Here is a 43,866-nt window from a genome sequence, read left to right on the forward strand (position 1 = left end):
CGTTGTTTAAAGAATATTGCCGTTTGATTGGGCTCATAATTCAATTCCGCTGCCAGCTTTTTCACGGCGAGTTTGGTACGGAGACCGATGCTGTGATGATCATGCAATGCGCGCGAAACGGTAGAGATAGAGATGTTCAGACGCTTGGCAATCTCTTTAATTGTAGGGAGTTTCTTTTCCATGAGCAACCAGTTGTGATAATGGAAAGATAGAAAAATTTGTAAAGCAGCACACTGACTTCAAAAAATGTCTCAATAAAATCAGGATAATTTGCGATATTAGTTAGACGCGATTGATTTTGCTTGCTGATCAGTATAATTTATAACTGTGTTTATAATTTACCAATCAATATGCAACAAGCTCCACGCAGGATACAATGGTTGTTCACCGCAGCCATGCTTACAACAAGCAGCGTATTCATGCAACCCCTAGCCCAGGTGGCTAAAACCAAGACTGACCAACAGAAAATGCAATGGTGGCGAGATGCCCGCTTTGGCCTTTTTATCCATTGGGGACTGTATGCCGTTCCGGCCGGTGAATGGAATGGCAACACCAATTATGGAGAATGGATCCGGAGTACTGCACAGATCCCTCTTGCTACCTACGACAAATTTCTCACTCAATTCAATCCCACCAGCTTCAACGCAGATGAATGGGTCCGCATGGCCAGGGACGCCGGTATGAAATACCTGGTGATCACTACCAAACACCACGATGGATTCGCCAATTGGCCCACTGCCACTTCCGATTTCAACGTGATGAACACCCCGTTCAAAAAAGATCCGCTGAAGGACCTGGCCGATGCCTGCCATAAATATGGCGTGCAACTCTGCTTCTATTATTCCATTATGGACTGGCATCATCCGGATTACCTGCCCCGCAGGGATTGGGAGACGGACCGCTCCACCGAAGGCGCAGACTTCAGCCGGTACGTGGATTATATGAAAGCCCAGCTCAAAGAACTGCTCACCAATTACGGAAAGATCGGTGTGCTCTGGTTCGATGGAGAATGGGAAGACACCTGGAACCATGAGCTGGGTAAGGACCTTTACAATTATGTGAAGAGCCTGCAACCAGATATCATCATCAACAACCGTGTTGATAAAGGCCGCTCAGGAATGGCCGGTCTGACCAGGACAGGCGATTTTGTGGGTGACTTCGGTACGCCCGAGCAGGAGATCCCTGCCACCGGCTTCCCCGGCGTTGACTGGGAAAGCTGCATGACCATGAACAATAACTGGGGATATAACAGTCATGATCAGAACTGGAAATCGGCTGAAGACCTGGTGCACAAACTAATTGAAACCTCCTCAAAGGGGGGCAACTTCCTCCTGAATGTAGGACCTACTGCAGAAGGCCTGTTCCCGCAGGCAAGTGTGGAGTGCCTTGCCGATATCGGCAAGTGGATGAGCGTGAACAGTGCTTCCATTTACAATACGCAGGCAAGTCCGTTCAGGGAGATCAGCTTCGGCAACTGCACTCAGCAGTCTATCCCAGGCGGAACGCGGTTATACTTCCACGTTATCAACTGGCCACAGGATGGTAAACTGGTGCTGCCTTCCATGGCCAATACCATTACTAAAGCATATGCGCTGGCAGATAAAAGCAGTCTGAAGTCAAGCCGGGTGAATGCCAATAATATCATCAGCATACAGGGAGTGACCAAACAGCCATATGCAACCGTGATCGTAGCTGAGATCAAAGGCAAGCCCATCGTATATACAGAGCCAGTGATAGAAGCACCGGCCACATTGTTCATCGACCAGCTGCCGGTTACTTTCAAGACCAATATTCCGGGCGCCATCGTGTATTATACTACCAATGGCAAAGATCCGATTGGTACATCGGCGCAGGCGCGCAGCATGATCCTGCGCAAAACAGCCACCATCAAAGCAGCGGCTTTTCTGGGAGGCAAACAGATCACCAGTGTAGCTTCTGCCAGCTTTGAAAAAGTAACGCCCATACCTGCCCAGGAGGTGAACCCCGCCAGCGGCGGATTACAGTTCGCTTCCTATGAAGGCAAATGGGATAAACTGCCTGACTTTACAAACCTTTCACCAGCTGCTATGGGAACGCTCGCCAACTTTGATATCAGCATGAAGCGCGGCAAAGAAGAATACGCTTTTGTATTCGATGGATGGATCCGCATTCCTGTTGATGGCGTGTACACTTTTTATCTCAGTTCAGATGATGGAAGCCGCATGTACATCAATGATCAGTTGACAGTTGATAATGATGGCCTGCATGGTGAGATCGAAAAATCAAAAGATATTCCTTTAGCCAAAGGATACCATAAGATCAAAGTACAGTACTTTGAAAGATCAGGCACGGATAATCTGGAAGTGAGCTGGAAAGGTCCGGGCATTCCCAAGATGCGGATCCCTGATATTGTATTGTATCGCGATAACTGATCTGATACGCATAACAATCAAGTATGAAATTAATGCTGCTGCTGGCTGGATTGCTGGTGATAACTACCGTGCATGCACAAGTGAAGGATATGCATAACCTGCAATTCACGGAATTGCCAAAGCAGTGGGATGAAGCGCTGCCTATTGGTAATGGCTGGCTGGGTGCTCTCATCTGGCAGCGGGATTCAACATTAAGAATGTCACTCGACCGTGTTGATCTGTGGGATGACAGCCCCATGCCGCAGATCAACCGGCTGACCTATAAATGGGTGGAACAGCAGGTGCTCAAAGGCGAGTATGATACCGTACAGCAGATCGGGGATAAGCCTTATGATCAGAATGCCGCCCCCAGCAAAATCCCCGGAGCGGCGCTGGAGTTTAAAATGCCTGCCGGTCATACAGTAAAACTGGCGCAGGTCAGCCTTCGCGACGGACTGGCAATGGTGGAGTTCACTGATGAGCTCCGGTTCATGAGTTTTATTCATGCCAGCAAACAGGAGGGATATTTCGGATGGGAAGGAATGAGCCCAGGGCAGCTGAATGCATTACTTCCTTCGATTATACCTCCACGTTACCAACCCAGCCTTACAGAGAAGCCAGGCCCTGGTTCACTGGCCCGGTTATTCTATCCAAAGGGAAAAATTACCAAAGGAAAGAACAGCATAAGATACCACCAGCCTACCTGGAGTGGCCATTATTATGAAGTGCTGGTAGAGTGGGTGGTTACCCAAAAGAAACAACTCATCGGCGCCTGGACCATCAGTGTAGACAAGCCTGCTGTACTCTCCAAAATAAATCCCGCACTTAAAGAGCCGACAGGATGGGTAGCTCATGAACGCTGGTGGAAGAACTACTGGAGCAAATCTTCGATCTCTATTCCGGATACATTGCTTGAAAGGCAGTACTACCGCGATATGTACAAGTTCGGATCCGTTGCGCGGCCGAACACGCCCCCCATTTCTCTACAAGCTATCTGGACTGCCGATGATGGCAGACTGCCTCCCTGGAAAGGAGATTTCCATCACGATCTGAATACACAGCTTAGTTACTGGCCGGGATATGCATCCAATCATACCGATCTCACTGCAGGCTTTACCAATTGGTTGTGGAAGGTGCGGCCGGAAAACAAACGCTGGACCAAAGCATATTTTGGCGTGGATGGATTGAATGTGCCGGGTGTGACCACTATCAGTGGTAAGCCCATGGGTGGCTGGATACAGTATGCCATGAGCCCCACAACCGTCTGCTGGCTGGCTCATCATTTTTATCAGCAATGGAGATATACCGGTGATACATTTTTTCTGAAAGAAAGGATGTATCCGTACCTGCAGGATGCTGCGCGGTATATGACCGGTATCACCAGGATGAAGGATGGTAAACGCATGTTGCCGCTGAGTTCCAGTCCGGAATACAACGACAATAAAATATCAGCCTGGTTCCGTGAATGGACAAACTATGACCTGGCGCTGGTCAGGTACATGTTATTGTTACATGCTCATTCCAAAAGAATTGCCAGAATTAAAAGCCCTGATGACTCTACCCTGATGTCTGTATTTGACCTGCCGGCGGCGGCAATAAATGAAACCGGTTTAATGATGGCGCCAGGTGTGGAGATGTTGCATTCGCACAGGCATATGAGTCCGTATATCAGTATCTTTCCCTTGCGCACACTGGATTTGGAAGTGCCGGTTAAACAAGATTCCATCGTAAGAGAAAATACATTCAGGCACCTGGAACAACTGGGAACACGCCAGTGGACGGGTTACTCCTTTGCCTGGATGGCCAATATGTATGCAGCCAACGGAAAAGGAGACAATGCCCTGAAACACCTGCGTATCTTTGCTTCCAATTTCGTTTCATCCAATAGTTTCCATCTCAATGGAGATCAGCGCGGAGGTGAATATTCCAATGACCAGGGGAGGCCATTTACACTGGAAGGCAATTTTGCTTTTGCGCAGGGTGTGCATGAATTGTTATTGCATAGTCATACCAGTGTGATAGAGGTATTTCCTGCTTTACCTTCCTCCTGGAATACTGTATCTTTCCATCAACTCCGTGCAGAAGGTGGTTTTCTGGTAAGTGCTGAAAAAGAGAACGGAGTTGTTGTGTCCATCAAGGTTACTGCCACTGTCAATGGCAAGCTTCAAATTAAAAAGCCCCGTGATTTTCATACCTGGATCGTAGAAGGAATGGATTCTAAAAAAGTAGAACTGTTCATGAATGTTTTCGAGGTTTGGATGAAAAAAGGCCAGACCATTGTTTTCAAAAACGGATTTGAATAAATTGTTATGAAGCGGATAATAATTTCCTTCCTGCTTGGTGCTTATTGTATCAGCGGGCAAAGCCAGCTGGTAGATATCGTTGGGCCTGCGCCCACTGCCAAACAAATGAAATGGCATGAGATGGAATTCTATCTCTTCATGCATTTTGGTCCGAATACATTTACGGATTTGGAGTGGGGTAAGGGTACAGAAGATCCCACTGTTTTCAATCCTACCGCTCTCGATTGCCGGCAATGGGCCCGCATTGCGCGTGACGCAGGCGCCAAAGGCATCATCATCACGGCCAAACATCATGATGGATTCTGCCTCTGGCCAAGCCGTTACAGCGATCATACTGTACGCGAAAGTCCCTGGAAAAACGGAAAAGGAAATGTGCTCCGCGAACTGGCGGAAGCCTGCGATGACTATGGTGTAAAATTCGGCATTTACATTTCTCCCTGGGATAGAAATCACCCAGATTATGGTACGGAAGAATACAATGACATCTATGTGAAGACCATGCGTGAACTGCTGCGCGGTTATGGAGATATATTCGAACTGTGGTGGGATGGAGCGAATGGGGAAGGGCCCAATGGAAAGAAGCAGGAATATGATTTTCCCCGCTTTCAGCGCACTGCCCGCCGCTTTGCGGACGAGGCAGTAATCTTCAGCGACATCGGTCCGGATATCCGCTGGGTAGGCAATGAAAAAGGTATTGCCGGTACAACCAACTGGAACCTGCTGGACACGGCTGGCTTTCAGCGCGGCCATGGCGCGCCTCCCGTGGATACCCTCAATAGAGGTAATGTAAATGGTAAATCCTGGATTCCGGCAGAATGCGATGTCAGCATCAGGCCGGGCTGGTTCTATCACCCGAATGAAGACAGCGCCGTTAAATCGGGCCTCGACCTGATGAAACTCTATCTGACTTCCGTGGGCCGGGGCGCGAACCTGTTGCTGAATGTGCCACCGGACCGGCGCGGACTGATCCATCCTGCTGATTCCGCTTCCCTGATGGCTTTCAAAGAATTACGGGAAAGCAATTTCAGAACCAACCTGGCGCAGCGTGCAAAAGTAACGGTGTCTTCATCGCGGGCAGGATATTTACCAGCACTGCTGGTGGATGGCTTCAGGTTCTCGCACTGGGCGCCATTGAAAACGGAAACCAGTTGCTGGATTGAAATTGAAATGGACCAGGAGAAAGAGTTCAATACGATAATGTTGCAGGAATATATCGAGGCCGGCCAGCGGATAGAGGAGTTTACGGTGGAGGTATGGGATGATACAAAATTTGTTCCTCTTACCAGTGGAACAACGGTGGGGTATAAGCGAATATTGCAATTCCCGAGACAGACGGCTGGTAAGATCAGGGTGAATATTGTGAAGAGCAAGGCCAGTCCGGTGATTGGAGAGATACAGTTGTTTAATTGTGATGAGTTCTGAGGATCAGAGGCCGAGTCGTTTTATTCTGTTTTCTATAAGTGCTTGATACTTTTGTTTTTTTGCCTCACTGATAAAACTGTTCTGAATGCATTCCTGCCAGGCAGGTGTTGATTTGCGCATCCTTTCAAAAATTCTATCCTGTTGTGATGGCGACAGATTCGCTCTGCTGAATAAGTTCTCAAAGTCTTTTCTTGACAGTTTGTTCTTTTTGCCATTCAGGAATAAAGCCATTTCTTCTTTGTCTTCCGGAAGCACAATGGCCGATGGTACCAGGTCATAGGCGGCGCTCAGCACATATCCTAACTGTGGTTGATCAATCAGTGAAAAGTTTTTAAGATGCATATCTGCATTACCGGTAATAAAACTAAAAAGAAGGACCTCAAAAAAAGTCTGTGAGTCCAGACCAGGATTGACAGAGTATTTCATGATGGCCCTTAAAATTTGTTCATAGCCACCCAGATATTTGTGCTCCGTCATTCTTTCGGTGAGTTGGCACATATCCTCCATGTGAATCTTTTGCTTACCCTTTCTGTCGATGCGTTTTGTAATATAGGCAAGTGAGCCATCGTCCATGCTGATCAGGCTATGTGGAACTGTTTTTATTCCTGCAATCTCAGCTAAATGCATCGTGAGATCTTCAAGTTCTGGCAATTGGTTCCATTGTTCGGAAGGCGGCTTTAAAATGTATTCCCCCATAAAACCAACTATAGAAAATCTTTTTGCACCATTCTCTCCTTTCACTGCTTTCAGATCAAGAGATAGTTTAGCCTGTACACCTGGAATGGTTACCTGACTACGGACGGCCTTCTTCGCCAGTTCCAGGATATCCTGCTGTGAATATGGAAGAAGGGGAGGCACTGCAGTTCCAAAGATCTTTTGGCTGCAGCTCAGGTGGAATGAGTTTTCCTCCGGGTCAAGTTTATCGTAACAATGATAACACCTATTCATCTGCAACGTCATTATCAGGGTGAACACTAATTGCACCAATACAATCTTTACAACATTTCAATAACAGACCCATTCTATCTCTGCGATCTAACTTCCAGTTATCTTCTGCAATGTCGAGTAGCCAGCCTTCTGGAATCAGGCCGTCGAAAAAAGGAAATAATGTATTACTTGAGTAACGGCTGACTTTTAAGGGGAAAGTTTTACTTATAGCTGGATACAAGCCTGCATTGCGATAGGTCTCATCATAATCAAAATGAATGCCCTCGGCATCTTCATAAATTATCCCGGCAATAATATCCTGATATTTGACAATACCTTTTCTCATTCAAGGTCTTTTTTAGAAGGTACAGGTTGCATTTCATGTCCGAAAAGACTCAATACCTGATTCACTTTATCTAAACGAAGCGTATCCTTACCTTGCTCAAGATCTCTTATAAAACGAATACCTACTCCAGCTTTTTCTGCGAGATCATCTTGTGTAAGCCTTGCTTTTTTTCTTCTGTCCTTAATGAATTCAATTAAGTTGAACGAAGCAGGGGCGGCCTCCACGAAATCCTGGTCCTTGAATGTTGTGATAATTGTGTCAATTATTTCATCCCGTGTTTTCTCAGAAGCATAGGATTCGCTTTTCGCTAGAATTATGCCATTCACAGCTGTAAGGGTGAAATAATAGTTACCATTACTGCTCCTTGAACGTTGAAATGAATGTTGTTGTTTGACACGGTCGTGCGCATGTGATAAGGAGTTTTCACAGCTGGTAAGGGTAATATAAGCCTCACTGTTGAGTATTATTTGTCCATTAGCGGACTTGAGCCTCCAGTGAAATTCTGAATTAATATGAATAATATCGAAGGTCAACATATTTAGCTAGATTATACCTGATCGGGTATAAAGGTACTAATTTTTGTAAAAATATACCCGATCAGGTATAAATTATTTGCAAATTAGTTTATTATACCCGTTCGGGTATATTATTATGCTGTTTTAGTGTTAATATACCTGATCGGGTATAATTCCAGTGTTTATAATCCTAACAACAAACAAAAAAGCGAAAAACAGAAACTCCGTTTTTCGCTTTTATTATCAGAAATATCTTGATCAGTTTCCTTTGAACGCAGCCTTTCTCTTCTCCAAAAACGCAGTAACGCCTTCCTTCATATCTTCTGTTGCGAAGCATTCTCCGAACTGCTCTATCTCATGATCATAACCCTTTCTGCTATGATCGAATTTATTGACGCATTCAATCACTTTGGCAATGGCGATGGGTGCTTTGCTGTTGATAAGCGTGAGGATCTCAGTAACACGAGCCAACAGGTTTTCGGCTGGCACTACTTCGTTCACCATTCCTATCTGTAATGCTTCCTGCGCGGTAATAGTGCGGCCGCTCATCAGCATTTCAATCGCGCGGCCTTTACCCACCAGCTGCACCAGTCTTTGTGTGCCGCCATAACCGGGGATCAGTCCGAGGTTCACTTCAGGCTGTCCGAATTTAGCGTTCTCTGCTGCGATCATAAAATGACAGCTCAATGCCAGTTCGCAACCGCCGCCCAGTGCAAAACCGTTAATGGCTGCAATGAAGGGCTTGGGTGAGTTCTCTATCGCAAAGAAAATATCATGACCTTTTTTGGAGATGGCCATTCCTTCTTCTTTGCTCAGGCCCATGAACTCTGTGATGTCTGCGCCTGCAATGAATGCTTTGGGGCCTGCACCGGTGATGATGGCCGAGCGGATGGCCGGGTTATTGTAAACCTCTTCCACCGCCAGTTTCAGCTCGTCCATTACAGTTTTGTTGATGGCATTGAGTTTATCGGGGCGGTTGATGGTGATGGTGAAAATTCCGTTATCGAGACTGGTAAGCAAGGCTTGATATGACATGATAATGATGTTTTGTAGTGATCAGAATTCGCGATGTTCTTTGACCCATGTGTTGATGTAAAGGGCAATGTCGGATGTGGGGGTACCTGGTGCGAAGAGCTTGCCTACGCCCATATTGTTGAGCTCCTGCATATCATCTTCGGGAATGATGCCGCCGCCTGTGAGGAGCACATCGTCCATTCCTTTGTCTTTCATCAGTTGGATCACTTTCGGGAACACGGTCATATGTGCACCGGAGAGGATGCTGATACCGATGGCATCAACGTCTTCCTGCAGGGCAGCGCTTACAACCATTTCGGGTGTTTGTCTGAGACCGGTGTAGATCACTTCCATACCGGCATCTCGGAGCGCAGTGGCAATCACTTTGGCTCCACGGTCGTGGCCATCGAGGCCCACTTTGGCAACTAACACTCTGATCGGGCGTGGCATACAATTTTAAATTTTCATATTAAGCAAGGCTCAGCTGCTGAAGGGCCAGCTGAATGCGGTGAATCGTTTCATTTTTTCCGATGATGGCGGCGATATCAAATACGCCGGGCCCGAATTTACCACCTACCAGCATCAGGCGCAGGGGCATCATCAGTTCTCCGGGTTTGATATTGTGTTGCGTAGCGAGGTCTTTGAAAGCAGCTTCCTGCTCTGCAGCCTGGAAATCCGATATCCCTTCCAGATATGTTATAAAGGCATTGAAGAATTTCGTTTTTTCTTCGTTCCACTTTCCTTTCACCGGTTCCAGGTCCTGGGCAGGTGTTTCAAAGAAGAACTTCGTTTGTGTATGGAAGTCGGTAAGCAGCGTGCAGCGGTCTTTCACCAGGTTGATCACGCTGGAGAGAAGCTTATCATCGGTTATGGTGAGGCCGTTATCTGCCAGTACCTGTTTTACATCAGGCAGGAGCCTGGAAGCGTCTGAGCGCTTGATCCATTCGTGGTTGAACCATTTCGCTTTTTCGAAATCGAATTTTGCGCCGCCTTTGTGAACGCGGTCGATGGAGAAGCGCTGGATGAGCTCTTCCACGGAGAAAATCTCCTGGTCGGTCCCGTCGTTCCAGCCGAGCATGGCCAGCATATTGATAAAAGCTTCGGGCATGAAGCCCAGTTCGCGGAAACCTTTGGTGAGTTCGTTTGATTTGGGATCGAGCCAGTTCATGGCAAATACGGGGAAACCGAGACGGTCGCCATCGCGTTTGCTGAGCTTGCCATTACCATCGGGCTTGAGGATGAGCGGGAGATGAGCCCATTGGGGCATCTGATCTTCCCAGCCCAGGTATTTCCAGAGCAGGACGTGCACGGGCGCGCTGGGCAGCCATTCTTCACCACGGAAGGCGTGGGAGATCTTCATGAGGTAATCGTCTATCACCACGGCCAGGTGGTAGGTAGGCATACCGTCTGCTTTCAGCAGTACTTTATCATCTACCAGACTGGTGTTAAAGCTTACTTCTCCACGGATCATATCGTGAAAGGTAACGGTCTCGTTTTCCGGCATGCGGATGCGGATCACGTGGGGAACGCCATCTTCCAGGAGGGTTTCCGTTTCTTCCAGGGTGAGGGAGCAGCTGTTGCGCATTTCGAGGCGCACTTTGTGATCGTATTGCGGAGAAGGGTTTTCAAGTGTTTTGAATCTTTCGCGCATGCTCTCCAGCTCTTCGGGCCTGTCGAATGCATAGTAGGCATGGCCGGTCTTCACCAGTTGTTCCGCGTACTGGCGGTACATTTCCTTCCTTTCGCTCTGGCGGTAGGGGGCGTATGGGCCGCCGCTTACCGGGCCTTCGTCAGGTTTCATGCCGCACCATTCCAGGCATTTGATAATATATTCCTCGGCACCGGGTACAAAGCGGGTCTGGTCCGTATCCTCGATACGCAGTACAAACTCACCGCCTGCATGGCGTGCAAAGAGATAATTGTACAGCACTGTACGAACTCCCCCGAGGTGCAATCCACCGGTAGGACTGGGCGCAAACCTTACACGAACATTCTTTTTCATAAGCGACAAAGATAAGGCTCCGGGTACTATTTTGGTATTCCTGCCGTTATATTGAAGATGCGAACAGGGCTTGTCATATTCTTACTACTTTGCTGCAGTGCAGCGCTCAAGGCGCAGCTGACCTACGAAACCCTGCAAGTGGACTACGACAGCGCCCATACCTTCAAAAATCTCAAGATCATTCCCGTGCGATTAAAAGGCGGTGGCAGTAACGGCGGCCGGGAGGCCATGATCTCCCTCGGTCAGGGCATCAATTCAGGCACCGTGCTGGTAACCGAAAGAGGCACTGCGGCTACCGAGAATGTACACTGGCTTAGGATCAATAACAATTCGGGCATGCCGCTGTATATCGGTTCCGGGGAAGTAGTGATGGGCGGCCGGCAGGACAGGATGATCACCCGGGACACGGTATTGTTGCCATCCGAAAAGGATCAGTATGTGCAGGTGATGTGTGTGGAAGAAGGGAGATGGAGCAATAAGGTGAAGAAGTTCGTGTATAACAATTACGCCAATACGGCCCTCCGCAAAGTGCTGGGCACTACCAATAACCAGGTGCTGGTCTGGAAGGAGATCAACAGGCAGCTGGGCGATAACAATTTTCACAGTTCTTCCCTGGCCTACCTGGCCCAGCGTCATGATAAAAAGATGCTGATCCCGCAGAACGAATACCAGCAATACTTCCACAACAAATTCTTCAATGAGGATACCACGGTAGTGGGGATCATCTGTGTGAGCGGCGACAGGATCATCGGTTGCGATATCTATGCCGGCAAGGGACTGTTTGAGGCATCGCTGGATGCGTTGCTGGCAGGCTATATCGAAGAAGCTATCCTGCATGGACAAACGCCGTCGGCTACCGATGAAAAGGTGATGAACTATCTCGCTCCCAAACTCACCAATGAGCCCATGCAACAGGAACACCTGAAAAAGAACGGAAAGATCTACCGGCACGAAAAGCGGGTGATCCATATTACAGGATACGGCGAATAACAGGCAGGAGTATCCCGTAAAAATCAGGTACCTTTGACTACTGAAACCCGCGTATGTATTACCTTGTAAAAACTCCGTGGTGGTTACGTAAACTGTATCCGCGTTGTACCTGGAATATACCTGTAAACAGCCAGGAGAAGATCCTGTATCTCACTTTCGATGATGGTCCTCATCCCGAAGCCACACCCTTTGTACTGGATACGCTACGTCAATGGAATGCGCATGCTACATTTTTCTGTATAGGAAAGAATGTGGTGGAGCATCCTGAATTGTATCGTCGTGTGCTGGAAGAAGGGCATCGCACAGGCAATCATACTTTCAATCACCTGAATGGCTGGAAAACGGCGGACGACAAATACATTGCAGACATTCTTGAAACAACGAAGTATGTGGATTCAGATCTGTTCCGTCCTCCTTATGGAAGGATCTCACAGTTTCAGAGCAGGGTGCTGACTGGCGTTGATACGTACAGGAATGCAGGAAGAAAGTTCCGTGTGGTCATGTGGGATGTACTGAGTGCGGATTTCGATCAGCGGATCACGGCGGATAAATGCGCCTTCAATGTAACGGCCCATGCCGGACCAGGTTCTATCGTAGTATTCCACGATAGTGCAAAAGCGTTTCCTCGTATGCGTGAAGCATTGCCGGTAGTATTGCGCTATTTTTCTGAAAAAGGATTCAGATTTGACACAATACCATTTGAGGTGGAAGCGTTGCCGGTATAAAAAGAAAGTTTAATTTTTTTTTAATGGGACTGAAAATTTGTCGGAACAGCGAAAGAATTTGCTGATTAAGATTGGCTTTAAATAAGTTGGGCCGGGGTAGAAACCCTGGCCCGTTTTTAATCCGTACCCTATGAAAACTGGATTAAAGGTATAAACTTTTTTGATTTGACCAAAGTAATTTAACCGGGGGCAAAATTTAGACGAACGGTCATTTTCCGTCAACTTGTCGGAAATCAATTTTTTCCAAGAAATCCAGCGGATTATTTTGTTATATGAAGTTTTATTGTTTCGTATATAATTCTTATATGAGTCGCAACGGGTATTTATGAGTTTTCCTGGATTGGGGTTTTTTAGTGAATTTTGCGTGGTTATGGAAATACAAATTACTGATACTCACACTCATTTATACGTGAATAGCTTCAAGGGCGACCTGGCGGCGGTAATGGAGCGTGCACTTGCAGAAGGAGTTACTAAATTCTATCTCCCTGCCATCGACAGTGAAACCCATGATGCCATGCTGCAGGTAGAGACCGATTACCCCGGCAAATGCTTTGCCATGATGGGTTTGCACCCCTGTTCTGTGGAAGATGATTATAAGAAGGAACTGGCGATTGTGGAAGAATGGTTGTCTAAAAGAAAGTTCTCTGCGGTAGGGGAGATCGGCCTGGACTATTACTGGAGCGATAAGCACCTCAAAGAGCAGGCAGAAGCCTTTCACCAGCAGATCAACTGGGCGTTGGAATATGAGCTGCCCATTGTGATCCATTGCCGTAATGCGATGGACGATACGATACAGATCGTGCGGGAACACCAGTTCGGTAAGCTACGCGGGATCTTTCATTGTTTTACAGGAAGTGCTGAGCAGGCGCAGCAGATCGTGGACCTGGGGTTTTACCTGGGGATCGGTGGCGTGCTAACCTATAAAAACTCCGGCCTGGCTGAAGCGCTTGCCGGGATTGACCTGGAGCACCTGGTGCTGGAGACAGATTCTCCTTATCTGACACCGGTTCCGTTCAGGGGCAAGCGCAATGAGAGCGGTTATTTAAAGTATATCATCGATAAGCTGGCTGAAGTGAAAAACACAGATAAAGAAACGGTAGCGAGGATTACTTCAAAAAATGCTGAAAAAATATTCGGGGGGTAAGTAGGGAAACCTTATTTTTGCAACCCTCTCGGAGAGGTGCAGGAGTGGTTGAACTGGCACGCCTGGAAAGTGTGTATAGGAGAAATCCTATCAAGGGTTCGAATCCCTTCCTCTCCGCTGAAATAATAAACGCCTTCAAGTCTAAGATTTGAAGGCGTTTTTAGCGTTCGAAGTATTTTGTGGAATTATGTTGAGTTTTATATAATCCCTTAATTGTCGGATTGTTTGGCGGTTCGAACAGCCCACTTTGATATTTTATCTGAGCTCACAAGGTTTGTACTTTTCTTAGTATCTCCATGAGTTTGTAATTCAAATACAATTTCTCTTTCCCTATCATTTCACTTTTCAGAAATCCTGCATCTTCCAGGGATTTGAGGTAGTTACCTACAGTTTTAAGATTGCCGATGCCTGCCGCCTCAAGGTATGATCGCTTGGTATATGGCAACTTAAAAAGTAATTCCATTAAGTCCTTGGAATATATTTTAGGAAGCACTTCCTGGATTTCTTTCCCCATTTCATTCATCAGGTTCTCTATTGCCATTATTTGCTGTCGTCCACGTAATGATGTTTTTTCAATCATATCCAGCATATATAGAATCCAGTCATGCCAGTCATTTTCCTCTGTCACTTTTCTTAGATACTTATAATATTTAGCCTTGTGATGTATAATGTAATCACTTAAATAGAGTGCTGGTAAATGTAATAATCCTGTAAGCTTTAGATACAACACAAGAATAATTCTTCCTGTACGACCATTGCCATCAAAAAAGGGATGTATGGCCTCAAACTGATAATGAATGATAGCTAATTTGATCAATGGATCTATATCGTCTTCCGCATGGATAAAATCCTCAAGATTTTTTAGTTTCTCTCTAATTACTGTTTCACCATCGGGTGGGGTATATATAACTGTGTCCTGAGCAGGATTTTTTAGTTGGGTACCAGGCACATTCCGGATGCCAGATTGATTTTCTTTTATTATCCTCATCAGTTCAATAAAAAGATTAGTCGTAAGAACTGGCTTTTTACTGATATGTTCTATCCCATACCAAAGCGCATCTTTATAATGTATCACTTCTTTGGTTGCTGCATTTTCAATACTTTTTTCAATAACTGTTGCTTTGAATAACTCATCCTGAGTAGTAATAATATTTTCAATCGCAGAGCTTGCCTGGGCTTCCTGGAGATTAATGGTGTCTATGAATAAATGTGGATTGGGAAGGTTGTTGATAGACCCTTTTAATTCAGCTAAAGCACGACTGGCTGAGATCGTTTTCTTGAGTATTTCTCTATTTTCTAAATCTGCCTTAGGCGGCAATAATGGAAGGTCGTTATATGGAATTTTCGGATCGTGTGGCATCGGAGTAATTTACGCCCTTAAAACGAAAATGAGGGTAAAAATATGTTTTTTTTACTCTCGTTCTAAGCTCGAAGGTAAAAGTTACCTTCGTATGTTATCCAGTCTTTGTTAAATAAAGAACGGACTGGGTAATACCACCGCAGCAAGCAAAGAAGAGTTACTGGATGCAGTGATGCAGGAGCGTGCGGTTGAATTCTTTGCGGAATGGGGGCACCGCTGGTTCGATCTCAAACGAACTGGACGCGCTACTTCGGTACTGGGGGCGTTATTGCACAAACAACCATGGAGTAACAATGCGCTGTTAATGCCCATCCCCTCTGCTGAAATCCAAAGGAATCCCAGGCTCACTCCCAACCCGGGTTACTGATTTTTCTCATCGTATGGTACTGTAAACTAACCTCCGGAATTTTCCTGGTTTGTTGTTTTGAGGAAAGTCAATTGCTCTTCGACGTCTTTCATATACAAGTTCGAAAACTGTAACCTACAGTCCGCAAGAACTAAAAACGTCTTCAAGTCTTTGATTGAAGGCGTTTTTAGTTCAGGTACGAAATTATTTTTAGTAAATATTTAGTTTCTTTTAATAATGTTGAGTGCAGGTGTACCACTTTCCACAGTGTGGTTTCTTTCACTAAAATCATTGTTCCCAGCCATTGTACAATTACCTGCTTACCAACCCTGGTTATTGATGAATTAAGATGGTTAGGCACTTTTACTATCGCAGATAGAATCAAGGTAATAAAGATGTTGGTAGCTGGTTTCGCTTTTATTTTATTCATTTCTCACTACGTCTTTTCAAGTTGTCGCAGTCGTCCTTCATATGATTGCCAATAATTACGTTTGGTGGTTTGATCAAGATAGGAGGCGAACGTTAATTCCTTCACCTTTTCTGATCCCGAAAGCATAATCTGCTTAATTACTTCGAAGGAAGCCGGACTTAAACGGTAATCTCCTATTGGTGTTTTCAGGAGAGAGAAATTTTTGAAGTGCGCATCTCCATTTGAGAAGAGATAATTGAACACAAGCAGTTTCAGTAATTTGGGCGCTTCTACGATGTAGGCCGGTACGTACTTTTGCATAAGCTGAAACAGCTGCAGATAGTTGCAAATTGCCAAACTATCCGAGCTTTGCTGCAATCTTATAATCAAAGCCATGTTCACAGTAGACCAAATCAAAATCGCACACAGCCAGGTAAAATCAGGGGCAGACTTCCCGACCTACATACAAAATCTCAAAAACCTTGGAGTAATTCAATATGAAACCTATGTAAACGATGGTCATACAGATTACCATGGAGAGAATGGGTACACAGCAAGCGCTTCAGGAAAATATGAACCCCTGGAAGTTGCGGCCAACAGCAACACTTCAAGGACATTCAGACTACCTCAGCTTCATTCAATCCTGTGCCAGGTACGGCGTTGAAAAATGGATTGTTTCTATTGAAAAAATGTCCTGCACTTATTGTGATAAAGCCGGCAATGAAATGCTAATAGAACAGATCCCGCAATAACTACAAAACAATATTGTTCTTAGGCACGATCGGTGCCGGCAGTGAAACTTCATCCAGCATATCCCTCATATCAATTTCAATAGTCCGGCTGATCTGCGTGATCGGCACGTCATTCGGGCTGCCTTCAAAAGGATTCACCGAGCTTTCACCCACTGAATCCAATGTATGAAAAGCCCAGGTAACAATGGTTGCAAATGGAATGGTCAGCCACACGGTATAACCGGCTAAAAAAGTGCCGTCTCCTAATCTCTCCATTTCTTTCAATAACCCAAACGGCGCCAGCAGAATAAAAATGAATAATAAATAAGTAGTGATAGAAGCGAAGTTTCTTGGATACGGGAAGTTTTTGATCCGCTCAGCCCTTCCCTGATTATCGGTCAATTTGATAATAGACTGCTGCAATAAATTCCATTGAAACTGATCGATCTCCCCGGAAGCTTTCAGCTTACCTAATTCCTCCGATTGAATGGCTGTCAGCTGCGTAGCTTTATTCTTTTTACCTGAAATATATTCAAGCTCAGCCTTCGATAAATATGGCTTCAGCTCATCTTCCACTTTGGCGCCTGCTTCAGGAATGGTATAATGACTTTTCCGGAATTCTGAATACCGTTCTATCGTCATATTCTCCCAGGTGCGGGGCTCCCTCAGCTGAAACCGGAGCGCAGTAAGCCAGGCGAAATGACGGTAGAACATTCGTTTAACGGTTTCTGAATCCTTGCCTCCTACACTATCCCGGAGCGAGTATGCGAAGCTGCGGCTGTCGTTGATGATCGATCCATAGATCTGCCTGGCTTCCCAGATCCGGTTGTAACTGGCGTTGTTCTTGAAACCCACCAGGAAGGCCACTGCCGTTCCCACAATGGCAATCGGCTGCCAGGGTAATGCCAGGAATCTGCATCCCAGTACATACAGTATGGTAGGTACAGATGATAAGATAAACATGCAAAGAATATCCCGCTTGGTCCAGACGGCAAATTCCCAGGGTGTGTAACGTCTTCCGGTATGCATTGGCTGATTTGTAGAGTAATTATGAAATTACGAAAATAAAAATAGCGCCGGATTCTGACACCCGGCGCTATTTATCAAAAAATGATCTTCTAGAATTGTATCGAAAGCTTTCCTATGGTTGTTCCACTCTCCAGTTGCTGGTGCGCTTTCTTCAGGTTTTCCGCACTCAATCCCTGCAAGGTTTCATTCAGGGTGGTTTTCAAAACACCCTTATCTAACAACTCTGCTACCTTATTCAGGATATGATGCTGTTCTATCATATCGTCCGTTTCAAAGGTGGAACGGGTGAACATCGACTCCCAGTGGAAACTTACACTTTTCGTTTTTATTTTGATCAACGGCACGGGAGTTTGTGAACCGGTAATGGAAGCGATCCTGCCCTGCGGTTTGATCAGCTCAGCCATCGCATCCCAGTAGCCACTGGTATCCACCAGGTCAAGGATGATATCCACTTGCTGGAAACCTGCTTTACGCACTTCATTCACCAGGTCTTTGTGGTTCACTACATGGTCTGCGCCCTGCGCCTTGCACCAGGCAATAGTTTCAGGGCGGCTTGCCGTTGCGATCACCGTTAAGCCGGCAACCTGCTTAGCCAGCTGAGTAGCAATAGAGCCCACGCCTCCGGCACCTCCGATAATAAGAATGCTTTTCCCCTTATCCTTTTCGTTCACGCGGATACGGTCAAACAACAATTCCCAGGCTGTGAGCGCTGTAAGGGGAACCACTGCGGCCTCCGTATCCGATAGTGAGCCTGGCTTACGACCCACGATGCGCTCATCCACCAACTGGTATTCCGCATTGCTGCCTGGCTTGTTGATATCGCCAGCATAGAATACTTTATCACCAGGTTTGAACAGGCTCACTTCCGGACCAACTGCTTCAACAAGCCCAACCGCATCAAAACCGATCACTTTCGGAGTATCCAGTACCTTGTCCTTCGCGGAGTTCTGCCGCACTTTGAAGTCAACCGGGTTCACCGAAATGGCGCTGATCTTTACCAGGAGGTTCCTGCCGGCCGGAACGGGCCTTTCCATGTCAAATTCAATAAAACTATCTGTCTCGGTGATGGGTAATGATGTTTTGAATCCTATCGCTTTCATTGTTTGATGTATTTGTTGTCTGCCTGCGAAGTAGAACATACGCGGGAGAGGAATTGTTCAACCGGAAGCAGACATCAGCTCAATGCATCATGAAAGATAATGCCCATACTATACCGCTCACCACTATGCAAGGGGCTCACTCCGTGTTTCATATTCACCCTGTAAAACCCTTTTGACCCCCGTACCGGCCTGAAACTGGTAGTGAAGATCACCATATCCCCGGCATCGGGGTTCAATACATTGGCTTTGGATTGTGCACGTGGGATCTGTTCTGTTATTACAAACTCCCCGCCAGTAAAATCACGCTGCTGCTGGTTCAGTACGAAGAGGATCTGCATGGGGAAATACACATCACCATAAAGGTCCTGGTGGAGTGTGTTGAACCCGTTCTTCTCATAACGGAGAATAAGAGGAGTGGGATGTACCTGTTGATGCTTTTTGCATTCCGCCATCAGCGCCGCATGTGTAGCCGGAAATACTTTCGGTATACCAGTTTCCTGCATCCAGAGATTGGCAACAGGAACTATGTATTCGTAAACATTTTCGCGCAGGGATTGGATCAGGTCCGGTAATGGGTATTTGTAATATTTGTACTCGCCCAACCCGAAACGATATCGTTCCATCACTATCGTTTTCCGGTAATGTTCAGCTGTGTAATTATTTATCAGTTGAGTGCAATCTTCCTGCGTGAGCATATTTTTTACAGTCACAAATCCTTGCTGGTGCAATTGCTTTGAAATGCTGCTCCAGTCCTGGTTTGCCAGCCTTGTTTTAATTGAGTTCATTAGAAATCAAATGTAAGCCGCCGGCAAAAGCCTCCGAACCCGATTCTTGCTGAATTATGGTCTGCTGTATTTGCCCATCAGTATTCCTTCTCCCAGGATATGCCCGATCATAGCACTGGCCAGATCTCCCTTGCCGGATACTTCAGGCAGATCGATATCTGTGTCGAGAGCAAACAGATAAAAGAAATAACGGTGTTCACCATCCGGTGGGCAGGGCCCCGTATATCCGGTTTTACCCGAACTGTTCATGCCACTGATCCCTGGCATATGGTTCTCTTTGATCTCCTGGGTGGGTGCGATATTCCAGACCACCCAGTGATCATAAATACCACGCGGCGCATCAGGATCATCACAGATCAATGCCAGTGTTTTTGTGCCCTCCGGTAATTCGCCGATGCTTAATGGAGGATTGATATTCTCCCCATCGCAGGTGTACCTGGCAGGGATAGTTCCTTCGTGCTGGAAGGCAGGGCTGGTAAGACTGATCGTTTCTGATCCCATAACTGAAGATTTGAGGATTGTAATTAACGAATAAACATCCATCCACGCACAGCGCCATTGTCAACATACGCAAACCCATTGAACCAGGCTTTCACCGGCAATGATGCAGGCGGCGCAGCAGTTACTATGGCTGATCCGGCAACAGGCGCAAATAACAGGGGAGTTGTTTGGGTAATGGTTTCAAGGCTGCGGTCGAGCGGGCTCACGGCGCTGACCGGAACAAAGCCTTCCGTTCTGTCGGGCAGCAATACTTTGTAGTATGCGCCGATGGCTGCCGTGATAATCAGGTAAGTGCTTTTATCGAGAACAGGATTGCCTGATTTTACACCGGGTGTGGGTAACAGGTTTTGTTTGATGGTGGTGCGGACCGCTTTCCCCAGCCAGCTTTCATTACCTGTTATGGATGCAGGCTTTGTTGTTTCCGTCCTTACAAAATAGATGGGATCGATGGCGCCGGAATTTCCATATACGCCGAAATGCAGGTGCGACGGTGTATTGCGGGCATTTCCTGTATTGCCCACAAGCCCTACTGTATCGCCGGCATTTACTTTTTGTCCGGTTGATACCAGTTGTGAATCCAGGTGTGCATAATAGAGATTGATATCCTTTCCGGAGGGGCGTAGCCAGACTGTCTTGCCACCAAGGCCTCCTTCCCGCACAGCGCTTATCCTGCCTTCGGCCGCTGCCAGCACAGGTGTACCACGTTTCGCGAAGATATCGATGCCTTCATGCGAGCGTGCTCCTGCATCCCGGCTATCGCCCCAGATACTGCCGATGCTTTTATTGCTGCCTCCGGAAACCGGGAATGCCAGGGAAGGGCCCGTACTTGCTGTCAGCTCATACGACAATGGCGCCAGCAACTCCGACTGGATCCTCAGTACCAGCGAAACATCTGCTTTGGCTTCATGCACCAGCATGCCCGAGCTATCTGCGAATTGCAATAATTCCAGACCGGTGCCTTTGCGTGAAGGACCCCATAATTCAATGAATATTTTTGACCGGAGATCCGGTCTCGTATTGACAGTGACGTTGAGTTGCTGACCCTGCCTCAATGCTATCCGGTACCCGAATGCAATGGGATCATAAGGAGAAAAGAAACCGCTTTCTTTGAAGGGAAGTTGAATGGCGAGTGGTGTTACCAGGCTTTTCTCTGCAGCAGCAAACCAGCGGATTCCCATAGCGCTGCTATCGAGCCCCACACGTTTGAGACGATCTCCATATGATTCCTGCGGACTCTTGCCGCCGCCAATCATATTGCTTTTGCAGCCGGTGATCAGCAGGAGCAAGGGCAGGCAGAAAATCATTGTTATCATTAACCTGGTAGCCATAACTGCTGTACTGCAAACAAAATGCCCGCGGGTCAGCATGGCAGTTGTAGCATAGAAGGAACAGTTTACTGCTTACTTAGCAAGATGGCCCACATCGGCAGGAGAAAGAAGCCTGGCTTTCACCGGCTTTTCAGAGTACTGGTCTGCTCCGGCATCCAGCGTACCGGTCCGTAACTGGCCATCCATATCGGTGGTGAGCTGACGATAACTGTTCTTGCCATAGCCGCGTGCAGGGCTGTTGTTGGAAATGCGGAACACGCCATACTGGTCTTTCACCAGCTGCGGATCCTGTTGTATGAAAGCACTGTCCGGTAACTGACCGGCTCCATTTGTATTGAAGATGATATTCCCTTTCCAGGTGGGGCTTACATAATCGTTGCCTTTGATGCTCACAGCTTCTCCGCCACCCTGTATGATATTGTATGCGATAGTGATGCACGTGGAACCGATTCCTTTTTCGCGGACCGTGCGTGTGATATTCTCTTCGTTGTTCACCAGCGTATTAAAGATGATCAATACCCTGTCCGGACGGTCATGCGAGCGGAGATCCGCGCCATCTGCCACTTCTGCGCCACCGTTGCCGATATTGATCGCTGGTTTGCACTGCTCAAAATAATTGCTGGAAATGATATGATCGTCTCCGAATATTCTTAACCCCGGTGTGCGTAAAAAATAATTGCCGTACACTTCACAATGATTGCCATGTCGCAGTGTGAACTGCGCTTTGCAATCCCTGATAGTATTGTAACGAATTGTAACGAAACTTGATTTTACGGATATAAGTTCATTCTCTCCTGCACATTGTTCAAACAGATTATGCTCCAGTAAACTATGGCTGGCAGAAAGACTGTAGCCGCTTAACCCGAACTGCAATGCCTCTGCACCATTGCCTTTCTGCGGCAGAAAATCGAAAAAGTAATTGTGATGGATCCAGAGTCTTTCAGCGATCTGGCTTCCATCACCTCTCACACCAATGAACTTGCCCAGCGCATTCTTATGCTGAAAGGTATTATAATCCACCTGGTGGTCGCTGCCCATGATGCTAAGATAATTTCCTTCACCGGTGGTCTGGAAAATATTCCTCGTGAAGCGGCAGAAACTGGTGCCTGGTTGCAGTACAGCTTTGTCTGATTTATGGGTGAACAGAAATCCTTTGATGATGATATGCGATGCCGGTGCTTCGATCCTGAACCCGTTCTCTCCTGTAATGGCTGTACTGCTATTGTTATCTCCGCTGATGGTAATGGGCTGCGTGAATGAACCACTGATCCGCACAACAATTGGGGCTGAAGCATTGTAAGTGCCTGCTGCCAGGATGATCTCATCGCCGGGTTTTGCGGCATCGATTGCCTGTTGCAATGCAGCGATATTTTTTACACGGATATTCTTCGCCTGCAGTTGCAGGCCGGTAAGCAGGCAGATGAAAAGCAGGAACTTGTTCATACAATGTAAGTACGTTCATTTTTGCTCACGTGGATTGACTGCATTTTACATTTTATGCAATTCTATTGGCGTATGTATAAATGGCCAAACCCGCCGCAGAAGCAACGGGTTTGTTTTTTCAAGGCCTACTACAAAGGCGCTTCAGCGGTTTACGGCAACGTAATCTTTTACGAGCGCGTAATTGCTGAGACTTATCTCATCGTACTTCGGTTTTGTACCCGTGGCAGCGGGCAAAACCACCTATTTAATAGTATTATCTTAAACTCATGTGTAGTTCAACCGGTGTATAACGGGCATCATTATGCACTGCAATCACCCCAAGAGAAGCTTGCTTATGTTTTCTGTTGTACTTGCTGCAAATTTAGCGGCATATTTTTTCTGCAGCAATAACACTAAGTGGTAATAATCATTGGTTCCTCTCGTCAAAATAAGTCCGCTTGTTCTTCATGGCTTTCTGCCAGCCTGAAGAAAAGACGGCTTCCTTCTGCTGCGTCATACTTTCCATTCTCTGTGAAACGGCCAGTTGCAGCGCTGCCGGCATATTGTAGAAAGCCTTGTCAACAGTAGTGTTCCTGTCGTTGATGCCAGGGGCATTCTGATGCCGCACGCCGATCTTCTCGCCTTTGTAGAAGATCATGCATTTGATGCGGCCATCTTCCATGCCGTTGCCGGCTGACGTGCCGTAAACGATCAGCGGATCGGCAAGACCATCTTTATCGAGGTCTTCAAATGAAATGTACTGGTTCCAGAACCAGATGCTGGATTCATGCTGATCACGCTGGAGGATGTAATCATTCATATCCCAGACTTTGGAGTAACTGCCACCGCTTTCCTGTTTGAGGTTCACGGCCCTGATCTTGAAATGAAAACTGTCTTTCTGTTGTCCTACTGAATCCTGACTTTCGGTGAGCACACAGAAATAATTTCCGGACTTGTCAGAGTACCTGTACACGTAATGAACGGGGAAACTGAGGCGGAATAATTGTTTGAGACTGTCTGTAAGGAAGCTGGCTTCAGTTGCGGGAATGAGTTGGCTGCTGGTTTGCGCTGTTACCGGAAATGCGGCGGACAGCACAAGCATGATAAGGCAAATCTTTTTCATCGTTAGTGGGTTTTTGTTGGATGAGCATAGGGGGATTGCCTGGTATGCAGAGGTATACCTAAAGTTACAAAGCAGAAAGTGCATTGTCAATGGGTCAGAGCACCAGCTGTGCGTGCAGTTTGATGAGGGTGTCCTGCGGGTCTGTGCAGAGGCCGGGATGTACTTTTGATGATTGAATCACAGTGCTCCGGGTGGCTGTGAGCCAGCGGAACCTGCTGGCAATGTCCAGCCTGGCGATGGGGCCAGCCACAGTATTTCCAATCGCGATCTGCTCAAAAGACTGGAGGTGTGCAGACACTTCTTCCAGGTCCAGTACCGGGCAGAAGGTCAGCAGGCGGGTGGTATCGATAGTGATGATGGTTTGAAGAAAGCGCTTATCCCTGCAATACAGGATCACGCCTGTATTCAGGAACTCCTCCCGTTCCACTCTCGGTACGATGCGGAGTACCGCGTACTCAAATAAGTGTGCTTCTTGCATGCAGCGCTTCTTTTACAAATATTTCAGATGAGGCTAAACGGGTTGTCAGGAAGTTGAAATACACATTCCGGATCTGTTCAGGGCTCTCGCCGGATGGCCAGCTGTTGAGCCAGTCCTCAGGCAGCAGGTCAACAATGAAACGGATCTTTTCAGGTGTGAGTATGCGGCGGATGGCAATATCCACTTTTTCCAGTTCACTGGCGCGTGGCAGCAGCACATGATCCTTCACCATGGCAAATGGCTTCTTCGCCTGCTCTTCCCATTGCTGCCAGGAATGATGGAAGTAGAGGGACGCACCATGATCTATCAGCCAGAGCTCTTTTTGCCAGATGAGCATATTGGTATTGCGGGCAGTCCTGTCCACATTGGTAAGCAAACAATCCATCCACACGATGGCTGATGCCAGCAAAGGACCGGTAACATTTACAACAGGATCAAAAGTGATGGCACCCTGCAGGTAGTGCAGTCCGAGATTCAGTCCCACACTGGCTTTTAGCAGGTCCTGTATTTCTTCGTCGGGCTCTGTGCGGCCAAAGGAGCTGTCGAGCGTGGCAAATACCAGCTCCGGAATTTTCAGTCCGAGTTCGGGTAATCCGCTGGCCAATGTCCGGGCTATCTGACCTCCGATTAGCTCGGCCACCAGGGCCTTTACGCCCTGTCCGGCACCCCGGAATTTGAGCACATACAAAAAGCCATCATCCGCTTCGGCAATGGCCGGCAGTGATCCTCCTTCGCGCAGGGGTGTTACATACCTGGTCACCCGCACCGTTCTCAAACTGGTGTCACTTGAATGCATAGTGGAATTTGAGTGGCAAATTTAGCGATTATTCACCGATCACTATCCTTTGGATCTTTTTGCTGCCTGCCGTGTATACACTGAGCAGGTAAGTGCCTTTCACAAAAGACCGGAGGTTCAGGCTCTGTTGTTGCCCTCGTGTATTGCGTTGCAGTACCATTCTGCCTGAAATATCCGCCAGTTCTATCCTGCTGATCTCGGAACTGCTGCGGATGTACAATATGCCATTGGTTACAGGATTGGGGAATACCTGCAGGTTGAAGGCAGTGTTGTCTGCCTGGATGATCCTGATCACAGAATTTTCTGAACGGCCATCCATATCGTTCATGCGTAACCGGTAATGGTTATTGCCGTTGGAAAGCACCGGATCGGTGAACTGGTAATTGAGGGTAGCCTGGCTATTGCCTGCTGCAGTTACGGTACCTATCGGGATGAACAATACACCATCCATGCTTTTTTCAATGGTGAAAGACCTGCTGTTCAGCTCCTGTGTGGTTTGCCATTGCAGCAGACCTGTATTGTTGCGGCGCGTTGCCGTGAAGTTGGTAAGTGTTACAGGCAGCGGAGCCGTCTGCGTGGGGCCACCACCGTTTACCCAGAATTCGGAGAAATGATCCACCGGAAATTCTGCGTAGTAGCCGTTATCGTAAGGCGCAACGTATACATCGGCGGGTGGGATGAAACGGTATATGCCTGTTGCATTGTCCGTAAGCAGCCCATTCTCCTCTGATGCAGCACCACTGTATTGCGTGATACCAACCATGAACGGATCTTCCGGTTTGGTACAGGAAGGACAATTGGTAGCACCTATCAATGCTTTGGCTTCTGCATCTGAAAAATAGAACCTCACCAGTACATTTGAAGTAGGAGCAGTTGAGGGTGTGATCACGATATTTCTATCGAGATAATACTGGCCACTGTTATTCCTGATAGCACCGGTATTGCGGAACAGTTTCACGGTAGTACTGCCCAGGTCCTGGCCCTGCGGGTTGATGGAAACGATACGGTTGTTGGAAAGCGCGAAATGGGTCCAGTTATTTCCACTGACAGGCTGTGTGATCCCTGCGGGGATGTCGGCGCCGGTGTATACCAGTGCTCTGTCAAATATATGCACGTCATCGATAGCTGTACCGGCAAAAGTGCCGCCGGCATCCGATTTCATCACAAAGCGGAGGCGGATCTTTCCGGAAACAATGGGAAGATGCCTGCTGGATACATGCCAGGTGAGCATCGGCCGGTAAAAGGTTCTGTATGCTGCATGGTTGTACCAGTTGGTACCATCGTTGAAGGCGCCAAGCTTCGTCCAGGTCTTGTCGTCAAGCGAGTATTCGATCCAGTGATGATCGCAATCACATACATCTTCCACTTTATAAATATGGCTGAATGATATTACGGGCAGCGTCATTCCATTAAGGTTGAAGCAGGGAGAATAGAGGTATGAATATTCTGAATTGTTGTAATTGGTCATGAGGCCTGTGGCCCATGCACCGCTGCCATTGGCAGCTCTCGTAATGATCGGCTTGCTGGGCGTTCCGTATTGCCAGCTTGAATTGATGCCATCGGTATACCAGTGACCATCCCCGCTTTCAAAAGTCTCCAGATAAGGGAATGTGCTGATCACGGGAGATGTAGTGAAAGTGTATAACTGAAGTGTGTCGTTGTTTACAAAATCATCGCCGGACATATTCACCCAGGCGCGGATGCTGTGTTTTGCCTGCAGAGAGAAATCAACAGGTGCGCTGAACTGGTGCTGTACCAGTTGCCCCGGATTGAGATCGATATATTCCTTCACTACGGTGCCGTTCAGCTCATAAGCCACTTCCACATTGGTTTGCAGCACGGTACTGTAGTTCTTCAGTTCCACACGGATATATTCTGCGGAGCCCAATTGACAAACGGATGGAATGGGCGGGTTGATGATGGCACGCACACCTACATCATTCGTATTTCTGTAGATCCTGATATCATCATAAGTGATCCCGTCTTCAGTCAGGTCTTCCGGTGCAGGCGTTTGCGTGGACGTAAGGCCTTGCTGCCCGAGTCTTACCTGGAAACTGCTGCTGATGGTCTGTGCAGGTGTGGCCTTGGCCAGTGTTTCAGTGATATTTACACTGGTTGCGCGTTTGAAGATACCAAGCTCCGTAGCGGTGGCAGGCAGGGAGAATACAGGTATCCAGGCTGCGTTGTCATTTCCGCGGATCCACACTTTGTTATTGGGATATTCGATATCGATACCCTGATTCCTGTAAAAGAAATCCAGCCAGAGCTGGTCTGTACTTGTATAGCCAGACAGGTTGAAAGTAAGGGTAACACTATCTGTATTCCCATTGGCATTGTAACGGCTCTGATCAAGTACCAGGGCATTGTTGCCTGTTCTGGCAAAACCTGTTACAAAAGTACGTGCCCTTCCGTTGGACGTGGTAGCTGCAAAATCTGCACGTGGCAGTCCTGCCAGGCCAAAGGTTTTGTTGACATACGATAGCGGCGAAGCAGTTTCAAATCCTTCTGTAAAGTCCGGCGCCAGGGTGATGGGCGGATTGGGCAGATGCCTGACCAGGGTCTGCAAGGTATCATTGTCTGCTTTCAGGTCAGCGGGATATTTTACCCATACTTTGATGAGGTAATCTCCTGTTGCACTGAAATCTTCTGCAGGACTGAAATTGTAATCAAGTATATTGTTGGCAGGGATCACTGTTGAACTGCTTGCAGATATTACAGAGCCTCCGTTGATCTGGTAATATAATTGATAAGGGCCGCTGGAAGGAATGGTTCCCCTGTTGCGGAGACGGATCCTTACCGGTGATGTACCGGGCTGGCTTGCAGTGAATTGCCGTCCGTTGGATGGAGCTCTCAGCAGTTCAACGGTGATATCGTTATCGAAATCTGTTCCGCAGGTGCCTGCAGATGGTGTTATACTTGCCGCTACTGAAGGCCGTCCGGCCCTTCCGTTGATGAACGGACGCACTGCCAGGTAATACAGGCTGTCTTTATTCAATCCTCCCAGCAGGTAGGTATTGGCGTTAGTAGAGGCCACAGTCTGCATCCTGTCACCCACGAACATGAGTATTTCATAATTGTCGGCATCAGGTATGCCGGCCCAGCTCAGCTGCACATATTGCGGACAGGGATTGGTGGCGGTGATCACAGGTTGGCCCAGTACGGTGAACGTGGCTTCGCTGGTGCCCGTTATACCGCCGCTGTTGCGGGTTACACGCACCAGTGCTTCGCGCGCGGAGACCGCCGGGACCGTCCAGTTATAGAACCGGGCAGTGTCGGAAACATTATTGTCTATTGTTGTCCAGTTGGATCCGTTATCACCTGAGTACTCGATCGTAAAGCTATTGGTACTGTTGTCGAATGCTGACCACCTGATCTGTTCCGCTTCTCCGGGTACCATGGTTTCGCCGCCAGACGGATAGGTAACGGTGATCACCGGCGCTATCACCTGGTACGCCACTACATACTGCTGCGGGCCGGAAGGAATATTGCTGCCATTTATATTGATATTCACATCACCTGCAGGCGGTGCATCGATCACTACCTGCTCGATATTGTTCATATTGTCTGTTCCTTCTACTGCCGGATCATCCACATCACCCGGGTTGGGATTCAGTACCAGTGGCCTGTGCGGAATAGCATCGGTTCCTGTAACGATAAGGTCAAGGTTATTCACCAGTGCCACGGGCGCGCCGGGAAGGGCGGGAGGGTCAACCCAGTACAGCATTACTTTCAGTTTTGCTGTGCCGGCAGGAACGCCTGTGATGGTATGCGTGGAGTTGTTACCGTGAGTTACACTTCCTGTGAAGTAGTTGTTCTGCTCCATCATCTCTATGGAAGCCCTGGCATTCAGTTTACCAAAGCCCCATAAATAATCCGGGCCTGCGTTGCCCATATCATCTGCTCCGTTACAGGCCAGTGCTTTGATCAGTGCAGCGGATGGATTGGCACCTCCGTGCAACTGGCGATAGCGCTCGTAGAGAAGCGCCAGGCTGCCTGTAACGGATGGTGAGCTCATGCTGGTGCCGGAAATGGGACCGTAAAGATTGAGTGTGTAGGTAGACATTACATCCACCCCACCCGCCATGATCTCGGGTTTCAGACGGCCATCTTTCACAGGGCCGCGGCTTGAGCCCCCGCCGATCCTGTCATTGCTGTTATTGTATTGTCCTACCACCAGGGCATTCTTGCTGCTCTGGAATCCGGATCTTACCGTGCCATAGGAAGAAAGGTAAGGGGAGCAGGTGAGCCCGCCATCATTACCCGAGGCAAAAATGTGAAGCAGGGAAGGGTTGGCCACCATCTGTGCATCCACATAATTGGAAAGTGCATCATAATTGCCGGTGCCTGCACAGCCTGGCGTACTTGAATGATAAGAGTTATTGGTGAGCACCAGGCCATACTGGCTCACATACTGGGGCGAATTCACCAGTATATCGCTGTAATATTCTGCTATCAGTGTGGCCAGCGGAGCCATACCCCTGTATTTGGGGTTGAGTATCCCGCCGCCTCCCATCGTACCCAGGGTATGCGCAGCATGGGCAGCTGCATTGATGGGATTGTTATTGATCAGTCTTCCCGTGAAATCCGCATGGGTAGGATCACCCTGGTCCCCGTTACCCATGGTAACGCCCTTACCCTGCAGGTTGCGGCCTGTGGGATTTGACAGCGAACTCAGGTTATTGCCGGTTCTGCTGAGATAATTCAGGGGCTGATCTTTCAGCGCCTGAGGATATACGTAAGTAACGAAAGGGATCTTTGCAATTTTATGAATGGCAGCAGTATCCGCTCTCAGAAAGAGAATATTATCCGGCTGAATAGAATAATCCATTAGAGAAGCGCCGGCTTTAAGCAATTCGGCAGTGGCTTCCACCCGGCTGATATCACCGGTATAATGAACGGCCACACCCTCATCCGGGCCGGCAGTTCTATATTCCAGTTCCGGGGCCACCTTCAGGGTTTCGTCAGGAACAAATACCCCGCTCACGCCCAGCGGCTTCAGCTGGGTCAGTTCAAGGGTAACCGGTATTTCGGCATACCAGGCATTGGCCGTCAGATAATTGAAAAGTTTAACGCCCTTCCTCGACAACTCCTGCTTCTGTTGCAGGTCAGGTAACTGGTTGAAGCGCAGCAATACAAAATTCCTGTTCCGGAACTGCATGCGTTGCCGGAGCTCAGGACTGAGCTTTGTTTGCTGGATATTCTGACCGTCTGTGAGCAGGTTGCGTTTGCGCGGGAGATCCCTGCTTTCCTGGGAGAAAGTGTGCAGGTGGAGAAACAATATGGCAGCCAGTAATATGGAAAGTTGCTTCATTGCCGGATATTTAGGGATATTGGTACACTAACAGGCGTTAAGATAAACATTTCCGGCTAAAGCTTCAACAGAAGCAGCATCATTCCTGTATAAAAACTAACAAACGTTCCGGTTTTGGAGCCGGTCAATCAACCGGATATACATGGGGAATTTGTATCACACAAGCCCGGCAAGAAAAAAAAGAATAGTCTACTAAAATGGTGGAAATATTTTTTTTCCGGTTGCCCCATTCCCATTATCTTTGTTTCATAAGCAGTATTCGTATGCTATTCCACTCTACAAAATATAATAATAGCTGTTGTTGTTGTAACGCCTGTTGCAATTGTTGATACTGCAATTTTCCCCCCTCTGTACTTGAATTGAACAGTCCTTTAGGTTTCACTTGAACTCGATGCAAATATGAATATCACAATACCAGATTATCTTCAGGAATTAGTCTACTACTCAAGTAGATTAAATACGCAGGAATTTCTGCGGCTCCTGGTCCAGCGGTTTCCCGGTCAGGTTACATTCTCTACCAGTTTCAGTGTGGAAGACCAGGTGATAGCGCATGAGATCCTGCACAACCGGTTGCCGGTAGAACTGTTCACACTGGACACTGGCAGGCTCTTTCCGGAAACTTATTCAGTTTGGACGAGCACCAATAACAGGTACAATACACAGATAAAAGCTTACTACCCTGACTACCGCAACCTGGAAGGTTTCATTACAGAGAAAGGCCCCAACGCATTTTACGAATCAGTGGAGAACAGGAAACAGTGCTGTTATATCCGCAAAGTGGAGCCGCTGAAGCGCGCGCTGCAAGGCAATGCCATCTGGGTAACCGGATTGCGTGCCGAGCATTCACCTGAACGTACAGGGCATCAGGTGGTGGAATGGGATGCAGGGAACAATATCGTTAAATACAATCCACTGTTGAACTGGAGCTCTGAGGAAGTGAGAAAATATATAGATACCAATAACGTCCCCTACAATGTACTGCACGACAGAGGCTTCGTCAGCATCGGTTGTGCTCCCTGTACAAGAGCCATCCGCCCCGGCGAAGATTTTCGTGCAGGCAGGTGGTGGTGGGAAGATGCCAGCAAAAAAGAATGCGGATTGCACGTGAGCAACGCATAACAATACCCAACCGGCTTTGACCGGTAATATTTTAATAACAACAATTGTGAGTATGCCCAGGTTAGATTATTTAGATCAGTTGGAATCGGAAGCCATTCATATTTTTCGTGAAGTGGCCGGCCAGTTCGAGAAACCGGCCCTATTGTTTTCAGGAGGTAAAGACTCCATCACACTGGTGCACCTGGCCTTAAAAGCATTCCGTCCCGGTAAATTTCCCTTCCCCCTGGTTCATATAGATACAGGTCATAATTTCCCGGAGGCCCTTGCTTTCCGTGATGCGCTGGCTGCAGAGATAGGAGAGAAGCTGATAGTAAGGAATGTGGGAGACACCATCAAAGCGCGTCATCTTACAGAACCCAAAGGAAAGTTCGCCAGCCGTAATGCCCTGCAGACCTACACCCTGCTGGATACCATTGAAGAATTCAAATTCGATGCCTGCATCGGGGGAGCGCGCAGGGATGAAGAAAAGGCACGTGCCAAAGAAAGGATCTTTTCCGTTCGTGATGAATTCGGACAATGGGATCCGAAGCGCCAGCGGCCAGAGCTTTGGAATATTTTCAACGGCAGGATCCACAAAGGTGAGAATGTGAGAGTGTTCCCCATCAGTAACTGGACTGAACTGGATATCTGGAACTATATCCGGCGCGAGAAAATAGCATTGCCTTCGATCTACTTTTCCCATAACCGTGAAGTGATTGAGCACGAAGGACAGCTGGTAGCGGTTTCTGATTTCATTCAGCTGGAGGAAACAGATAAAGTGCTCACCAAACAGGTGCGCTATCGTACGGTGGGTGACATGACCTGTACGGCCGCCGTGGAATCTTCCGCCAATAGCCTGGATGATATCATCCGTGAGATTACTGCCACAAAAACAAGTGAACGCGGTGAAACCCGCATAGACGATAAGGTATCCGAAGCAGCAATGGAAGACAGGAAAAAGAACGGATACTTCTAACTATCAACAATAAACGAATAAAGGATATACATGGATCTTTTACGATTTATAACAGCAGGCAGCGTAGACGATGGCAAGAGCACCCTCATCGGAAGATTGTTGTACGACAGCAAGAGCATCATGATCGATCAGCTGGAAGCCATCGAAAAGCAGAGTAAGAACAGGGAAGAAGGAGAGATAGACCTGGCGCTGCTTACAGACGGGCTGCGTGCAGAGCGTGAACAGGGCATCACTATTGATGTGGCTTACAAATATTTCTCTACTCCCAACAGAAAGTTCATCATCGCCGATGCTCCCGGTCATATCCAGTATACCCGGAATATGGTCACCGGCGCTTCCAATGCAGACCTGGCCATCATTCTCATCGATGCCAGAAATGGCGTGGTAGAGCAAACAAGAAGGCACTCCATCATCGCCTCCCTGTTAGGCATCCCGCATATTGTGGTTGCCGTGAACAAGATGGATATGGTGGATTACAGCCAGGATGTTTACAATAATATCCTCATCGATTACGCACATGTGGCGCAAACACTGGGATTGAAGAATATCACTTATATCCCTATCAGCGCACTGAACGGTGATAATATAGTGGAGAAGTCTGATAAAACTCCCTGGTATGAAGGTAGTTCCCTGCTGCAACATTTGGAAGCAGTGCAGATTTCAGAGGACATCAATCTCTCCCATGCCCGCTTCCCTGTGCAGTATGTGATCCGTCCGCAGACAGAGGAGCTGCATGATTACCGCGGTTATGCCGGTAAGATCATCAGCGGTATCTATAAAAAAGGAGATAAGGTAACTATATATCCTTCCGGAGTAAGCAGCACCATCAAAGCCATTGAGCTGGGCGGGAAAGAAGTGGATGAAGCATTTGCACCTCAGAGCGTGGTGCTGCACCTGGCAGATGATGTGGATGTAAGCCGTGGCGATCTGATTGCCCTGAGCAGCGATGTGTTGAAAACAGAACAGGAACTGGAGGTATTGCTCTGCTGGATGGACAGCAAGCCACTGGTGCCCGGAAATAAATACTTATTACAGATAAACAGCAGGCTGGTACGGGCCGCTGTGCGTGAGATCGGATACAGGCTGGATGTGAACACCCTTCAGCAGGAGGCAAACCCCCAACAGGCGGTGCTGAACGATGTGATCAGAGTAACCATCAAAACCGCATCACCGGTATCGTATGATGCTTACCGTGAGCTGCGTGTGAATGGTGGCGCCATCCTGATAGACGAGACCAGCCATGTGACCGTAGGAGCCTGCATGATTCAGTGACACCATAAAATACCAAAACATGAGCGCAAACAAATTTGTACAACATCTCTACCAGCTGAAACTGAAGAACACACAGCTGTTCCCTGACAAGGCGATCACTGAGCAATTCATCGATCAGCTCTTTGCGCTTCTTTTTGTGCCACGCGCAGGAAGGCAACAGAGCATCACCGAGTTCGAGAACGAGTATTCCTCCCTTAAAAGCCACCTGAGCACCCTGGTGTATGATGTGGTCCATAACGGAGACCAGACACAGGCCATCACGGAAAAATTCTTTGATGAGCTGCCTCAGCTGCATGAATTGTTACTGAAAGATGCTGCCGCCATTTCTGCTTATGACCCCGCGGCGGAAAGCATGGAGGAAGTGATCATTGCCTATCCCGGATTCTTTGCCATAGCTGTGTACCGATTTGCACACCAGCTCTGGGAACAACAGGTGAAGACCCTGCCACGTCTTTTTACTGAATATGCACATGGAAAAACAGGCATCGATATCCATCCAGGCGCTGTGATCGGAGAGTCTTTCTTCATCGATCACGGAACAGGCATCGTTATCGGAGAAACCACTGTTATTGGTAACAACGTGCGCATCTACCAGGGCGTAACACTGGGGGCGCTCAGTGGCACCAAAGAACGCAATACCGGTAAACGTCATCCGAGCATCGAGGACAATGTGATCATCTATTCCGGCGCTACCATCCTGGGCGGCGAAACGGTGATCGGAAAGAACAGCACTATCGGTGGTAATGTATGGATCACGTATCCTGTACCATCCGGTTCCCTTGTCTACCACAAGAGCGAAGTAGTAGCCAAAAAAGATTTCTCTTTTTCCGATGCTGTAAACGGTATCCTGGGTAAACTGGATACTGCTGCAGTGTAAAGAATTGCAATCAACAGGCACTGCTTTTTTTGTGTCTGAATAATCTACTAAAAAAGTAGACAATATGCCAAAACACCCAATAACAACAGGAAAAGTGATCATCGCCGGCGCGGGTCCGGGTGATCCTGAATTACTCACCGTTAAGGCAGCGCGCTATCTGCAGCAGGCAGATGTGGTGCTGGTTGACAGGCTGGTCAGCGAGCAGGTACTGGTTCAATATGTGAAACCCGGTGCGGAGATCATTTCCGTGGGCAAGCAATGCCGCCGTGGCCTCAGCACACCCCAGGAAACCATCAATGAACTGATGGTGGAATATGCCTTACGGGGCAAACTGGTGCTGCGCCTGAAAGGAGGGGATGTAAGTATCTTCTCCAATGTACTGGATGAACTGCAGGCGCTCAAAGCGGCAGATATCCGGTATGAGATCATTCCCGGAGTTACGGCGGCCCTCGGCGCGGCTGCATATGCCGGCATCCCGCTCACGGCCCGTGATCACAGCACCGCCGTTCGTTTCCTCACCTTTTACAGGAATGAAGTGATAGACGAGCTGTACTGGAAAGAGCTGGCAGCTACCAATGATACCCTGGTCTTTTACATGAGCAGCGAAACCCTCGATGGAGTGGTGGGCAACCTGGTAAAGAACGGGATCGGCGCAGATAAACTGCTGGCCGTGGTGGAGCAAGCCACTACGCCATTGCAACAGGTACAGGTAACCAATCTGTACGAATATGCGCAGAACTGGACTGGAAAAACATTTGTAAGCCCGGCCCTGGTGATCATCGGAAGAGTGGTGGGATTGCACGAGCAGTTCGCCTGGATAGCCAACAGCCAATCCAGTGAATCATATTTTAAACCGGTAGCCAAACTGTTCACGGCATCAACAGTGATCGCTACAGAAAAAGTGACCCAACATGTTAGTAGAGCCTAAACTGAAAACACTGCTGGAGCTGGTGAAAACATCCACCCGTGAGGAGCTGATGTGGATGAACGGCTACCTGGCCGGTCTGCTGGAGCGTGCTACCAGTGCGGCTTCTGCTGAAACCGTTTTACAACAGGCGGCTACCATCCTGCAGCAACCTGTTGCGGCTCCTGCACCTGCTGCGACTGTAAAACCAACCGTACAGAAGATCACGCTGGCCTATGGTACAGAAACCGGCAACAGCAAAAAGCTGGCTGCTGATTTTGCAGGGCTGGCAAAAAAGGCAGGCATCAACGCTAAGCTCGTGAGCCTGGATCAGTATCGCCTGAATGATCTGGGCAAGGAAGAATATTTCTTTGCCATCATCAGTACGCAGGGCGACGGAGAGCCACCCGCCACGGCTAAAAAATTCTTCGATCATATTCACCAGAACGGCGCAAAACTTCAGATGAAATTCAGTGTGCTCGCCCTGGGTGACACTTCTTATCCGCTCTATTGCAAAGCAGGAGAAGATGTGGATGCCCAATTGCAGAAACTGGGTGGCCAACGCATTGTACCGCTTCAGAAATGCGACACGGATTATGAATCCGACGCCTCTGGCTGGTTCAGTTCCGTGCTTCAAAGCCTCAGCAACGGCGGCTCTCAGCCTGCCCTGCAACCCGTTGCGGCCACAGCTCCTGTAAAAAAGAGTAGTCACAAAAAAATATATACCGGCAGCGTACTCACCAATGTGAACCTGAATGATCGCGGTTCTTCCAAGGAAACCTACCATAGAGAGATAGGAGTGGAAGAAGAAGTGGACTATCTGCCCGGCGACAGTATCGGTATCGTTCCTCATAATCCGGCGGCAACGGTTAATGCCATTGTAGCACTCACCGGTATCGATCCGAAACTCATTATCAATTTCCGCAACGAACAGGTTTCAGTAGAACAGCTGCTGCATAACCGTCTTAACATTGTATACCTGCCTGAGCGGGTAGTTAACCAGTATGCTAAACTGGTGAAACAGGATATCCCTGCCACCCGCATTGGGTTGCTGGACCTGCTGAAGATCTATCCCGTACGGGATGCTGCACAGTTTGAGGAAGTGATAGCCCTGCTGGAGCCTATCACGCCCAGACTTTATTCCATTTCATCTTCTCCGGCTGCTCATGACCGTGAGGTACACCTTACTGTGGCGAGAGATACGTTTTATGTGAACGACGAATGCAAGCGCGGACTCTGTTCAGATTATCTCAGCCAGCAGTCAGAGAGCGGTGAATTCGATTTTTATGTGCACCGCAATAACCAGTTCAGATTGCCCGATGCCGAAACAGATGTGATCATGATCGGACCCGGAACAGGTATCGCTCCTTTCCGCTCCTTTCTCTGGGAACGTGATGCACTGGGAGCTACAGGCCGCAACTGGCTCTTCTTCGGGGAACAGCATTTTGTCAGTGATTTCCTGTACCAGACAGAGATCCAGAACTGGTTGCAGACCGGCACACTGAGCAGGCTCAGTGTTGCATTCTCCCGCGATCAGCAGTACAAGATCTATGTGCAGCACCGCATCCTGGAAGAAGGTCGCGAGCTCTGGAAATGGATAGAGAAAGGCGCATGGATCTATCTCTGCGGAACCCGTGATCCCATGAGTACGGATGTAGAGTATGCCATCCTGCAGGTGATTGAAAGATTCGGAGGAAAGGGCAGCAGGGATGCCATCAATTATTTGGAAGAACTGAAAGCCGCCGGCAGATTTTTGAAAGACGTTTACTAATACATTATGAGCACCAACCAAAATAACCTCTCTCCGGTAGAACGGATCAAACAGAATAGTGACGCCTTGCGCGGTACGCTCAAAAAGAGCCTGCAGGACAATGCCACAGGCGCACTTCGGGAAGATGATCAGAGCCTGATGAAATTTCACGGCATGTACCAGCAGGATGACCGAGACCGCCGTGAGGAGCGCTCTGCCAAAAAGCTGGAATGGCTCTATTCCTACATGATCAGGCTTCGCCTGCCCGGTGGTTTCCTCAACGCAGAACAATGGAAGGCATTGCATCATATTGCCGGTGATCATTCCACAGGCGTGATCAAGATCACTACCCGCCAGACCGTGCAACTGCATGGCATTCTCAAATCGCATGTGAAACCAACCATCAAGGCATTCAATACCATGCAGCTGGATTCCATTGCCGCCTGTGGCGATGTGAACCGGAATGTTGTCTGCAATGCGCATCCCCGGCAATCTATCCTGCATGAAGAGATATTCCGGTATGCAGACAGGATCAGTCAGCTGGCATTGCCCAAAACACGCGCCTATTATGAAGTGTGGCTGGATGAACAGCCGATCCTGAACAAAGAGGAAGAGGCTGATCCATTGTACCAGGACAGATACCTGCCACGTAAGTTCAAGATCGGTATCGCCATTCCTCCCTACAATGATGTGGATGTGTTCTCCAATGATGTGGGTCTCATCGCAATCGTGGAGAACGACAAATTACTTGGCTTCAATATCGCAGCAGGTGGCGGCCTCAGCACCACGCACGGCAATCCCAATACTTATGCCAGAATGGCCACGGTGCTGGGTTTCACTGATACTGAAGAGAAAACGCTCAAAGCTGTTTACGAGATCATCACCATACAAAGGGATTTTGGAAACCGAAGCGACCGTAAGCAGGCACGCCTCAAATACACCATCGATAAAATGGGTGTTCCGGAATTCAAGGCGGAACTGGAAAAACGTTGCGGCTTTGAACTGGAAGCTGCCCGGTCTTTCGTGTTCACGCAAAGACGCGATGATTACGGCTGGTACCAGGATCATAAGGGTAACTGGAATTACACAGTATTTACGGAGAACGGCCGCGTGCTCGACGACGACAAAGTGGCGCTTAAAACAGCCTTGCTGGAAGTAGCTAAAGCAGGTGCGGCCAATTTCCGTTTTACCTGCAACCAGAATGTGATCCTGTCTGATATTCAGCCGGAGCGCAGGCAGCAGGTGGAGGAGCTGCTGCAACAGTTCGGCATCATAACTCACACGGATGAAGCTGGCGCAGTGCGCAAGAGCGCCATTGCCTGTGTGGCTTTCAATACCTGTCCACTTGCACTGGCCGAAGCACAACGTTATCTGCCGGTGCTCATCAGCAAGCTGGAACCTGTACTGGCAAAGCATGGATTGAGTGAGGATGAAATATCTCTCCGCATGACGGGTTGCCCCAACGGTTGCGGAAGGCCTTACGCGGCAGAGATCGGCCTGATAGGCACTGCGTACGGCTTGTACAACCTGCATCTGGGCGGCGACAGATTTGGTTACCGTCTCAATAAAAAATATAAAGAGAACCTGGATGAGCCAGCGATCCTGCAGGAGCTGGATACACTGTTCGGGCAGTACAGCCAGCAAAGAAATACAGGAGAGACCTTCGGCGATTTTGCTATCAGGAACAACTGGGTTTAATTCAAAAAAATGAGCGAGTCAACATCGATAAAAGATCAATTGCCTGCTACCACCACGGCAGCTGAAAGCAATCATCTCTTTCCCATCTTCCTGAAGCTGGATACATTGCGCGTATTGCTGGTAGGAGCGGGAAATGTAGGCCTGGAGAAGCTTTCGGCCATGCTCAACAATGCGCCCGCTGCACAGGTGACGGTAGTGGCACCCACCATCGGGGAGGGCGTTCGTAAACTGGCAGCCAATTATCCGCTGGTGGACCTGCAGGAAAGGAATTTCGATCTGAGTGATCTTGAAGAGAAGGACCTGGTGATAGTGGCGATCAACAATAAAGAGATCAGCAGGAATATCTACCAGGCATCGCGCTCGTACAATATCCTGATCAATGTAGCGGATACTCCAGATCTCTGTGATTTCTACCTGGGATCGGTTGTTCAGAAAGGCAATCTGAAGATCGCTATCTCCACAAATGGGAAATCACCCACTGCTGCCAAACGTATCAAAGAAGTGCTCAACCAGGCTTTACCTGCAGAGCTCAATGATGTGTTGAATAACCTGAATGCAGTACGCAACAGGCTCAATGGAAATTTTGCAGAGAAGGTGAAGAAGCTCAATGAGCTCACCAAAATACTGGTGGAAGAAGGAACTGAGAAAGATCGAAGATGGAGAAAGATCGCAACCCGTTCGTTGCAGATCTTCGGTCTGATGCTGATCGGGCATTTCATTTTTTCCTATGTGCCCTGGCAGGATATCCTCAATGGCACAGTGGACTGGTACAATACGCTGGAACCGAATTTCCCTATCATGCTGCTGGCAGGATTTTTAGCACAGATGGTGGATGGCGCACTGGGCATGGGTTATGGTGTTACCAGCGCTACCATCCTGCTGAGTGCCGGAGTGAACCCTGCTGCTATTTCAGGCAGTATCCATACGGCTGAAATGTTTGCCAGTGGGGCTTCGGGTTACAGTCATTACAAATTCGGCAACGTCAATAAAAAACTTTTCAAGGCATTGCTGATACCAGGCGTTGTGGGTGCAGTACTGGGCGCTATCCTGCTCACGCAGCTGGGAGAAAAACATGTGGAATATATCCGGCCGATCATGGCGGCCTATACTTTGTTCTTAGGCGCGCGCATTCTTACCAATGCATTCCGCAAACCAAAGCCGCAAAAGAAATTCAAGCGATACGGAGTACTGGCAGGCGCCGGTGGTTTCCTGGATTCCTTTGGTGGAGGCGGATGGGGACCGATTGTGACCACTACGCTGATCACAAAAGGCAGAACACCCCGGTTTGTGATCGGTTCCGTGAGCCTGACAGAATTCTTTGTGACCCTGGCCAGTGCTTTCACATTCTTTACATTATTGGGCATCAGTCACTGGCAGACCATCCTGGGACTGGTAGTGGGTGGATTGATTGCAGCGCCGCTGGCGGCAAGGCTGGCTGGCAAGCTGCCGCGCAAAACAGCCTTCATCCTGCTGGGATTGCTGGTGATTATCTGGAGCATGCGGATATTATGGAAAATACTCTGAGTGTGGCCAGTCGCTCGCGTCCCCGCGAGTGACGTTTATTCCGTTGCCTCCGGCGACACGGTGTTCCCCAGAGGCGAACCAAATAGAAGTCACTCGCGGGGACGCGAGCGACTGGCCACATGTTAAGTAAAGGCCCCTTCCTGCAACAGCAGGATCTTTTTTAATCAAAATAGTCTACTGAAATAGTAGACTAAAATTCATACACCAAACAACCATTTAGCCGAACACAACCAACATTTATGAGACAGGAAATTGTACACCCTTTCGCTTTATCCCAACGCAACAAAAAAGCCGGCAGTAGCTGGTGGCTGTATTCTTTGTTATTACTCGGTTTCAGCTTTCTCCATTTTTCAAACCTGCAGGCGCAGGACAATACCATCATCGAGATCTCCGGTCAGGTGATCGATCATGAAAAGAAACCGGTATCAGATGTGAGTATCCAGATAAAAGGCTCTATTGCTGGTACTATCACCAATAGTACCGGTGCATTTGTATTGCGCACCAAACAGAAACTTCCTTTCACGCTGGTTATCTCTTCTGTTGGATTTCAGCAGCAGGAGCTTGAAGTGAAGAGCCTGGGCAGCAAGCTGCAGATCGAGCTGGTCACGCAAACTGTGCTTGGCAATGAAGTGGTGGTAACCGCGAGCCGCGTTGCTGAAAGCATCCTGAAATCCCCGGTGGCCATTGAAAAGCTGGATATCCGCGCTATCCGGGAAACACCGGCTCCCAGTTTTTATGATGCACTCGAGAACGTAAAGGGCGTGCAGATGACCACTTCGAGCCTTACTTTCAAAGTACCGAATACACGTGGTTTCAATATCCCCAATAATTTCCGTTTCATGCAGCTGGTGGATGGGGTAGACATGCAGGCTGCCACACTGGGCGTGCCGCTGGGTAATGCCATCGGTCCTACAGAGCTGGACATTGCCAGTGTGGAAATTACGCCTGGTGCGGCTTCTGCGCTGTATGGCATGAACGCCATCAACGGAATGGCCAACCTCATCACTAAAAGCCCTTTTACTTATCAGGGCCTCAGTCTTTACCAGAAAACAGGGGTGAACCATGTGGATGGTAAAGACAGGGATGTGAGCCTGCTCACGGAGTCTGCTTTCCGCTATGCGCATGCCTGGAACAACAAGTGGGCCTTCAAGATAAATGGCAGTTACCTGCGTGGCACAGACTGGGTGAGCAATACTGCCACTGATCAGAATCCTAATAATCTCAATACGGCCAACCCGAATTTCAAGGAACTGAATGGAACGGCCAATAACCCTGCCTATGATGCCTGGAACCGTTACGGAGATGAGAACAACAATGCCGTTACCATTCAGGGGGTGAATTACAATGGCAGCAACCGCACTTTTATTCTTCGCAGAACAGGCTACTGGGAGAAAGACCTGGTAAAGCCAACAGTAGACAATTTGAAATTTGATGCTGCCTTACACTATCGTATAACCGAAAATGCAGAACTGAGCTATAGTTACCGCATCGGTAAAATGGATGGTGTGTTTCAGCGCGGCAATAAGATCCAGCTTGACAATGTGATAGTACAGAACCACAAACTGGAATTGAAAGGGCATAATTATTTTGTGCGCACTTATATGAGCCTGGAGAATACCGGCGATTCCTACAATATCAAGCCGCTGGCTGATAACCTGCAGCTGACACAGGCTTCCAATTCAGTGTGGGGCGATAAGTTCAAAACCGCTTTACAGACTGCCCTGACAAGCAATGATCTTCCGGCTGCCATGCGTATTGCACGCCAGGCGGCGGATGCAGGCCGGGCAGAGCCTGGCACACAGGCTTTCGATAACCTGCTCAACACCATCATCGGGATCAATAACTGGGACCATGTGAATGGCGGTGTGGCAGGTGCGCCGGCAACAGGCGGTGCCTGGCTTAAACAGCAGAGCCGGGTATATCATGCGGATGCACAGTGGGACCTCAGTGAAAAGATAAAATTCGTGAGCCTGCTGGTTGGTGCGGATGCGCGCATTTATGAAGTGATACCGGATGGAAATAATTTCGTTGATTTCTCCCGGCCTGTTGCCGAGCGTAATCAACCGGTGAAGCCGGGCTCAGATGATTTTGGCAAGAACGTATATTATAAAAAATACGGCGCCTTTGCGCAGTTGACCAAAACGTTCTTCAATGAAAAGCTGAAGGCATTCATATCACTTCGTTTCGATCACAATACTGAATTCGATCCCAAGCTCAACCCGCGCGTGGCGCTGGTATACACTTTGTCTGAGAAACATAATTTCCGCGTTTCCTTCCAGAATGGATTCCGCTTCCCGGCTCTCTTTGAGGCCCTGTCTTTTGTAAACAACGGGAATGTACGAAGGGTAGGCGGGCTCTCGTATATCAATGATGGCCTGGGTTACCTGGAAAACTCCTACACGCTTGCATCGGTGAATGCATTCAATGCGGCATACAACAAAGACCGCGATGCCAGTCTGCCTCCCAAAACGGTAGACCCGGCTGCTGCCCTCAAGAACCGTGGCTTGCTGGAAGTTACTGCACTCAGTACTACAAGGCCTGAAAGGATCAACTCTTTTGAGGCTGGTTACAAGAGTGTGCTGCTCGGCAATAAACTGGTGATCGATATCGATGCATACCTGAATGAATATGACGGTTTCCTGGGGCAGGTGGAAGTGTCTGTGCCAACCAGCGGCAAGATCAATACGGATGCCGGTGTGATCGATATGGTGGCGGATAACAGATCGAAGCAAACCCGCTATCGCGTGTACACCAATGCAAAGAACAAATACCGTAATTATGGTTCCTCACTCGGGGTAACCTGGATCGCCTATAAAAAATATACTATCGGTGGAAATGTTAATTTCAATGATATCGTATCCAACAAATCCCAGGATGTGTTCATTACCGGCTTCAATACGCCGAAATGGGTGACCAATCTGAGTTTTGGAAACCGGGAGGTAGTGAAGAATATCGGTTTCAATGTGGTATGGAAATGGCAGGATGCTTTCTACTGGGAAAGCCCGCTGGCCAATGGCCGCGTGAGCGCCTACAGCACTATCGATGCGCAGGTGAGCTTTAAAGTACCGAAGCTGAAAACCACCATCAAGGCAGGCGGCGCCAATATTTTCAACCATCGTTATATCCAGTATGCCGCAGGGCCTACTATCGGGGCGTTATATTATACTGCAATTACTATCGATGGTTTGCTGAAGTAGGGTTATTTTCGCATGCAATAAATTGAACCGCATGCGAATAGTTATCACGACCCTGCTTGCCATGGTAATGGCA

General features: G+C 48.3%; 35 protein-coding genes, 1 tRNA gene and 1 pseudogene. 18 read left to right on the forward strand and 19 right to left on the reverse strand.

The window, feature by feature from the left end:
• On the reverse strand, nt 1-182 hold a 182-nt coding region (locus ACTHMC_RS12685; RefSeq protein ID WP_440413499.1), incomplete at its 3' end, for a LacI family DNA-binding transcriptional regulator.
• A 168-nt stretch (nt 183-350) separates the two neighbouring features.
• Between ACTHMC_RS12685 and ACTHMC_RS12690 the strand changes: the two genes are divergently transcribed.
• From ACTHMC_RS12690 to ACTHMC_RS12700, 3 genes are read left to right on the forward strand one after another with little or no spacing between them, the layout of a single operon-like run.
• Nucleotides 351-2,411: an alpha-L-fucosidase gene (locus ACTHMC_RS12690; protein WP_440413500.1), complete on the forward strand. Its 2,061-nt coding sequence runs from the start codon at nt 351-353 to the stop codon at nt 2,409-2,411.
• Nucleotides 2,412-2,434: 23 nt separating this feature from the next.
• Nucleotides 2,435-4,693 (forward strand): glycosyl hydrolase family 95 catalytic domain-containing protein, encoded by a 2,259-nt coding sequence (locus ACTHMC_RS12695; protein WP_440413501.1) that lies wholly within the window; start codon nt 2,435-2,437, stop codon nt 4,691-4,693.
• A gap of 6 nt (nt 4,694-4,699) precedes the next feature.
• Nucleotides 4,700-6,115, forward strand: a complete 1,416-nt coding sequence (locus ACTHMC_RS12700) for an alpha-L-fucosidase (RefSeq protein WP_440413502.1) — start codon at nt 4,700-4,702, stop codon at nt 6,113-6,115.
• Nucleotides 6,116-6,118: 3 nt separating this feature from the next.
• On the opposite strand, the gene ACTHMC_RS12705 is transcribed toward ACTHMC_RS12700, so the two are convergent.
• From ACTHMC_RS12705 to gltX, 6 genes are all read right to left on the reverse strand, one after another.
• Nucleotides 6,119-7,099 carry a HipA domain-containing protein gene (locus ACTHMC_RS12705; RefSeq protein WP_440413504.1) on the reverse strand — a complete coding sequence of 327 codons (981 nt, stop codon included), beginning with the start codon at nt 7,097-7,099 and terminating at the stop codon, nt 6,119-6,121.
• Nucleotides 7,056-7,388 (reverse strand): HipA N-terminal domain-containing protein, encoded by a 333-nt coding sequence (locus ACTHMC_RS12710; protein WP_440413506.1) that lies wholly within the window; start codon nt 7,386-7,388, stop codon nt 7,056-7,058. The genes ACTHMC_RS12705 and ACTHMC_RS12710 overlap by 44 nt, the downstream gene beginning before the upstream one ends.
• A complete protein-coding gene (locus tag ACTHMC_RS12715) occupies nt 7,385-7,924 on the reverse strand; it encodes a type II toxin-antitoxin system Y4mF family antitoxin (protein ID WP_440413508.1) in 540 nt (179 codons plus the stop codon). The genes ACTHMC_RS12710 and ACTHMC_RS12715 overlap by 4 nt, the downstream gene beginning before the upstream one ends.
• Before the next feature lie 237 nt (nt 7,925-8,161).
• A complete protein-coding gene (locus ACTHMC_RS12720; RefSeq protein WP_440413509.1) occupies nt 8,162-8,938 on the reverse strand; it encodes an enoyl-CoA hydratase/isomerase family protein in 777 nt (258 codons plus the stop codon).
• A 21-nt stretch (nt 8,939-8,959) separates the two neighbouring features.
• The gene (locus ACTHMC_RS12725) at nt 8,960-9,367 is read right to left on the reverse strand and encodes a cobalamin B12-binding domain-containing protein (protein ID WP_440413511.1); all 408 of its coding nucleotides are present in this window, start codon (nt 9,365-9,367) and stop codon (nt 8,960-8,962) included.
• Nucleotides 9,368-9,386: 19 nt separating this feature from the next.
• Nucleotides 9,387-10,919 (reverse strand): glutamate--tRNA ligase, encoded by a 1,533-nt coding sequence (gene gltX, locus ACTHMC_RS12730; RefSeq protein WP_440413512.1) that lies wholly within the window; start codon nt 10,917-10,919, stop codon nt 9,387-9,389.
• Nucleotides 10,920-10,976: 57 nt separating this feature from the next.
• On the opposite strand from gltX, the gene ACTHMC_RS12735 reads away from it, so the two are divergent.
• The 4 genes from ACTHMC_RS12735 to ACTHMC_RS12750 all read left to right on the forward strand — a co-directional run bounded on the left by ACTHMC_RS12735 (nt 10,977) and on the right by ACTHMC_RS12750 (nt 13,895).
• Nucleotides 10,977-11,909 (forward strand): ARPP-1 family domain-containing protein, encoded by a 933-nt coding sequence (locus tag ACTHMC_RS12735; protein ID WP_440413514.1) that lies wholly within the window; start codon nt 10,977-10,979, stop codon nt 11,907-11,909.
• Between the two features lie 53 nt (nt 11,910-11,962).
• Nucleotides 11,963-12,634, forward strand: coding sequence for a polysaccharide deacetylase family protein (locus tag ACTHMC_RS12740; RefSeq protein WP_440413515.1), 672 nt, complete (start codon nt 11,963-11,965; stop codon nt 12,632-12,634).
• 370 nt (nt 12,635-13,004) lie between these two features.
• Nucleotides 13,005-13,778 (forward strand): TatD family hydrolase, encoded by a 774-nt coding sequence (locus ACTHMC_RS12745; RefSeq protein WP_440413517.1) that lies wholly within the window; start codon nt 13,005-13,007, stop codon nt 13,776-13,778.
• 30 nt (nt 13,779-13,808) lie between these two features.
• A tRNA-Ser gene (locus tag ACTHMC_RS12750) sits at nt 13,809-13,895 on the forward strand.
• Nucleotides 13,896-14,043: 148 nt separating this feature from the next.
• Here ACTHMC_RS12750 and ACTHMC_RS12755 read toward each other — a convergent pair.
• On the reverse strand, nt 14,044-15,138 hold the full coding sequence (locus ACTHMC_RS12755; protein ID WP_440413518.1) for a Fic family protein: 1,095 nt from the start codon (nt 15,136-15,138) through the stop codon (nt 14,044-14,046).
• A 124-nt stretch (nt 15,139-15,262) separates the two neighbouring features.
• Between ACTHMC_RS12755 and ACTHMC_RS12760 the strand changes: the two genes are divergently transcribed.
• Complete coding sequence (locus tag ACTHMC_RS12760; protein WP_440413547.1) at nt 15,263-15,505, forward strand: RagB/SusD family nutrient uptake outer membrane protein; 243 nt, start codon at nt 15,263-15,265, stop codon at nt 15,503-15,505.
• 415 nt (nt 15,506-15,920) lie between these two features.
• On the opposite strand, the gene ACTHMC_RS12765 is transcribed toward ACTHMC_RS12760, so the two are convergent.
• Nucleotides 15,921-16,289, reverse strand: coding sequence for a HipA domain-containing protein (locus ACTHMC_RS12765; protein WP_440413519.1), 369 nt, complete (start codon nt 16,287-16,289; stop codon nt 15,921-15,923).
• Here ACTHMC_RS12765 and ACTHMC_RS12770 point away from each other — a divergent pair.
• Nucleotides 16,288-16,645: pseudogene (locus ACTHMC_RS12770) on the forward strand (DUF1398 family protein). The gene ACTHMC_RS12765 and the pseudogene ACTHMC_RS12770 overlap by 2 nt on opposite strands.
• Here the strand turns inward: ACTHMC_RS12770 and ACTHMC_RS12775 are convergent.
• The 10 genes from ACTHMC_RS12775 to ACTHMC_RS12820 all read right to left on the reverse strand — a co-directional run bounded on the left by ACTHMC_RS12775 (nt 16,646) and on the right by ACTHMC_RS12820 (nt 30,497).
• Nucleotides 16,646-17,653: a bestrophin family protein gene (locus tag ACTHMC_RS12775; protein ID WP_440413520.1), complete on the reverse strand. Its 1,008-nt coding sequence runs from the start codon at nt 17,651-17,653 to the stop codon at nt 16,646-16,648.
• Nucleotides 17,654-17,742: 89 nt separating this feature from the next.
• On the reverse strand, nt 17,743-18,753 hold the full coding sequence (locus ACTHMC_RS12780) for a zinc-binding alcohol dehydrogenase family protein (RefSeq protein ID WP_440413522.1): 1,011 nt from the start codon (nt 18,751-18,753) through the stop codon (nt 17,743-17,745).
• A 74-nt stretch (nt 18,754-18,827) separates the two neighbouring features.
• A complete protein-coding gene (locus tag ACTHMC_RS12785; RefSeq protein ID WP_440413523.1) occupies nt 18,828-19,538 on the reverse strand; it encodes a 2OG-Fe(II) oxygenase in 711 nt (236 codons plus the stop codon).
• Between the two features lie 54 nt (nt 19,539-19,592).
• Nucleotides 19,593-20,039, reverse strand: coding sequence for a YbhB/YbcL family Raf kinase inhibitor-like protein (locus ACTHMC_RS12790; protein WP_440413525.1), 447 nt, complete (start codon nt 20,037-20,039; stop codon nt 19,593-19,595).
• A gap of 23 nt (nt 20,040-20,062) precedes the next feature.
• Nucleotides 20,063-21,352 (reverse strand): M23 family metallopeptidase, encoded by a 1,290-nt coding sequence (locus ACTHMC_RS12795; RefSeq protein WP_440413526.1) that lies wholly within the window; start codon nt 21,350-21,352, stop codon nt 20,063-20,065.
• A gap of 87 nt (nt 21,353-21,439) precedes the next feature.
• A complete protein-coding gene (locus tag ACTHMC_RS12800; protein WP_440413527.1) occupies nt 21,440-22,810 on the reverse strand; it encodes a polysaccharide lyase 6 family protein in 1,371 nt (456 codons plus the stop codon).
• A gap of 406 nt (nt 22,811-23,216) precedes the next feature.
• On the reverse strand, nt 23,217-23,912 hold the full coding sequence (locus ACTHMC_RS12805) for a M949_RS01915 family surface polysaccharide biosynthesis protein (RefSeq protein ID WP_440413529.1): 696 nt from the start codon (nt 23,910-23,912) through the stop codon (nt 23,217-23,219).
• Nucleotides 23,913-24,006: 94 nt separating this feature from the next.
• Nucleotides 24,007-24,390: a DUF3037 domain-containing protein gene (locus ACTHMC_RS12810; RefSeq protein ID WP_440413531.1), complete on the reverse strand. Its 384-nt coding sequence runs from the start codon at nt 24,388-24,390 to the stop codon at nt 24,007-24,009.
• Nucleotides 24,368-25,186 carry a HipA family kinase gene (locus ACTHMC_RS12815; protein ID WP_440413532.1) on the reverse strand — a complete coding sequence of 273 codons (819 nt, stop codon included), beginning with the start codon at nt 25,184-25,186 and terminating at the stop codon, nt 24,368-24,370. The genes ACTHMC_RS12810 and ACTHMC_RS12815 overlap by 23 nt, the downstream gene beginning before the upstream one ends.
• A gap of 28 nt (nt 25,187-25,214) precedes the next feature.
• A complete protein-coding gene (locus ACTHMC_RS12820) occupies nt 25,215-30,497 on the reverse strand; it encodes a S8 family serine peptidase (RefSeq protein WP_440413533.1) in 5,283 nt (1,760 codons plus the stop codon).
• A gap of 399 nt (nt 30,498-30,896) precedes the next feature.
• Here ACTHMC_RS12820 and ACTHMC_RS12825 point away from each other — a divergent pair, with 399 nt between their 5' ends.
• The 9 genes from ACTHMC_RS12825 (at nt 30,897) to ACTHMC_RS12865 (ending at nt 43,793) form a co-directional block, all read left to right on the forward strand.
• Nucleotides 30,897-31,616: a phosphoadenylyl-sulfate reductase gene (locus tag ACTHMC_RS12825; RefSeq protein WP_440413535.1), complete on the forward strand. Its 720-nt coding sequence runs from the start codon at nt 30,897-30,899 to the stop codon at nt 31,614-31,616.
• A gap of 52 nt (nt 31,617-31,668) precedes the next feature.
• The gene (gene cysD / locus ACTHMC_RS12830) at nt 31,669-32,571 is read left to right on the forward strand and encodes a sulfate adenylyltransferase subunit CysD (protein ID WP_440413537.1); all 903 of its coding nucleotides are present in this window, start codon (nt 31,669-31,671) and stop codon (nt 32,569-32,571) included.
• A 30-nt stretch (nt 32,572-32,601) separates the two neighbouring features.
• Complete coding sequence (locus tag ACTHMC_RS12835) at nt 32,602-33,843, forward strand: sulfate adenylyltransferase subunit 1 (RefSeq protein ID WP_440413539.1); 1,242 nt, start codon at nt 32,602-32,604, stop codon at nt 33,841-33,843.
• A gap of 19 nt (nt 33,844-33,862) precedes the next feature.
• Entirely contained in the window at nt 33,863-34,720 is an 858-nt protein-coding gene (gene epsC / locus ACTHMC_RS12840; protein WP_440413540.1) for a serine O-acetyltransferase EpsC, read from the forward strand.
• 64 nt (nt 34,721-34,784) lie between these two features.
• The gene (gene cobA, locus ACTHMC_RS12845) at nt 34,785-35,648 is read left to right on the forward strand and encodes a uroporphyrinogen-III C-methyltransferase (RefSeq protein ID WP_440413541.1); all 864 of its coding nucleotides are present in this window, start codon (nt 34,785-34,787) and stop codon (nt 35,646-35,648) included.
• On the forward strand, nt 35,632-37,395 hold the full coding sequence (locus ACTHMC_RS12850; protein WP_440413542.1) for a diflavin oxidoreductase: 1,764 nt from the start codon (nt 35,632-35,634) through the stop codon (nt 37,393-37,395). The genes cobA and ACTHMC_RS12850 overlap by 17 nt, the downstream gene beginning before the upstream one ends.
• Nucleotides 37,396-37,401: 6 nt before the next feature.
• A complete protein-coding gene (gene cysI / locus ACTHMC_RS12855) occupies nt 37,402-39,072 on the forward strand; it encodes an assimilatory sulfite reductase (NADPH) hemoprotein subunit (RefSeq protein WP_440413543.1) in 1,671 nt (556 codons plus the stop codon).
• Nucleotides 39,073-39,081: 9 nt separating this feature from the next.
• The gene (locus ACTHMC_RS12860) at nt 39,082-40,596 is read left to right on the forward strand and encodes a TSUP family transporter (RefSeq protein ID WP_440413545.1); all 1,515 of its coding nucleotides are present in this window, start codon (nt 39,082-39,084) and stop codon (nt 40,594-40,596) included.
• A gap of 239 nt (nt 40,597-40,835) precedes the next feature.
• On the forward strand, nt 40,836-43,793 hold the full coding sequence (locus ACTHMC_RS12865) for a TonB-dependent receptor (protein WP_440413546.1): 2,958 nt from the start codon (nt 40,836-40,838) through the stop codon (nt 43,791-43,793).
• Nucleotides 43,794-43,866: the final 73 nt, after the last annotated feature.

The organism is Pseudobacter sp. (genome assembly GCF_051955275.1).
Lineage (GTDB): Bacteria > Bacteroidota > Bacteroidia > Chitinophagales > Chitinophagaceae > Pseudobacter.

Coding starts and splice junctions, on each gene's coding strand:
- ACTHMC_RS12775 (WP_440413520.1), bottom strand. CDS start 17,653: ATGCATACCGGAAGACGTTACACACCCTGGGAATTTGCCGTCTGGACC.
- ACTHMC_RS12835 (WP_440413539.1), top strand. CDS start 32,602: ATGGATCTTTTACGATTTATAACAGCAGGCAGCGTAGACGATGGCAAG.
- ACTHMC_RS12715 (WP_440413508.1), bottom strand. CDS start 7,924: ATGTTGACCTTCGATATTATTCATATTAATTCAGAATTTCACTGGAGG.
- ACTHMC_RS12850 (WP_440413542.1), top strand. CDS start 35,632: ATGTTAGTAGAGCCTAAACTGAAAACACTGCTGGAGCTGGTGAAAACA.
- ACTHMC_RS12800 (WP_440413527.1), bottom strand. CDS start 22,810: ATGAACAAGTTCCTGCTTTTCATCTGCCTGCTTACCGGCCTGCAACTG.
- ACTHMC_RS12695 (WP_440413501.1), top strand. CDS start 2,435: ATGAAATTAATGCTGCTGCTGGCTGGATTGCTGGTGATAACTACCGTG.
- ACTHMC_RS12865 (WP_440413546.1), top strand. CDS start 40,836: ATGAGACAGGAAATTGTACACCCTTTCGCTTTATCCCAACGCAACAAA.
- ACTHMC_RS12690 (WP_440413500.1), top strand. CDS start 351: ATGCAACAAGCTCCACGCAGGATACAATGGTTGTTCACCGCAGCCATG.
- ACTHMC_RS12780 (WP_440413522.1), bottom strand. CDS start 18,753: ATGAAAGCGATAGGATTCAAAACATCATTACCCATCACCGAGACAGAT.
- ACTHMC_RS12755 (WP_440413518.1), bottom strand. CDS start 15,138: ATGCCACACGATCCGAAAATTCCATATAACGACCTTCCATTATTGCCG.
- ACTHMC_RS12785 (WP_440413523.1), bottom strand. CDS start 19,538: ATGAACTCAATTAAAACAAGGCTGGCAAACCAGGACTGGAGCAGCATT.
- ACTHMC_RS12790 (WP_440413525.1), bottom strand. CDS start 20,039: ATGGGATCAGAAACGATCAGTCTTACCAGCCCTGCCTTCCAGCACGAA.
- ACTHMC_RS12860 (WP_440413545.1), top strand. CDS start 39,082: ATGAGCGAGTCAACATCGATAAAAGATCAATTGCCTGCTACCACCACG.
- ACTHMC_RS12740 (WP_440413515.1), top strand. CDS start 11,963: ATGTATTACCTTGTAAAAACTCCGTGGTGGTTACGTAAACTGTATCCG.
- cysI (WP_440413543.1), top strand. CDS start 37,402: ATGAGCACCAACCAAAATAACCTCTCTCCGGTAGAACGGATCAAACAG.
- cobA (WP_440413541.1), top strand. CDS start 34,785: ATGCCAAAACACCCAATAACAACAGGAAAAGTGATCATCGCCGGCGCG.
- ACTHMC_RS12765 (WP_440413519.1), bottom strand. CDS start 16,289: ATGGCTTTGATTATAAGATTGCAGCAAAGCTCGGATAGTTTGGCAATT.
- ACTHMC_RS12735 (WP_440413514.1), top strand. CDS start 10,977: ATGCGAACAGGGCTTGTCATATTCTTACTACTTTGCTGCAGTGCAGCG.
- ACTHMC_RS12745 (WP_440413517.1), top strand. CDS start 13,005: ATGGAAATACAAATTACTGATACTCACACTCATTTATACGTGAATAGC.
- ACTHMC_RS12810 (WP_440413531.1), bottom strand. CDS start 24,390: ATGCAAGAAGCACACTTATTTGAGTACGCGGTACTCCGCATCGTACCG.
- ACTHMC_RS12820 (WP_440413533.1), bottom strand. CDS start 30,497: ATGAAGCAACTTTCCATATTACTGGCTGCCATATTGTTTCTCCACCTG.
- ACTHMC_RS12805 (WP_440413529.1), bottom strand. CDS start 23,912: ATGAAAAAGATTTGCCTTATCATGCTTGTGCTGTCCGCCGCATTTCCG.
- cysD (WP_440413537.1), top strand. CDS start 31,669: ATGCCCAGGTTAGATTATTTAGATCAGTTGGAATCGGAAGCCATTCAT.
- ACTHMC_RS12825 (WP_440413535.1), top strand. CDS start 30,897: ATGAATATCACAATACCAGATTATCTTCAGGAATTAGTCTACTACTCA.
- gltX (WP_440413512.1), bottom strand. CDS start 10,919: ATGAAAAAGAATGTTCGTGTAAGGTTTGCGCCCAGTCCTACCGGTGGA.
- ACTHMC_RS12815 (WP_440413532.1), bottom strand. CDS start 25,186: ATGCATTCAAGTGACACCAGTTTGAGAACGGTGCGGGTGACCAGGTAT.
- epsC (WP_440413540.1), top strand. CDS start 33,863: ATGAGCGCAAACAAATTTGTACAACATCTCTACCAGCTGAAACTGAAG.
- ACTHMC_RS12720 (WP_440413509.1), bottom strand. CDS start 8,938: ATGTCATATCAAGCCTTGCTTACCAGTCTCGATAACGGAATTTTCACC.
- ACTHMC_RS12710 (WP_440413506.1), bottom strand. CDS start 7,388: ATGAGAAAAGGTATTGTCAAATATCAGGATATTATTGCCGGGATAATT.
- ACTHMC_RS12700 (WP_440413502.1), top strand. CDS start 4,700: ATGAAGCGGATAATAATTTCCTTCCTGCTTGGTGCTTATTGTATCAGC.
- ACTHMC_RS12795 (WP_440413526.1), bottom strand. CDS start 21,352: ATGATAACAATGATTTTCTGCCTGCCCTTGCTCCTGCTGATCACCGGC.
- ACTHMC_RS12725 (WP_440413511.1), bottom strand. CDS start 9,367: ATGCCACGCCCGATCAGAGTGTTAGTTGCCAAAGTGGGCCTCGATGGC.